Origin of the sequence: Lysinibacillus sp. NPDC093190, from assembly GCF_050280425.1 — a bacterium.
Lineage (GTDB): Bacteria > Bacillota > Bacilli > Bacillales_A > Planococcaceae > Lysinibacillus.
In genome coordinates, this window is the sequence record NZ_JBNNVG010000014.1 from 1 (window position 1) to 57671 (window position 57671).

The 57671-nt window shown below is 36.7% G+C and carries 52 protein-coding genes, 2 pseudogenes and 2 riboswitches (1 of these 56 running past the window's edge); of the genes and pseudogenes, 41 read left to right on the top strand and 13 right to left on the bottom strand.

Going from position 1 to position 57671, the window contains the following annotated elements; all coding sequences use genetic code 11:
- Positions 1 to 244 precede the first annotated feature (244 nt).
- Complete coding sequence (locus tag ACQKOF_RS12410) at positions 245 to 1414, bottom strand: PucR family transcriptional regulator (protein WP_427557265.1); 1170 nt, start codon at positions 1412 to 1414, stop codon at positions 245 to 247.
- Between the two features lie 138 nt (positions 1415 to 1552).
- On the opposite strand from ACQKOF_RS12410, the gene ACQKOF_RS12415 reads away from it, so the two are divergent.
- The 7 genes from ACQKOF_RS12415 to ACQKOF_RS12445 all read left to right on the top strand — a co-directional run bounded on the left by ACQKOF_RS12415 (position 1553) and on the right by ACQKOF_RS12445 (position 11010).
- On the top strand, positions 1553 to 2797 hold the full coding sequence (locus tag ACQKOF_RS12415) for a Zn-dependent hydrolase (protein WP_427557268.1): 1245 nt from the start codon (positions 1553 to 1555) through the stop codon (positions 2795 to 2797).
- A 66-nt stretch (positions 2798 to 2863) separates the two neighbouring features.
- Positions 2864 to 4267 carry a dihydropyrimidinase gene (gene hydA / locus ACQKOF_RS12420; RefSeq protein ID WP_427557270.1) on the top strand — a complete coding sequence of 468 codons (1404 nt, stop codon included), beginning with the start codon at positions 2864 to 2866 and terminating at the stop codon, positions 4265 to 4267.
- 340 nt (positions 4268 to 4607) lie between these two features.
- On the top strand, positions 4608 to 5975 hold the full coding sequence (locus tag ACQKOF_RS12425) for an NAD(P)-dependent oxidoreductase (protein WP_427557273.1): 1368 nt from the start codon (positions 4608 to 4610) through the stop codon (positions 5973 to 5975).
- Positions 5976 to 5988: 13 nt separating this feature from the next.
- A complete protein-coding gene (preA, locus tag ACQKOF_RS12430) occupies positions 5989 to 7251 on the top strand; it encodes an NAD-dependent dihydropyrimidine dehydrogenase subunit PreA (RefSeq protein ID WP_427557276.1) in 1263 nt (420 codons plus the stop codon).
- 215 nt (positions 7252 to 7466) lie between these two features.
- Positions 7467 to 8981 carry an NCS1 family transporter gene (locus tag ACQKOF_RS12435; RefSeq protein ID WP_427557279.1) on the top strand — a complete coding sequence of 505 codons (1515 nt, stop codon included), beginning with the start codon at positions 7467 to 7469 and terminating at the stop codon, positions 8979 to 8981.
- Between the two features lie 57 nt (positions 8982 to 9038).
- A complete protein-coding gene (locus ACQKOF_RS12440) occupies positions 9039 to 9248 on the top strand; it encodes a hypothetical protein (protein WP_427557281.1) in 210 nt (69 codons plus the stop codon).
- 397 nt (positions 9249 to 9645) lie between these two features.
- Positions 9646 to 11010, top strand: a complete 1365-nt coding sequence (locus tag ACQKOF_RS12445) for an amino acid permease (RefSeq protein WP_427557284.1) — start codon at positions 9646 to 9648, stop codon at positions 11008 to 11010.
- Positions 11011 to 11537: 527 nt separating this feature from the next.
- Here ACQKOF_RS12445 and pgeF read toward each other — a convergent pair.
- Positions 11538 to 12302 (bottom strand): peptidoglycan editing factor PgeF, encoded by a 765-nt coding sequence (pgeF, locus tag ACQKOF_RS12450; protein ID WP_427557286.1) that lies wholly within the window; start codon positions 12300 to 12302, stop codon positions 11538 to 11540.
- A gap of 167 nt (positions 12303 to 12469) precedes the next feature.
- On the opposite strand from pgeF, the gene ACQKOF_RS12455 reads away from it, so the two are divergent.
- The 3 genes from ACQKOF_RS12455 to ACQKOF_RS12465 all read left to right on the top strand — a co-directional run bounded on the left by ACQKOF_RS12455 (position 12470) and on the right by ACQKOF_RS12465 (position 15178).
- On the top strand, positions 12470 to 13093 hold the full coding sequence (locus ACQKOF_RS12455) for a hypothetical protein (RefSeq protein ID WP_427557289.1): 624 nt from the start codon (positions 12470 to 12472) through the stop codon (positions 13091 to 13093).
- A 160-nt stretch (positions 13094 to 13253) separates the two neighbouring features.
- Positions 13254 to 14246: a VanW family protein gene (locus ACQKOF_RS12460; protein ID WP_427557292.1), complete on the top strand. Its 993-nt coding sequence runs from the start codon at positions 13254 to 13256 to the stop codon at positions 14244 to 14246.
- Positions 14247 to 14353: 107 nt separating this feature from the next.
- A complete protein-coding gene (locus tag ACQKOF_RS12465; protein ID WP_427557294.1) occupies positions 14354 to 15178 on the top strand; it encodes a methyl-accepting chemotaxis protein in 825 nt (274 codons plus the stop codon).
- 45 nt (positions 15179 to 15223) lie between these two features.
- Here the strand turns inward: ACQKOF_RS12465 and ACQKOF_RS12470 are convergent, their stop codons facing one another.
- The 3 genes from ACQKOF_RS12470 to ACQKOF_RS12480 all read right to left on the bottom strand — a co-directional run bounded on the left by ACQKOF_RS12470 (position 15224) and on the right by ACQKOF_RS12480 (position 17987).
- Complete coding sequence (locus ACQKOF_RS12470; RefSeq protein ID WP_427557297.1) at positions 15224 to 15841, bottom strand: HAD hydrolase-like protein; 618 nt, start codon at positions 15839 to 15841, stop codon at positions 15224 to 15226.
- 299 nt (positions 15842 to 16140) lie between these two features.
- Complete coding sequence (locus ACQKOF_RS12475) at positions 16141 to 16917, bottom strand: YibE/F family protein (RefSeq protein WP_427557300.1); 777 nt, start codon at positions 16915 to 16917, stop codon at positions 16141 to 16143.
- Positions 16917 to 17987 (bottom strand): YibE/F family protein, encoded by a 1071-nt coding sequence (locus ACQKOF_RS12480; RefSeq protein ID WP_427557534.1) that lies wholly within the window; start codon positions 17985 to 17987, stop codon positions 16917 to 16919. The genes ACQKOF_RS12475 and ACQKOF_RS12480 overlap by 1 nt, the downstream gene beginning before the upstream one ends.
- An 833-nt stretch (positions 17988 to 18820) precedes the next feature.
- Here ACQKOF_RS12480 and ACQKOF_RS12485 point away from each other — a divergent pair.
- From ACQKOF_RS12485 to ACQKOF_RS12555, 15 genes and pseudogenes are all read left to right on the top strand, one after another.
- Positions 18821 to 18963: pseudogene (locus ACQKOF_RS12485) on the top strand (SDR family oxidoreductase); the annotation flags it as partial.
- A gap of 75 nt (positions 18964 to 19038) precedes the next feature.
- A complete protein-coding gene (locus ACQKOF_RS12490) occupies positions 19039 to 19206 on the top strand; it encodes a hypothetical protein (protein ID WP_370048625.1) in 168 nt (55 codons plus the stop codon).
- A 262-nt stretch (positions 19207 to 19468) separates the two neighbouring features.
- Positions 19469 to 20845, top strand: a complete 1377-nt coding sequence (locus ACQKOF_RS12495) for an ABC-F family ATP-binding cassette domain-containing protein (protein WP_427557303.1) — start codon at positions 19469 to 19471, stop codon at positions 20843 to 20845.
- The gene (locus ACQKOF_RS12500; protein ID WP_427557306.1) at positions 20767 to 21093 is read left to right on the top strand and encodes an ATP-binding cassette domain-containing protein; all 327 of its coding nucleotides are present in this window, start codon (positions 20767 to 20769) and stop codon (positions 21091 to 21093) included. The genes ACQKOF_RS12495 and ACQKOF_RS12500 overlap by 79 nt, the downstream gene beginning before the upstream one ends.
- A gap of 91 nt (positions 21094 to 21184) precedes the next feature.
- A complete protein-coding gene (locus ACQKOF_RS12505) occupies positions 21185 to 21940 on the top strand; it encodes an SDR family NAD(P)-dependent oxidoreductase (RefSeq protein ID WP_427557308.1) in 756 nt (251 codons plus the stop codon).
- A 162-nt stretch (positions 21941 to 22102) separates the two neighbouring features.
- Positions 22103 to 22228, top strand: a riboswitch (FMN riboswitch).
- 125 nt (positions 22229 to 22353) lie between these two features.
- Positions 22354 to 22479: riboswitch (FMN riboswitch) on the top strand.
- Between the two features lie 141 nt (positions 22480 to 22620).
- A complete protein-coding gene (gene ribE / locus ACQKOF_RS12510) occupies positions 22621 to 23259 on the top strand; it encodes a riboflavin synthase (protein WP_427557311.1) in 639 nt (212 codons plus the stop codon).
- A gap of 30 nt (positions 23260 to 23289) precedes the next feature.
- Positions 23290 to 23883: pseudogene (gene ribB / locus ACQKOF_RS12515) on the top strand (3,4-dihydroxy-2-butanone-4-phosphate synthase); the annotation flags it as partial.
- A 53-nt stretch (positions 23884 to 23936) separates the two neighbouring features.
- A complete protein-coding gene (ribH, locus tag ACQKOF_RS12520; RefSeq protein ID WP_370048633.1) occupies positions 23937 to 24404 on the top strand; it encodes a 6,7-dimethyl-8-ribityllumazine synthase in 468 nt (155 codons plus the stop codon).
- A gap of 183 nt (positions 24405 to 24587) precedes the next feature.
- Positions 24588 to 26033 (top strand): spore germination protein, encoded by a 1446-nt coding sequence (locus tag ACQKOF_RS12525; protein WP_427557315.1) that lies wholly within the window; start codon positions 24588 to 24590, stop codon positions 26031 to 26033.
- Between the two features lie 727 nt (positions 26034 to 26760).
- Entirely contained in the window at positions 26761 to 28065 is a 1305-nt protein-coding gene (locus ACQKOF_RS12530; RefSeq protein ID WP_427557317.1) for an ATP-binding protein, read from the top strand.
- Positions 28066 to 28483: 418 nt separating this feature from the next.
- Positions 28484 to 29047, top strand: a complete 564-nt coding sequence (locus tag ACQKOF_RS12535) for a histidine phosphatase family protein (RefSeq protein WP_427557320.1) — start codon at positions 28484 to 28486, stop codon at positions 29045 to 29047.
- 268 nt (positions 29048 to 29315) lie between these two features.
- A complete protein-coding gene (locus ACQKOF_RS12540) occupies positions 29316 to 30170 on the top strand; it encodes a GNAT family N-acetyltransferase (protein ID WP_427557323.1) in 855 nt (284 codons plus the stop codon).
- Positions 30171 to 30447: 277 nt separating this feature from the next.
- Positions 30448 to 30669 carry a DUF2829 domain-containing protein gene (locus ACQKOF_RS12545; RefSeq protein WP_049666662.1) on the top strand — a complete coding sequence of 74 codons (222 nt, stop codon included), beginning with the start codon at positions 30448 to 30450 and terminating at the stop codon, positions 30667 to 30669.
- A 55-nt stretch (positions 30670 to 30724) separates the two neighbouring features.
- Positions 30725 to 31480, top strand: a complete 756-nt coding sequence (locus tag ACQKOF_RS12550; protein WP_427557326.1) for a 3-oxoacyl-ACP reductase — start codon at positions 30725 to 30727, stop codon at positions 31478 to 31480.
- Positions 31481 to 31632: 152 nt separating this feature from the next.
- Positions 31633 to 32142 carry a QueT transporter family protein gene (locus ACQKOF_RS12555; RefSeq protein ID WP_370043432.1) on the top strand — a complete coding sequence of 170 codons (510 nt, stop codon included), beginning with the start codon at positions 31633 to 31635 and terminating at the stop codon, positions 32140 to 32142.
- 156 nt (positions 32143 to 32298) lie between these two features.
- Here ACQKOF_RS12555 and ACQKOF_RS12560 read toward each other — a convergent pair whose 3' ends face one another.
- A complete protein-coding gene (locus tag ACQKOF_RS12560; protein WP_427557329.1) occupies positions 32299 to 33642 on the bottom strand; it encodes a TldD/PmbA family protein in 1344 nt (447 codons plus the stop codon).
- Positions 33643 to 33645: 3 nt separating this feature from the next.
- Positions 33646 to 35034, bottom strand: a complete 1389-nt coding sequence (locus ACQKOF_RS12565; RefSeq protein ID WP_427557332.1) for a TldD/PmbA family protein — start codon at positions 35032 to 35034, stop codon at positions 33646 to 33648.
- Positions 35035 to 35253: 219 nt separating this feature from the next.
- Between ACQKOF_RS12565 and ACQKOF_RS12570 the strand changes: the two genes are divergently transcribed.
- The 3 genes from ACQKOF_RS12570 to ACQKOF_RS12580 all read left to right on the top strand — a co-directional run bounded on the left by ACQKOF_RS12570 (position 35254) and on the right by ACQKOF_RS12580 (position 37930).
- A complete protein-coding gene (locus tag ACQKOF_RS12570) occupies positions 35254 to 35481 on the top strand; it encodes a transcriptional regulator SplA domain-containing protein (protein ID WP_427557335.1) in 228 nt (75 codons plus the stop codon).
- Between the two features lie 162 nt (positions 35482 to 35643).
- On the top strand, positions 35644 to 36579 hold the full coding sequence (locus ACQKOF_RS12575; RefSeq protein WP_427557338.1) for an arginine deiminase family protein: 936 nt from the start codon (positions 35644 to 35646) through the stop codon (positions 36577 to 36579).
- Positions 36580 to 36604: 25 nt separating this feature from the next.
- Entirely contained in the window at positions 36605 to 37930 is a 1326-nt protein-coding gene (locus ACQKOF_RS12580) for an amino acid permease (protein ID WP_427557339.1), read from the top strand.
- A gap of 229 nt (positions 37931 to 38159) precedes the next feature.
- Here ACQKOF_RS12580 and ACQKOF_RS12585 read toward each other — a convergent pair whose 3' ends face one another.
- Together ACQKOF_RS12585 and ACQKOF_RS12590 are read right to left on the bottom strand one after the other, a co-directional pair.
- Positions 38160 to 38933, bottom strand: a complete 774-nt coding sequence (locus ACQKOF_RS12585) for a YqcI/YcgG family protein (RefSeq protein WP_427557342.1) — start codon at positions 38931 to 38933, stop codon at positions 38160 to 38162.
- Between the two features lie 105 nt (positions 38934 to 39038).
- A complete protein-coding gene (locus tag ACQKOF_RS12590; RefSeq protein WP_427557345.1) occupies positions 39039 to 39218 on the bottom strand; it encodes a hypothetical protein in 180 nt (59 codons plus the stop codon).
- A gap of 389 nt (positions 39219 to 39607) precedes the next feature.
- Here ACQKOF_RS12590 and ACQKOF_RS12595 point away from each other — a divergent pair, with 389 nt between their 5' ends.
- From ACQKOF_RS12595 to ACQKOF_RS12630, 8 genes are all read left to right on the top strand, one after another.
- A complete protein-coding gene (locus ACQKOF_RS12595) occupies positions 39608 to 41095 on the top strand; it encodes an ATP-binding cassette domain-containing protein (RefSeq protein WP_427557348.1) in 1488 nt (495 codons plus the stop codon).
- A complete protein-coding gene (locus ACQKOF_RS12600; RefSeq protein WP_427557351.1) occupies positions 41092 to 42666 on the top strand; it encodes an ATP-binding cassette domain-containing protein in 1575 nt (524 codons plus the stop codon). The genes ACQKOF_RS12595 and ACQKOF_RS12600 overlap by 4 nt, the downstream gene beginning before the upstream one ends.
- 57 nt (positions 42667 to 42723) lie before the next feature.
- On the top strand, positions 42724 to 43665 hold the full coding sequence (locus ACQKOF_RS12605; RefSeq protein ID WP_427557354.1) for a helix-turn-helix transcriptional regulator: 942 nt from the start codon (positions 42724 to 42726) through the stop codon (positions 43663 to 43665).
- A gap of 4 nt (positions 43666 to 43669) precedes the next feature.
- Positions 43670 to 44563 carry an ABC transporter substrate-binding protein gene (locus ACQKOF_RS12610; protein WP_427557357.1) on the top strand — a complete coding sequence of 298 codons (894 nt, stop codon included), beginning with the start codon at positions 43670 to 43672 and terminating at the stop codon, positions 44561 to 44563.
- A 28-nt stretch (positions 44564 to 44591) separates the two neighbouring features.
- Positions 44592 to 45380: an ABC transporter ATP-binding protein gene (locus tag ACQKOF_RS12615; RefSeq protein ID WP_427557360.1), complete on the top strand. Its 789-nt coding sequence runs from the start codon at positions 44592 to 44594 to the stop codon at positions 45378 to 45380.
- Between the two features lie 39 nt (positions 45381 to 45419).
- Positions 45420 to 46460 (top strand): FecCD family ABC transporter permease, encoded by a 1041-nt coding sequence (locus ACQKOF_RS12620; RefSeq protein ID WP_427557363.1) that lies wholly within the window; start codon positions 45420 to 45422, stop codon positions 46458 to 46460.
- Positions 46457 to 47491, top strand: a complete 1035-nt coding sequence (locus ACQKOF_RS12625; protein ID WP_427557366.1) for a FecCD family ABC transporter permease — start codon at positions 46457 to 46459, stop codon at positions 47489 to 47491. The genes ACQKOF_RS12620 and ACQKOF_RS12625 overlap by 4 nt, the downstream gene beginning before the upstream one ends.
- A 446-nt stretch (positions 47492 to 47937) precedes the next feature.
- Positions 47938 to 48438, top strand: coding sequence for a GNAT family N-acetyltransferase (locus ACQKOF_RS12630; RefSeq protein WP_427557369.1), 501 nt, complete (start codon positions 47938 to 47940; stop codon positions 48436 to 48438).
- Here ACQKOF_RS12630 and ACQKOF_RS12635 read toward each other — a convergent pair.
- Complete coding sequence (locus tag ACQKOF_RS12635) at positions 48390 to 48827, bottom strand: MarR family winged helix-turn-helix transcriptional regulator (RefSeq protein ID WP_427557372.1); 438 nt, start codon at positions 48825 to 48827, stop codon at positions 48390 to 48392. The genes ACQKOF_RS12630 and ACQKOF_RS12635 overlap by 49 nt on opposite strands.
- Before the next feature lie 121 nt (positions 48828 to 48948).
- Between ACQKOF_RS12635 and ACQKOF_RS12640 the strand changes: the two genes are divergently transcribed.
- Positions 48949 to 49536 (top strand): NAD(P)H-dependent oxidoreductase, encoded by a 588-nt coding sequence (locus ACQKOF_RS12640; RefSeq protein ID WP_427557375.1) that lies wholly within the window; start codon positions 48949 to 48951, stop codon positions 49534 to 49536.
- Positions 49537 to 49578: 42 nt separating this feature from the next.
- Here ACQKOF_RS12640 and ACQKOF_RS12645 read toward each other — a convergent pair whose 3' ends face one another.
- From ACQKOF_RS12645 to ACQKOF_RS12655, 3 genes are read right to left on the bottom strand one after another with little or no spacing between them, the layout of a single operon-like run.
- Positions 49579 to 50646 (bottom strand): HAMP domain-containing sensor histidine kinase, encoded by a 1068-nt coding sequence (locus tag ACQKOF_RS12645; RefSeq protein WP_427557378.1) that lies wholly within the window; start codon positions 50644 to 50646, stop codon positions 49579 to 49581.
- Positions 50643 to 51320 (bottom strand): response regulator transcription factor, encoded by a 678-nt coding sequence (locus tag ACQKOF_RS12650; protein WP_427557380.1) that lies wholly within the window; start codon positions 51318 to 51320, stop codon positions 50643 to 50645. Before ACQKOF_RS12650 ends, ACQKOF_RS12645 begins: the two co-directional genes overlap by 4 nt.
- 17 nt (positions 51321 to 51337) lie before the next feature.
- Complete coding sequence (locus ACQKOF_RS12655; RefSeq protein ID WP_427557383.1) at positions 51338 to 53092, bottom strand: ABC transporter ATP-binding protein; 1755 nt, start codon at positions 53090 to 53092, stop codon at positions 51338 to 51340.
- 331 nt (positions 53093 to 53423) lie between these two features.
- Between ACQKOF_RS12655 and ACQKOF_RS12660 the strand changes: the two genes are divergently transcribed.
- The 4 genes from ACQKOF_RS12660 to ACQKOF_RS12675 form a co-directional block, all read left to right on the top strand.
- Positions 53424 to 53999: a MarR family winged helix-turn-helix transcriptional regulator gene (locus tag ACQKOF_RS12660; RefSeq protein WP_427557386.1), complete on the top strand. Its 576-nt coding sequence runs from the start codon at positions 53424 to 53426 to the stop codon at positions 53997 to 53999.
- Positions 54000 to 54370: 371 nt separating this feature from the next.
- On the top strand, positions 54371 to 55633 hold the full coding sequence (locus tag ACQKOF_RS12665) for an MFS transporter (protein WP_427557388.1): 1263 nt from the start codon (positions 54371 to 54373) through the stop codon (positions 55631 to 55633).
- Positions 55634 to 55972: 339 nt separating this feature from the next.
- Positions 55973 to 56743, top strand: a complete 771-nt coding sequence (locus tag ACQKOF_RS12670) for a MerR family transcriptional regulator (protein ID WP_427557391.1) — start codon at positions 55973 to 55975, stop codon at positions 56741 to 56743.
- 32 nt (positions 56744 to 56775) lie between these two features.
- Positions 56776 to 57671, top strand: partial view of an efflux RND transporter permease subunit gene (locus tag ACQKOF_RS12675; protein WP_427557393.1) — the 5' portion only. Its footprint extends 331 nt past the window's final position; the window shows 896 of its 1227 coding nt (coding positions 1-896); the start codon lies at positions 56776 to 56778; its stop codon lies off the right edge, out of view.

Genomic DNA, 57671 nt, shown 5'->3' on the forward strand with positions numbered 1-57671 from the left:
ACAGAAATAAGGCACTTCCTGTTCAAAATCGAACAAGAAGTGCCTTATTTTTATCTGAGAAAGGTTCGCTTTTATGAAAACGTAAGTTTTTCAGTACCCTCCCATTTGGTTCGTCAGTTTTTTCGTTTATGGCTAGGAGAAAAATTTAGGGGAAAATCCGCAAAGATATAAGGGTGGGCACCCAGATAACGAAGCGGATTTTTACTACCTAGAAAGGCAAACGGAAATCTTATGGTGATAAAATTTATTGGTGTGCCAATACATCTTCAATCAAAAATGCGATGTAGAGATTTGTTTTTGTAAATGGGTTACTTAAGTCCATATCTAATAGCGTTTCTATTTTTTTTATTTTATAAAGTACTGTGTTGCGATGAATAAATAGACGTTCGCTAATCCTACGGGTACTACCATTTTCCTCGAGAAAAATGCGTAAAAATTGTACATAATCTGAGTTATGCAATTCATCATAGCGATAAAGCATACCTAAGATGTCTTGGCTATATGATTTGATTAATGTTTGATTTTGCACGGCCATGATAATTTTGTAGGCACCGATTTCTTTATATTTATATAGGAAACGATTGTTATGAAGTTTTGCTAATTGGATTACTGTTAATGACTCATCATAGCTTTTGCGAACATTTTCCAGCTCTTTATGATAATTTCCTTTACCAATGATAATATCCAAGTAACCATTTTTTTGCGTAATTTTGTCGTAAATTTCTTCAACAACTTTTGAGAAGGGAGTATTTGGCGTAATGATTTGTGCTCTGTCGATTAAAAAGATGAGGTGATTTTTATGCTTTAGTTTTAAGAAGCGTTTATATCTATTTTGAAATGCAAATTGGATCATGACCTCGTAACGGTCAATAGTAGCTTGTGCACCATTTGTTGTACATGAAATGATGGCTAGCTCCCTACCTTGTGGAAAACCTAGTAGTGCTAATTGATCTTTAATGTAGTCGGCGTTTTGTTTGTAGTGAAAAAGTAAGTTATAAAGAATCTTTTCTTCGATAGAAAGCTCTTGATGGTGATTGGCGATAAATTGAAATGTTGTTTTTAATAGATCTGCTATTCGATAATTCCATGGCATGTGAAAAATAGGGAAATCATGTTCGTTGGCAAAAGTGATGACTGATTCTGGTATATTTGGAATATATGGGCCGGTATTGATGATAAAACCTGCTACTTTTTTAGAGAAAGCTAGTTTTACAAGTTGCTCTAAGGAATCTCCTTCTGAAGATAAATTAATACCTGTAGTCACGACTAATTCATTAGGTCTACAAAACATAATTAAATCGATGCTTTCTACTACGTTAATCCCTGTAACTCTTCGAAAAGTTCCGCTATGTCCAGCTACTAATGTTAGCATTGGGAATTGGATTCCCTCTACAATTTTGCGAATTGTCCCCATTTTCCCCCCCCTTATTATGAACATAACTTATCATATATTATGTGCAGATGCACATATTTTTTTAGTTTGCTATCTATATCTCATAATTTTTATCTTTTATAGAATGTGTATAACTACTGTGAAAGAGAGGACTTGCATATGTATAAGTGTAATAGTAGACGATTGCAAGAGTTAATTGAACAATTTAGTCAATTTGGAGCTACTGAAAATGGTGGCGTAACTCGTTTGTCTCTTTCGAATGAGGATGTATTAGCAAGAAACTATTTTTGTGAGTGTTGTGAAGAATTAGGGATGGACATCAAAGTCGATGATATGGGTAATATTTATGCCATTCTACCTGGGAAAAAGGATATCCCTCCAATTATTATGGGGTCGCATTTAGATTCCGTTGAAAAGGGTGGGAAATTTGATGGTGTATTAGGCGTTTTAACGGCAATAGAGGCCATTAGAACGTTAAAGGAAAATGAGATTGAGCTAGATATCTCTATAATGATTGTGAATTTTACGAATGAAGAAGGTGCTCGTTTTGATCCTGCAATGATGAGCTCTGGTGTCATCTCAGCTAAATTTGAAAAAGAAAAAATGCTGCAATCTGTCGACAAAAATGGCACTAGTTTCAAAGAAGCACTGCAAGCAAGTGGTTATGAGGGAGATCAAGAAAATCGTTTAAAGGAAGCACTTGCTTATATCGAATTGCATATCGAGCAAGGACCTGTTCTAGAGGCGAAGCAACTGGAAATAGGAGTTGTTGAAGGTGTATTAGGCATGGTTTGCTATGAAATTATGGTTTCAGGGCAGTCCAATCATGCTGGAACGACACCAATGACAATGCGTCAAGATCCGATGATCGTAACTTCAAAAATCATTACGTATTTACATGAAGAGCTCGGAAAAATTGATGAACAGTTAGTGTTTACCTTTGGGCGAATGAATGTTTCTCCAAATATTCATACCGTTATACCGAACAATGTGACATTTACGATAGATTCACGTCATCAAAAACAAGAAGTTATGCAAAAGGTTGAGGACATACTGAATAATCTTTCTGCAGAGGATATGGGCTGTAGCATTAAGCCAGTTAAGCTATGGGGTAGAGATACAGTCTATTTTGATCCTCTTATTTGTAATGAAGTGGAAAGGGCTTGTCAGAGCTTCGGTTATACTGCGCACCGGATGTTTAGCGGGGCGGGGCATGATGCGCAATATATAGCAAGCATTGTTCCATCAGCGATGATTTTCGTACCAAGTATTAACGGTAAGAGTCATTGCGAGGAAGAGGAAACAACATTTGAGGATTGTGCGAAAGGAGCAGATGTATTACTTGAAACAGTGTTGACGCTGCAAACAAAGTTCAGTATGGGAGAGACCTACACGTTACATTAAGGTGGATTTTCTTAACATTGTCATGATTGAGCATTCTCCATTATTTTACGAAGGGTGAGGGGCAGAATGAAAAAAATTATTAAAGGTGGACGAGTGGCGACAGCTGCAGATGTTTTTGAGGCAGATATTTTAATTGAAAACGGAAAAATTGTTCAAATTGGCAAAAATCTATCCGATGCTGGGGCAGAAGTTATTGATGCAACCGGTAAATATGTGATGCCAGGAGGAATTGATCCGCACACACATTTAGATATGCCATTTAATAATACTGTAACAGATGATGATTGGAAATCTGGTACCATTGCAGCGGCTTTCGGTGGGACAACTACTATTTTGGACTTCTGCTTAACGGCTGGCGAGGAAAAACTTTCAGTTGCAGTTGAAAAGTGGCATGACAAGGCGAAGGGGAAATCAGCCATCGACTACGGATTCCACTTAATGATTGGTGATTTAACCCCTGAAACAGAAGCCGAATTGCCACAAATCTTAGAGCAGGAGGGCATTACTTCGGTAAAGGTATTTATGGCTTATGCAAAAGAATTTCAAGCAACAGATCGCACCCTTTTTAAGGCTTTTAAAATAGCGAAAGACCTCGGTGCTGTTGTTATGGTGCACTGTGAAAATGGTTCTGTTATTGATGAGCTTGTAGAAGAGGCGAGACATGCAGGTCATAAGGAGCCTATTTATCATGCGCTCACTCGTCCAGCTGAATTAGAAGGCGAAGCGACGAAACGTGCAATTGAGTTAGCCTATATTGCTGGTGCTACCCTTTATGTTGTCCATGTAACATGTAAAGAGGCGGTAGATGAGATCATTGCTGCGCGTGAAAAAGGCTATGACGTCTACGGTGAAACATGTCCACCTTATTTAACTTTGGATCAATCTGCTTTAGCACAACCTGGTTTTGAGGGTGCAAAATATGTTTGGTCCCCACCACTTCGCCCGAAATACCATCAGGATCATTTATGGAATGCTCTAAAAGCAAAACAACTACAAACAATTGGCTCTGATCAGTGCTCATTTAGTTTTAAGGGTAAAAAGCAGTTAGGATTAAATGATTTTTCTAAAATTCCTAACGGTGGACCTTTTATTGAAGACCGCTTCAGTATTTTATATTCAGAAGGTGTTGCAAAAGGAAAAATTTCTATTCATGAGTTTGTCGATATGATTTCCACAAGTGCAGCAAAAATATTTGGTTTATTCCCACAAAAAGGAACGATTGCAATCGGTTCTGATGCCGATATCGTTATTTTTGATCCAGAGGTAAAACGAGAAATTTCGGCTAAAACACATCATATGAACGTGGATTATAACCCATATGAGGGATGGGAAGTAACAGGTGAACCAGTAACTGTTCTAGTACGTGGAGAATATGTCATAAAAAATAAAGAATTTGTTGGTGTACTAGGTAGCGGGCAATATATTAAACGTCCATTAAAAGCTACAGCTGGAGAAGCACTAAACATTTAGCATTATCCTGCATTAACGGGTAGTAATACTCCTACCGCAAAATTTTAGCAAAAGCAAAGAAGTTAAGTGGGAGATAAACTGCCCGTAAAAGCCCGATTCGTTCAACTAATAATCAGTGGGGGATGAAGAAAAACCCCACTGATTAAAGTTTCACTTTATGACCGATTGCTTTGGATGGAGAACAGAGCAATCGGTCTCGTACTATCTTCATTTAGCTACATCTACCTCTATAAGTGGTGAGATAAATGTTAAATGTGGCTCTTTTTTCAATGGTTCTAACATCAATTACGCCAAGGTGTAATAAAAAGGAAAAAATGAACACATGAGGGGGGATGTGGAAATGGCTCCGAATCAAGAAAATGTAATGTCCCAACAGTTAACACGTAATTTTATGGAATTGACTAGCAGAATGACGAAGAGTGAAGCAATAGAGGAATCCAATCGCTGTCTTTATTGCTATGATGCACCATGTATTAAAGCCTGTCCAACGAGTATTCAAATCCCGAATTTCATAAAAAAAATTGCTTCTGGTAATATGAAGGGCTCTGCTACGACTATATTAGAAGCAAATCCAATTGGTGCAAGCTGTGCAAGGGTTTGTCCAACGGAGGAACTATGTGAAGGGGCGTGTGTGTTAAATTCCTCAACAAAGCCAATTAAAATCGGAGAGCTACAGCGCTATGCAACAGATTGGGCAATGGAAACGAATGCTCAGCTATTTAAGCAAGGGCAAAGCAATGGACTGAAGGTAGCGATTATTGGTTCAGGTCCCGCTGGTTTATCGGCTGCTCGTGAACTAAGCCGATTTGGTTATCAGGTTACTATTTATGAAGCTGAATCGAAAGCTGGTGGCTTAGGGAGCTATGGTATTGTGTCGTTCCGTTTACCAAACGAAGTCGTTGATTGGGAAATTGAACAAATTGAAAAGCTTGGTGTGGAAATCAAAACAAACACAACTGTCGGTGTTGATATTTCTGCTGATGAAATCTTGGAGCAATATGACAGTGTTGTTTTAGCAGTCGGTATGGGAGCTGTGCCAAATCTGGGCATTGAGGGTGAAGATTTAGACGGTGTTCATGATGCGATTGAGTTTGTCAGAAAAACAAAAATGGGACCGCTTACAAAAGATATTGTTGGGAAGCGAGTGGCTGTCATCGGTGCAGGAAATACCGCGATTGACGGTGCTACATGTGCAGTGCGATTAGATGCTGACAATGTTCAAATTCTTTATAGAAGAACACAAAAGGAAATGACTGCGTACAAATTTGAATATGAATTTGCCAAGCAGGATAGTGTGGAGTTTAAGTGGCTAGCATCACCGAAAAAAATTATTGGCAATGAGTCAGGTGAGGTCGTAGGCATTGAATGTGTGAAAATGAAGCTCGGTGAAGCGGGTGCTGATGGTCGACAAAGACCTGAGGAGATTGAAGGGTCCAATTTTATTATTGAAGTGGAAGCTGTTATTAAGGCGATTGGGCAAACACGTTTTGTGTCACTGATTGAAGCTTTTGGCTTACAGCATACAAATGGCGTTGTCGATATTGATGAAACGACAATGCGAACTTCGAATGACAAAGTATTTGCATGTGGAGATGTCGTCTTTGGAAATGGCCAGGGCGAGGCGATGGTTGTAACAGCTGTACAGCAAGGAAAAGACGCAGCATACAAGATCCATGAACGTTTAAGAAAACCAAGTGAGATTGCATAAGGGAGGAACTAATATGGCAGACTTACGCATTGACTTAGCGGGCATCAAATCGCCGAATCCATTTTGGCTTGCTTCAGCACCGCCAACGAATTCAGGCTATCAAGTACAACGCGCATTTGAAGCGGGGTGGGGTGGTGCTGTATGGAAAACATTAGGTGATCCAATTTTAAATGTTTCTTCCCGCTTTGCAGCTGTTAGCTTTAACGGACAAAGAGTAGCTGGCTTCAATAATATTGAACTGATTACGGATCGTCCGTTAGAGGTAAATTTACAAGAAATTTATGAAACGAAAAAAAGGTTTCCACATCACGCAATCATCGCTTCCTTAATGGTGGAGCCAAAGCAAGAAAAATGGCATGAGATTGTTAAACGAGTAGAAGATGTAGGGGTTGATGGTCTTGAGCTTAACTTTGGTTGTCCACATGGGATGGCGGAACGAGGAATGGGGTCTGCTTCTGGTCAAGTACCTGAATTGGTGGAAAAGCAAACGTACTGGGTGAAAGAGGCAGCGAAAACACCAGTAATTGTGAAGTTAACGCCAAACATTACCGACATTACAGTAACGGCAGAAGCGGCTACAAGAGGTGGAGCAGATGCTGTTAGTATGATTAATACGATTAACAGCTTAGCGGGTGTCGACCTAGATACATGGAATACAGTGCCTCATGTAGCAGGAAAGGGCGCACATGGTGGTTATTGTGGTCCTGCCGTTAAACCAATTGCACTCAATATGGTTGCAGAGTGTGCCCGTAATCCATTAATCAATGTTCCGATTTCGGGCATTGGTGGTATTTCCAACTGGCAAGATGCTGCCGAGTTTATATTAATGGGAGCAACGGGCGTACAAGTTTGTACAGCAGCAATGCATCATGGCTTTAGTATTGTTGAAGATATGATTGATGGACTCAATAACTATTTAGACGATAAAGGCATTGCCTCTGTCATGGATTTAGTAGGTCGCTCAGTTTCTAGATATTCCAATTGGGGTGACCTGGACTTAAACTATAAAATCGTGGCTGAAATTAATAACGATGTTTGCATTAACTGTAACAAGTGCCATATTGCATGTGAAGATACTTCGCATCAATGTATCGATTTATATTCAGAAAATGGTCGCCCAATGCTGAAAGTTCGGGAAGAGGACTGTGTAGGCTGTAATTTATGCTCAATCGTTTGTCCTGTAGATGGTGCTATTACAATGGTTGAACGCAAATCTACAGTTCCACCAATGACTTGGAATGAACGTCAATCTCTGATTAGTAGTCTATCTAAGTAAAAAGTCTAAAATCAATTTCGCCTTGGCGTTATTGCGTTTGGAGGCTGAATCTTCATTCGTAGGGTGTTTGAATTCATCCCACTATTCTCTGAGGTAGGAGTATTTTGCCGAATGAAGATAAACTGAAATTCCACCTTCCTTCAGCATTTTCGTTGAAGGAAGGAATAACCTCATGTAAGTTGTCACGGAAATTTGATAAAAGAAGGAGAGATTATATGGAACGTGATGGGAATTATTTAAAATCCCCAGATTTACTTCCAGTGACACATCAGCAAAGAAATATTGGAACATTTGGTTTTGCAGTAATTTGGATAGGGATGGCAATTGTTTTAGCGGCTTTTGCAATCGGTGGCTCAGCAATCATGAGCTTACCATTGCCTATGGTAATTTTAGCAACGTTAATTGGCTCTTGCCTAATTGGTGTATTTATGACGTTGATTGGTGATATAGGCATTGAACATGGCTTATCATTCCCAGTATATATGCGTGCTCCGTTCGGTACATTTGGCACACATATTCCGTCACTTGTCCGAGGTGTAACGGCTGCATGTTGGTTCGGTCTGAACACTTATTTTGGAGCATTAGCGATAAACGGCATTTTAAATTTACTTTTTAGTTTTGATAACTGGTTTGTCTGTTTCATTGTCTTTGCAGCACTTCAGTTATTTAATACATCACTAGGTATTAAATCTATTGAACGCTTTGCAGATTTAGCAGCACCAGTTATTATTTTAATTTCCTGCTGGATGTATTATACCTTGGCAGATAATGCAGTAGCTCAAGGGAAAAATATTTGGACGTGGGTGGAAGCGCCAACAACAGGATTCACTGCCTTCACTGCATTTATGGTAGTGATTATGGCGAATATGGGATTTTGGTCGACGCTAGCAGCCGATATGCCTTCACTTTCACGCTTCTTTAAAGCACCAAAAAATGAACGCAACTGGTTCAAACGCAATAAAACACAACTGGTCGGCTCATTAATCGTCATGCCGATTACAAATACTTTCATAGTGACAATTGGTGCTGTGTGCTATATGGCTGTTGCCTCTGCTGATCCTATCAATGCACTACAGCAAAGTGCAAGTGGCTTTATTTTAGGAATATTACTGTTAATGATTGTATTAGCACAATGGTCAACTAACACCTCTGCAAATGTTATCCCAGCTGCAACGATCTTCTCAAATATCGGTGGGCCAAAAGTGCCGTTTTGGGTTGGGGTTGTTATTGCAGGAATAATTGGTATTCTAGCACAACCATGGAGTTTATTTGATGTGTTAGTAAATGCACTTTTAATTATCGGAGGAATTTTAACAGCAATCGTTGGTATTTTATTTGCTGATTACTATTTAATCCGTAAACGTCGCGTGCATGTAAAAGCACTTTATGACTTAGAGGGTCAATTTAAATATTGGAATGGCTTTAACTTAGCTGGTTTAATCGCTTGGATTATCGGTGGTGCAGTGGCAAATGTATTCTCCACTTATTCCTCATTAATAGGGTTTTTTATAGGCGCACTTGTATATTATGTATTAGTGAAGTATTGGTGGTTCAAAAAATACCCTCAAGCTGAGCTAGAAGATCCAAGTGATGCAAAATATTTAGGGATTACAGCTGGTCACAATTTGGATGAACTATTTGGACAGCAACAAGCGCCTGCTCCAACTGTTGTTCCAGATGAGAATGATGTCGTTGAACAATCAGATCCGCTGTTAAAAGGTGCTAAATAATATTAAACACCTAACAGAATATCAAGAGGTTGATGAACGGAAAGGTGAGGTGATTGCATGTCAGAACATCAACAAAGCACAGAGGAAATAAAAAAAGTGGATCATTATTTAGATAGCGGCTTTAAAATTAAATATGTTTATGAAAATTTAAGTGGTATGTTTGTAGAATTTGCGCGTCAAGAAGAGGTTATTTTGCTGCAAATTCTAACATCAGATGCACGCAAATATTTCTCTGCAAAGCTCCAAGAACAGACGTTATTACAGTAAAAAAGTAAGAGGCTGGGACAAAAGTGTTTCAGCCAACAAAAATACCGAACTATCCAATGAAACGCTCATGAAGTGTTTCGAAATAGTTCGGTTTTTCTATTTATCGTGTTTTGTTAATTTAGAGATTTTTCGGCTTTATGAAGGAACCATTTAGTTATGTCCCAGCCTCTTTTTTACGTAATCAAATAGGCTTTTACTCTAAGTTGATTCGTTTACGGCTAAAGTGATGGATAGAACATTCAAAGTAACGGATAGAATACCAAAATGCTCAGAATCCTTGTCCTATTATTGCCATAATCGTGTTTTTCCTAAAAATACAATTGTGTTTTTCAATAGAATTTATTATTATTATAAGATAATTCATCGTAGAAAGAACTTTAGAAAGAGGCGTAATTGAGTGGCAAATAAAGAATTAAAAAGAGGATTAGAGGCACGTCATATCCAAATGATTGCTCTTGGAGGAACTATTGGCGTGGGCTTGTTTATGGGGTCTGCTAGTGCCATTCAGTGGACAGGGCCTTCCGTGCTCCTTGCATATGCTATAGCAGGTATATTTATTTTTTTCATTATGCGAGCAATGGGAGAGATGCTTTATGTGGAGCCAAGTACAGGTTCCTTTGCAACGTTTGGCTATAAATATATACACCCATTAGCTGGTTATTTAACGGCGTGGAGTAACTGGTTTCAATGGATTATTGTTGGAATGTCAGAGGTTATTGCAGTAGGAACATATATGCAGTATTGGTATCCAAATTTACCTGCATGGATTCCAGGTTTAATTGCAATGGTGATTTTAGGTGTTGCCAACTTTGTTTCTGTTAAATCTTTTGGAGAATTTGAATTTTGGTTTGCCATGATTAAAATTGTGACGATTGTTTTAATGATTGTTGCAGGCTTTGGACTTATTTTCTTTGGGATTGGTAATGGTGGCGTGGCAATTGGATTATCGAATCTATGGAATCATGGAGGCTTCTTTACAGGTGGCTGGACGGGGTTCTTCTTTGCGTTATCATTAGTAGTTGCAGCCTATCAAGGCGTTGAGCTTATTGGGATTACTGCAGGAGAAGCGAAAAACCCTCAAAAAACGATTACAAATGCGATTCAAAGTATTATTTGGCGTATTTTAATATTTTATATCGGTGCAATCTTTGTCATTGTAACAGTTTATCCGTGGAATGAATTAGGTACGATTGGTAGTCCATTTGTTGCAACTTTTGCAAAGGTTGGAATTACCGCTGCGGCAGGAATTATTAATTTTGTTGTTATTACAGCGGCAATGTCAGGCTGTAATAGTGGAATTTATAGTGCGGGACGTATGCTGTATACGCTTGCCATGAATGGACAAGCACCTAAATTTTTTGCGAAGCTTTCAAGTAATGGTGTTCCGATATTTGGCACAGCAGGCGTACTAGTTGGTTTGGTTATTGGTGTTATTTTAAGCTATATAGCGCCAAAGAATTTATTTGTATATGTATACAGTGCAAGTGTATTACCGGGGATGATTCCTTGGTTTGTTATTTTAATAAGTCAAATACGATTTAGAAAAATAAAAGGTGAAGAACTGTCAAAGCACCCATTCAAAATGCCATTTGCACCATTTACAAACTATATAACGATTGCCTTTTTAGTCATGGTGCTAATCGGTATGTGGTTTAATGATGATACTAGAGTTTCTCTTATTGTGGGAGTTATTTTCTTAGCTCTTGTTATCATTAGCTATTATGTTTTTAGAATTGGAAAAGAACGTCCAGTTAATAAATAATGAAATGTTAAAAGGGTGTATTTCTACTATGAGATGCATCCTTTTTAGTTTTGTAACAACGATTTTACCCATTTTGCCTGTTTATTGTTAGCATCTTTAAAATGGGACAAAAATAAATAATGTGTATCAATAAACAAAGGTTGATTTTCACTCCGAGTTGGCGCTTTCCGCGGGCTTGGCTTCAATCTCCTCGTCACCTCGTTCCTGCGGGGCTTTCAGCGCAAGCTAATCCCGCAGGAGTCGCCACTCTCCGTGAAAAATCAACAGCTCCTCAACAACAGTATGAGTAGGCAAGCTGAACCAAAAGAGTATAGCTTTGATTAAACTATCAAAAAGATCCTGCTTATTAGGAATGTTTGATTATTTTCATCTAAGTCAGCTCTCTATAGATGAAAAAAAGGTGTATCGACGCTCCTCATAAAATTTATCGGGGTCTCAAGATTAAATTTCATTACATCTTTAAGCATTTAGGAATAGCGTTTTAATTAAAAGGGACAATCCATTAAGAATTGGATTGTCCCTTTTAACTATTGTTCTTTTCGCATAATAAAGCTTAAATGTCTGCCAGCCTGTTTATCTTGACGGTAGGAAAAACCTTCTGGGCTGAGATATGTGCATGTTGAATCAATCGAAATCTGCTTAGTTGGAATACCTGCAAGCTCACATTGTTTTTTGACAGTTTGTTGATTATCGATATGATATTTATTTGTTTGTGTATTGTAATACATAAAGTCCTCAGCATAGCCTAGGTTATGGAATTTTTCATAGACATCTGCATCCACTTCAAATTTCTGCTGACTAAGTGCCATACCGATTTGTATGTGAAAATCTTGTGGATTACATTGTTCATGCTCCATCAAATGTTGAAAAAGCTTTAATGTCACTTCCTTGCCAGTCCCTTGCCAGCCTGAATGCACTACGCCAATAAGGCCATTGACTTCATTATAAAAAATGACAGGTACGCAATCGGCTGTAAAACTACATAAAAGTAAATTCGGCTCTAATGTATAAAGGGCATCGGTATTACTAATGGCAGTGTCCATTTGCTCAGCGCCGCGTCCTTTATCAGAAATCGTGACTTTATGGAAATTAGCACTATGTGTTTGTTGAGTGCAAATAAAATGATTTAAGTCACAATGTAAAGTAGCTGCTAATTTTTTTCGATTTTCTAGTACATCTGCTTCATTCACACATGTATGCAGTGCCATATTGTTGTGTTCTAGCTCGATGTCATCTTTTAAGGTAGTGCCTGCGATAAATTGTGCGTTATCAAAATAAATTTTAGTTTTCATATCATCACCTCGTCTTACTATATATGATTGGTTAATGAATGTATAGGCGCTTACTCTTAAGATTTTTTAGAGCCATGAGTATTTTCTACAATTCTTTTGACATAAAGAATAGATTTCTTCACATATAGTATCGAAGAATCAATATTAGAGGGAAGGAGTTTGTAAAAATGACGCCAGAGATTTTCTTACTAATCTGCCAATTAGGCTCGGGGCTTTTTTGGATTATTACATACATACTCGTCATCAAACAAGGATTTCAAGATAAGAAATATGGCATGCCAATGGCCGCAATTTGTGCCAATATTTCATGGGAATTTATCTTTTCATTTATGTATCCGCAAAATGACCTGCAAAAGATTATTAATTTGCTGTGGTTTCTTTTAGACATTTTCATTATGATGCAATTTTTACGTTATGGTTATAAGGAGTATAAAAAAATTATTCCGAGAAAGATATTTTATTCATCTTTTTTCATAACACTCGTCGTAAGCTTTTTCACGATTTTAGCGATGATGCATGAATTCGTAGATATGATAGGCATGTATGCAGCATTTTTACAAAATCTGATGATGTCAGGGCTTTTTATCGCCTTATTCATACAAAGAGGGAACTTAAGTGGACAATCAATGGGTATAGCCGTCTGTAAAATGATCGGTACTGTGTTTGCAGCAATTGGATTCTATATGTCATTTAGAACACCATTGATTACTATTATTTCGCTTGCAACCCTGATTTATGATTGGATTTATATAGTATTAATCTATAGGTTTTATGTGAAATATGCAAAATAAAAAATTCCCTTCATCTATAAAAAAATAGCACTCTACAAAGTCACTCATCTTTGTAGAGTGTTTTTAGTTTATACAAATAAAAATGATGAAATGAAACACACTATCAGCAATACACGAATAAGATGTCTCTGTAGTATGACGATAGGGTAGGTGTTTTATGTTGAAAAAGAAGTGGATGACCATACTATGTATAATATGTACAATTGGGCTAGTTGGCTGTCAGGGGAAATCTACGGATGAGAAAAAACAAGAACAACAAATTCAAGAGTCAGAGCAAAAAGCTGAGGATTTAAAAAAGCCTGTTACCTTTGAACAACAACAAACAAAGCCTGTCGTTGTTGAAATTGTGGACCCTTCTACAAAAGCCATCATTCAAACAATATCACCACAAGAAATGGACTATGAAAGTGATAGACAATCGTATACAAAACAAATTGAGCAATTAGCAAAAAAATTAGCGAGAGGGCATGAAAAAACAGTCGGCTATGATAAGCGTATGATACTCGATAAGCTGGACGATCAAGGAAAAGTAATTAAAGGGAGTCCTTTAATTGTTTTAAAAGAAAGTGAATTAGTAGAGAAAATATTAGAAGTATCAGCGACCGGTGGTAAAGTGGAGATGCCTCTTTATATTACAGAAAGCGGGTATTATTTTGAAGATATTCCTTCTTTAGAAAACGTAGTTGTTGCATCTTATACAACTTACTTCAATGCCCATGATGTAGGAAGAAATAAAAATATTGAACTTTCTGCGAAGGCAATCAACAATGTTATCGTTGGAAGTGAAGATTATTTTTCCTTCAATACAGTCGTTGGACCAAGGGACGAAGTAAATGGTTTTCAGCCTGCACCAGAAATCATCAACAAAAAGGTTGTGATGGGCATTGGGGGAGGTGTTTGTCAAACGTCCTCAACCTTGTTTAACGCAATTGATCAAATACCAGTAAAATTTGTAGAACGTCATCACCATTCTTTAGATGTTGGGTATGTTCCAAAAGGAAGAGACGCTACAGTTTCCTATGGGGGCTTAGATTTTAGATTTCAAAATACAACTAACGTACCATTTTTAATTAAAGCTAACTATAGTAAAAATGCTCTTACAGTTGAGATAAGAACAGCAGAAAAATATGTAGCAATCTTGAAAAAGCCATAGTAGTTTTTTCGAAGACACTTATGCCAAAGGTGTCTTTTTTTAGGTGTCATGCTATAGTTAAATTGAGGTATTTCAGTATAATTGTGTTATGAGGAAGGGGAAAAATAATGCATCCGAAACTACAGGCAGCAATAGATTCTATTGATTTTTACCAGGTAACATATCCAGAAGATGCTTGTATTATAGTTGCTGATACTGAGAAAGTCATTGCCTATAAGCCAGGAAAACAAGTGGACTTAAAGATTAAAGTTGGTGATCCTATAGTGAAGTATCGTGGAACAACAACTGAAAAGGCTCTTAGCTCAGGAAAGTTTATTAGGGAAGAGCGAGGTTCTGAGGATTTTGGAATGGCGTATATTGCCTCAGCACAACCTATTTTTGATGGTGGGAAAGTAGTTGGTGTGTTAAGTGCCATTATTTCGAATGAAAAAATGGATGGTATGCGTTTATTAGCGACAGAGCTTTCTAGTTCTGTTGAAGAAATGATCGCAACGAATGAAGAGTTAGCAGTAGCAAGTGTAGATGTATCAAATCGCTTGGAGGAGCTATCCAACTTTTCGGAATCAATGACTGGAGATATTCAACAAATCAATACGATTGTTAATTTAGTAAAAGATTTAGCCATGAAATCTAAAATTCTTGGATTAAATGCTTCCATTGAGGCTGCTCGCTCAGGTGAGCATGGACGGGGCTTTGCTGTAGTAGCATCTGAAATACAGAAAATGTCTCAAAGTAGTAATGAAAGTGCCAATAGCATTACAAATCAATTAGAAAGCATTAAACAATCTATTGATCAAGTCAATGAATCAGCAAATCAAATCGCAACGTTTACCCAGCAATTTTCTGTGAGTATGCATGAATTAACCGATACTTATAAAGGAATTAACAGCACAGCAGAAAAATTAATGCATATTAGCGAGGTAAAAGCCTAACATATAAAAGGATAATAGCAATTTAAACGCTATTATCCTCTACATTTATATGATATTTAAAATTTCTTGTGGTGTAGCAACTTTGTATTCGGGCTCTTCTTGTTGTACAACTTCAATAGCGTCATATCCCCAACTAACCCAAATAATAGGCACGCCTACTTTTTTGCAGGCTACGATATCTCTTTGCTCATCACCAATGTATAAAACTTCTGATGGTGTAATGTTTGAATCTTTTAAAAATTTCTTCATTACTTTATCCTTTCCAAAAATACGGTTTGAGCAAAGAACATTTGATATACACTGAATGCCGTTCATTTTTAGAAATTCTAAAATGTTCTCCTGTGAATTGGAGGAAATAATAAGGATTTTATAGCCTCTTTTATCAATATCCATAAGGACTTCTTTAATACCATCATAAAGATGAACATCATTTAATGACTGACGATACAAGCGATAAAACTGTGGTAAAATCATGGGCAATTTATACATAGGAAAGTCGAATAATTTACTACGTTCCGCTATAGACAATTTTTTCAATGCTTCGATTTCCTTTAACTCAATTCCTTTAAATTTATATTTCAGCGCAAGTGTATTCCAAGCTGATGCAAACACTGCCGTAGAATCTGCCAATGTTCCATCAAAATCAAAGATAATATATTTCATGACAAATTTTCTCCTTTAATCATCTAGTTGTAAAGACGTTTTTTTCTTGAAAATGTTACTGCCTATTTTTAAAATAATGACATGATTATACAGAATATGAAACAGCGTATTATAAATAACCCCAGATGACTATTTTTTTTACTAATGGGTAAATATTTTTTCAGGTTCTTTGGTAAATATTGTACCGAAAAATGCTTTGAATTCAATAACGAAATCATCTTTAAAATATTTTTATTTAGTTAAATGGACAAAAAAAGTACCTGTCATCCGTTGTTTGAGTTGGGTGACAGGTACGACTATTATGAAACATCTTGTGTTGTATCTCGTTTTTTTGTTAAATAATATGCATTTACTGAGGAAGTAATAGGAATGATAAGTGCGATTCCAATACCTGCGCAGAATATCATAATAAGTTCAGTGGCAAATATTTTAGAATTAACAATTTCGCCAATTGAATAAGATAAATCTTTAAACCATATGAGCAAGCTTAAATATCCACCGAAGAAAGCGAAAAATAATGTATTTGTATCTGTACCTAAAATGTCCCTTCCAATGCTTAAACCTGATGTAAATAATTTTCTTCTACTAATTAACGGGTTATGGTGAAGAATCTCATGCATGGAAGTAGCGATGGAAATGGCAACATCCAAAATTGCACCAATCGTGCTCATAATAATAACGGATGCTCCAATTTGCACAAAATTAACCCCAATATAAAGTGAAAAAATACTAATTTCTTCTGTAGATTCTTCCCCGAATCCTCGAATCATTGATTTCTCCGTTACAAAAACAATGAATAGTAATAAAATGACAATCGTAATCATCGTAGAAATGAATGCAGTTACCGTTTTACTGCTCATTTCATTAATAAAAAATAAGCTAATCCAGCTAATGACGGTACAGGCAATGAGCGTTAATACAATCGGACTATTTTTCTGATTGGTCATTAAAAAGATAGTGATAAAGAGTACTCCAAAGTTTAAAAATAAAGATAGAAAAGATCGAACACCTTTTTTTCCACCAATAGCGATCATCAATATGAATAAAATGGCAGTTAACCATACTAATACATTCATTATTTTGCCCTCTTTCGATTAATGAAAAAAATAGAAGTATATAGACTGATCGGAATCGTTAAGACAACACCGATTCCACCTGCTAGGGCTCGGGCTAATTCTAACGAAAGGTTCAAGGAAAGTGTTTGACCTAATGGATAAGAATTTTTTAAATATAAAATTAACATAGGAATTGAGCCACAAATATAAACAAAAAACAAAATACTTGTAATCGTTCCCATAATGTCTTTCCCAATATCCATACCTGAGGTTTTCAGTGCTTTGTCAGAAATATTGTGGTTTTGCTCAAATAAAGCGAACATTGAAGAAGCCATGGTAATGGAGACATCCATTACAGCCCCTAGTGCTCCAATAAATAACCCAGCCATAAAAATCACTCGATAAGGTCGCGTTAAAAATTGCATTTCTTCATATCGAATTCCATTCTCGTTTGTGATCCACAGTACTAAAGCGCTAATCAATAACGAAATAAATGTTCCTAAAAGTGTTGCAACAATCCCTGCATATGTTTTTTCATTCAAGCCGTTAATGAGCATTAAAGAAATGATCGTAAATAAAAGAACACATACCCCACTTATAAATATCAAATTTATATTTGAATGCACATATAAATCCAAGGCGAAGGATAATACAAGAGAATTTATAATTAAACTGATGATTGAGAATAATCCTTGTCTTTTTCCAACAATCAGCAAAGCAAAAATAAAAATCCACGCTACTATCAAGACGAACTGATCACGTTTTACGTCTAAAATTGTCCCAGCCAAATCTCCATTTTTGTCCGTATTTGCTTTAATGGAAACAAATAATTTATTCCCAACATGGTACTCTTGGTCGTAGGCACCAGATGCTGAATACTCATTTGTAAAATGAATAAGCTTCCCTTTTTCTTCACCATTTTTTAATATAGCTGTAATTAGCTGAGTATATAAATGATCATCATTTTCATACATATCCGTTACAGGGTTTGATTCTTTTAATTCCGTTTTTATAACTTCAGCAATTGGACGATCATAAAAAGCTTCATTGTGATAAACGAAAAAAACAGAAGCGATAAAGCAAATTGCCATAAAGGTATAAAATATAATTTTGTTATAAGACTTTTTCTTCAAGATGTTTTGCAATAAAAAAACCTCCAATGTGAGAAGGGAATCTAATCAAATTCGTTGCGTTCATTGTTAGAGTTGACACGAACAATGACTCACAATATCATTATGATTTTTTAACTTCTTTCAGCAGAAGTATCCCACCTCTATAGGCGGTGAGATGAATGCGAATTTAAGTTACTTTTCTGCGGGTGTCCAAACACCTGTACCTGTCGCTACGCTTTCGGTACAAAAGACATTTGCTGAAAGAAGTTAGAGCCTCCGGTGGATGTCACGGAATCGGAAAGGAATTGAATAAAGGATGTTAGCCTAAAATCATCGCATCCATGCGATAACGGCTAACTGACCTGCATCGGTGCCGCTGCCGCTACGCTTTCGCGCAAAAAACATCTGCAGGCCTAAGCACAAAGCCGATTCCGGACGCAATTACGCCGAGGCATAATTGATTGTCAAGCAGATTAAAAAAGTGCCATTATATAGTAACGTGCTAATTGAATAGAGGTTCCTTAATTATATAATCGAGGCTAAACTGGCTTTTAAGTTAGTTATAGCATATTTAAATTATTGTTATTCATTGAGAAGTTTATTAATTAAATCACTTATAGAGAAATATTATGTGCATAGTCGTGTTGATTAGGAAAATAGAGGTTTATTATTAACCAATCAAAGGTTTTATTGTTGATTTTTTGATTATGTACGACCGTTTTTAGCTGGTTGTAATAGAGGAAGCGGTTCCGTCACTCGCCCGCAGTGGAAATTGGCTTCTTCCAAATAATAGGGGTAAGCAACACACCTTATTTGGCTCAGACACGCCAATGAAACGAGCGGGACAACCATTTGAGCTTGCACCTACCTATATTTATTTAGCCTCCGATGACTCATCCTTCGTTACTGGTCAAGTACTACATGTGAATGGGGGTATATAATGACGGAAACTTAGGCAATTAAGGGATTTGTGTTTTTTAACGTTTTGTGATAGATTAGTAGATACTAAATTCGAAAGGAGGTAAAAGTGATGGAAACTGTATTCGCAAAAGGCTTAGCAGAAAAAGAGGTAAAATCTTACATGCTTGGTGGGGATTTGCTATCAAAGGGAGAAGTCTGCCCTTTTTTAAGCAAATTTCATATCGAAAACAGATTCCGGAAGCTTTTGCCTTCTTATTTTAACAATTGTAGTCATTAATTTTTGACGAACTTGTATAAATATATTTATGCAATTATGGCGCCGGTTCTGTACGGCGCTTTTTTACGTTCCATTGTGAAATATAAGGAATCTTTCCCTTACTTGTAGGGTTTTTTTCGCACTTTTAAGGCGCCGTTCTTCGGCGTCTTTTTTGTGTTTTAAAGGAGTGAAAAGAGATGTGTAACCTTATATGTCCATTCATCTGTTAAGCGTCTTTAGCTTTGCAAAAGAGATGGTCAAAATCTATAAGGAGATTAAACAAATGATACTTCAATTAAATGGAATTAGTAAAAGCTATTTGGGAGATCCAGTTCTGTCAAATATAACGATGAAAATTGAGCGAGGAGATAAAATTGGCCTCATAGGTGTTAATGGGGCTGGTAAATCAACATTATTAAAGATAATTGCAGGAGACCTTCCTTATGATAATGGAGAACTGTACATCGGGAAAGGCATTAAAATTGGTTATTTACGTCAAGACAGTGGGTTGAAGCTAGACAATACAATTTGGGCTGAAATGTTAGAAGCGTTACCTGACCTACTTGAGGTTGAAAAAGAACTTCGAGAGCTTGAAAAGAAGATGAGCGAGCCGATGTTCATAGACAATCCTAAAAAATTTGAAAAAATTATGGATCGATATGCAATAAAATCAGAATGGTTTATGCAGCATGGTGGCTATGAAATGGAAGCTAAAATAAACAGTATTCTTAATGGCATGGGCTTTGAAAGTACGTCAAAAAATACCCCTATTCATCAGCTAAGCGGTGGACAAAAAACTCGACTTGCACTAGCGAAAATTTTACTGGAACAGCCAGATTTACTAATGCTAGATGAACCGACGAATCATTTGGATTTTACAACATTAAATTGGCTTGAAGCGTATTTACGCTCATACCAAGGTTCCATTCTTGTCATTTCGCATGATCGATATTTTTTAGATGCACTTGTCAACGGTATTTATGAGATTGAGCGAACAGAAGTCAGGAAATATGTTGGCAATTACTCTAAGTATGTAGAAGGAAAAGAAAAAAATCGTAACTTGCTTGAAAAAAAATATGTCTTGCAACAGCAAAAAATTTCGAAAATGGAAGACTATATACAACGCAATATTACTATGGCTACTTCTTCTAAAAGTGCAAAAAACAAAAGAAAACAGCTTGAGAGAATAAAACGAATTGAAAAGCCTCTAAAGGATTTAAAACATACACAGATGGCATTTTTAATGGAAAAAAACTCTCATAAGGAAGTGTTAAAGGTACGAGATTTATCGGTTTCCTTTACGGTAGAATGCGAGCAACAACCGCTATTAAAAAATATTAATTTTCAGCTACATCGTGGTGATAAGGTTGCATTAATTGGTCCGAATGGTGTTGGAAAATCAACACTAATAAAGACGCTGTTAAAGGAGATTAGTCCAGATAGTGGTGTTATCACTTGGGGGAATGGTGTTACGGTAGGTTACTACGATCAAGAGCAATCGAATTTACATCCAAATAACACCATTTTACATGAGGTCTGGAGTATTACCCGCACATTGAAGAAGCGAGAGTTCGTACTGTTTTGGGGAATTTCTTATTTACTGGTGAAGATGTTTTTAAAAAGATATCTACCCTCAGTGGAGGTGAGAGGGCACGAGTAGCTTTAACGAAACTCGTATTGCTAAAAGCTAATGTGCTTATTATGGATGAGCCAACTAATCACCTTGATTTATTTAGTAAAGAAGTATTGGAACAGGCTCTTTTGAATTTTGAGGGAACACTTTTCTTTATTTCGCATGATCGATATTTTCTTAATAAGCTAGCACACAAAATGGTGGAGCTTTCCACAACTGGTACGAGTATCTTTAGCGGTAATTATGACGATTACATGAAAATGAAATTAAACTAAGGGACATAACATGGAAAGGCAAAGAGGACCACCTATTAAGAAAATATTTGTGTTAGTTAATAAAATATAAAAGCGAAAAGAGGAAGAGAGTATGACAAATAATCAAATTGCAGTTATTACTGGATCAGGTAGTGGAATTGGTAGAGCAACTAGTACTAAATTTGCTGAAAATGGCTATAAAGTTGTGTTAGTAGATTTTAACGAGAAAACTGGAGAAGAGACCCTTAAACTAATTCAACAAAATGGCGGTGAAGGAATTTTCGTTAAAGCGGATGTTTCCAAAGTAGAGGATGTTCAGAATTATGTACAGCAAGCGGTAAACACATATGGCCGTATCGATGTATTCTTCAATAACGCTGGCATTATTCAAAAATTCGCACCATTTACAACGGTAGAATTGGAAGAATACGATCGTCTTATGGATATCAATGTAAAAGGTATTTTTCTTGGCATGAAATATGTCATCCGAGTAATGGAAAAGCAGGGTAAAGGGTCGATTATAAATACTGCTTCATCGGCAGGTATTCGTCCAGAACACAGTATCGCTGTATACTCCGCAAGTAAACATGCAGTAATCGGTTTAACGAAAGGGGTAGCGATCGAGTATGCAAATAAAGGTATTCGTATTAATGCTGTGTGTCCAGGTGGTATCGTTACACCATTATTCCATAGTGTTGCTGAAACACTTGAAAAAACAGGATACGTACCCGAAGAAATGTCACGTGTACGTATGGGACGTCATGGTGAACCAGAAGAAGTAGCAGAAGCGGTCCTATTCTTAGCTTCGGATAAAGCTAGCTTCATGGCTGGTGCTGTTGTCTCTGTTGACGGTAGTTTGACTGTATAAATTTATTGTCCTTGGAACAGCACGCCTTTGGTCTTTTTAATGACCAAAGGTGGTGGCTGTTTTTATGTCGCGAATGTGAAATGAATTAGAGAAAAAATTTTTATAAACAATTATCTGGATAATAAAATAAAATAGTGTTATCGTAAGTAATAGCTAAATAAAAATATCCTTCAGGGTCGGGTGAAATTCCCAATCGGCGGTGATGAAGTAATTCAAAGTCCGTGAGCGCAAGCTGATTTGGTGCAAATCCAAAACCGACAGTTATAGTCTGGATGGGAGAAGGGTAAAAGTGTGAACTTTTTAAATTCGCTTGAGTTTATAAGGTTTATTTGATTATGCTTTTATGTTAACTACTTCCCGTCGTTTAGTTGGGAAGTAGTTTTTGTTTTATTTAGCTAAAAAATTAAATAGCAGTAGTTCTTCGGGGTCGGGTGAAATTCCCAATCGGCGGTGATGAAGTAATTCAAAGTCCGTGAGCGCAAGCTGATTTGGTGCAAATCCAAAACCGACAGTGACAGTCTGGATGGGAGAAGAACGATGAGATGACAGCCTATGGAAAAATTTTGTATCCATGAGGTTTATTTGTTGACGTCTTATGTATATAAACTCCCAAACCCCTTTAATCTAAGGGGTTTTTTGTTTGAACGGAAATTATTAAATGAATGAAAGTAGGTGAAAAAATGTTTACAGGAATTGTTGAGGATATTGGTACCGTAAAAACCATGCAAAGCGATAGAAAAAGTATGAAAATTACCGTTATTTCAAAGAAAATGGTAGAGGATGTAAAGCTCGGGGACAGTATAGCGGTCAATGGTGTTTGTTTAACAGTGATACATTTTAATGAACAAGAGCTAACGATGGATGTAATGCCTGAAACAGTGAGCGCAACAAATTTACAGCAGCTGGCAGTTGGAGATCCGGTAAATTTAGAGCACGCTATGTCAGCTAATGGACGTTTCGGTGGTCATTTTGTATCCGGACATGTAGACGGGGTAGGGAAAATAGTGCGCAAGCGGCCATTAGCAAATGCAGTCTATATTGATATTGAACTATCAACGGAGTTAACGAGCTACTGTATTCCAAAGGGCTCCATCACAATTGATGGAACGAGTCTAACACTCTTTCATGTCGAGAAAAATGGTGTCACAGTATCCCTGATACCTCACACTTACAAGGAAACCATTTTAGGTAAGAAGAAGCTTGGTGATCTCGTCAATGTAGAAACCGATTTAGTTGGAAAATACATTTTGCATCAACTTAAGTATGGACAGGAACCACCGACCATTACAAGAGACTTCTTAGCACAAAACGGGTTTTAACCAATACTCTAAGAACTGGAGGTGGAGATATTGCTACATTCAATTGAAGAAGCAATAGAGGATTTAAAACAAGGTAAGATGATTATTGTAGTAGATGACGAGGACCGAGAAAACGAAGGGGACTTACTCGCACTTGCGGAATTTATGACACCTGAAACGATTAACTTTATGGCGACCTATGGAAGAGGTCTTATTTGTACACCGATTTCACAGCAGATTGCACAAAAATTAGCATTAACGCCTATGGTTAGTATTAATACAGATAATCATCAAACGGCATTTACCGTTAGTATAGATCATGTAGACACAACAACTGGAATTAGCGCCTTTGAACGGGCAATGACTATACAAAAGATGCTAGAGCCACAAGCAAAAGCTGCGGATTTTCGTAGACCGGGCCATGTATTCCCGTTAATTGCAATGGACAATGGTGTATTAGAGCGTAGAGGACATACAGAAGCAACAATCGATTTGGCCAAGCTGTGTAATAGTATTCCTGCGGGAGTTATTTGTGAAATTATGGGCGACAACGGCAAAATGCTACGCTTTAATGACCTCGTTAAATATGCAGCGCAACATCATTTAAAAATGATTTCAATTGAAGCATTGGCAACATATCGTCGTCAACAAATAATAGAAGAAAACACAATGACATTATAAAAAAGGAGAAAAGGACAATGGGTAAAAAATTTGAAGCACAATTAATTGGTACGGATTTAAAAATAGCAGTAGTAGTAGGTCGTTTTAACGAATTTATTACAAGCAAATTATTGGACGGTGCATTAGATGGTTTAAAGCGTCATGGTGTGGATGAGAATTCTATCGATGTAGCATGGGTTCCTGGTGCATTTGAAGTTCCATTCATCGCAAAACAGTTAGCTGAAACAAAGAAATATGATGCAATTATTGGATTAGGTACAGTAATCCGTGGCTCAACAACACATTATGATTATGTATGTAATGAATCAGCAAAAGGAATTGCAAATGTGTCATTAACAACAAATGTACCTGTTATTTTTGGCATTGTTACTACTGAAAATATTGAACAAGCGATTGAACGCGCAGGGACAAAATCCGGGAATAAAGGCTATGACGCGGCAATGTCTGCTATTGAAATGGCAAATTTAAAGAAGATGATTGGATAAATCTTTCCTAATAATAGTATGGAAATTTCATAGGGAATTATTCTGAGAAAGCATTTTTAACATCAAGTATCCTTGAATATTTTTTTAAAGAATGGGGAAAATATCCGTAAGTGTATTTATGTTATTACTCATAAATGTACTAATTTGGAGCTGGTTCAGTAGGAGATGAGGAATATTTCATCAATGGAACAAGAGTTAAATTTGAAATCTTTGAAGTCACTATTTCAACGCTCTGCTGATGTGATATTCCAAGAGTATTTCTTTCAGCAACATAAAGTACATTTGATAAAATGTGAAGCGATGATTAATGAGCGGTTACTGCAGACCGTTATTGTACAACGAGTTCAATCATTATTTACTGCAACATCGGAGGAAATGATAGAAGAACATATACAAAACAATTTACGCGTTCCTCATCTTCAGAAAATATCAAGTAAAGATGATGCCATTACAAGAGTTTATAAAGGACATGTTTTACTCTATTTTGAAGATATGAATTTGCTGTATTCAAGTTATATCGCTAAAAAACCGAATCGGGAGCCTAAAGAAACAACTCTTGAATTAGTTGTCAAAGGTCCGAGAGATGATTTTATTGAGGATGTTTTTATTAATATTGCTTTATTACGAAAACGATTACCTACTAATTCATTAAGTGTTGAGACGTATGAACTTGGTAAACGATCCAGAACAACTGTGGCTGTACTTTATTTTGAAGATGTCGTAAATCAAAAGATGCTTGAGAAAATAAAATTACAGCTGCAACGAATTGATACGGATATTGTATTTAGTGGGGATTTATTGATGGAAAGAATTGAGCAGAGTGCCAAAATTCTACCTAAACATGATTATACTGGACGCCCTGATTTTGCTGTACAAGCTTTAAGTAGAGGGCGCATTATCATCATAGTTGATGGTGTATCATATGCTATCATTATCCCTGCTAATTCAATGTTACTTTTTAAAACTGGTGAAGATAATGAGTATCCGATTATTGTAAGCTCAATGGAGCGTTTACTACGAATTATGGCTATCTTAATCAGTATACTTTTACCAGGTTTTTGGCTAGCACTAACAACCCACCATCAAGAGCAATTGCCATTCATCCTATTGGCAACAGTCGTTGAATCAAGAATGGGGCTTCCATTTCCAACTATTCTTGAAATATTAATGATGCTTTTTATGTTTGAATTATTTCGAGAAGCAAATATACATCTACCCAATGTTATTAGTGGTTCAATAAGTGTTGTCGGGGGATTAATTATTGGAGATGCAGCCATTAAATCGGGTGTTACAAGCCCTTCCATGATTGTAGTGATAGCTACCTCAAGTATTGCAGCCTTTACTCTCGTCAACCAATCTATTGTATCAGCAATGAGTATTCTCAGGTTAATCATTGTTTTAGCATCTGCCTTTTTAGGGTTATTTGGATTTTTCGTTTCGGTGTTTTTCATACTTCTTTATACTGCAAATTTACGAGTATTAGGTGTTCCTTACTTAAATATGGGAGCAGATTTAGACTGGCAGGATATTAAAAGATCTTTAGTTCGCTTATCTCCTTCAGGTTATCGTAAGCGACCGAAATTTTTAAATGTACAGGATGATACAAAGACATCGAGTAGGAAAAAATAAACACTTAGCATGTAGAGATCAGGCTTTTATAGGCCTGTTTTTTTTTCCTTTTTTCACTTGACCTTATATTTACTTGAAGCTTTACGATAAATATAGAAAACCAATTACATTAGGAGAGGACGCAGAACCGATAACAATTTCCTTTAAAGATTATTTGGGCGAAGCTCTAACGCTTCCTAAAAGGTTAAACGGTTGGATTGATCTAAACAACAATGATGGAATGGAATAAGCAATATATAATAAGGAGGGGGCATGATAAAATGCTTCTCCTTTTTAGTTTACTTTCTAGGGAAGGATTATTAAACTAATGGTTGCGACTAGAACGATGTTTCGCTCGAAAAATAAAAATTGTTTTAGAATTTTATTAGTTCCTGACAGACTTCTTCAACGTCAGTAATGGGAAGGAGATAGCCCAAAAAGTAAGTGGCGATAAATGTGGGGTGGTAATAGTCAAAACTCGCTTAGGATGATAAGATAAGAACGAATATTTTGATTTAGAGAGGCGAAGAAACCTGAATGGTATGCATTTACCCAAGCCGGTTCAGGACGTAACCATAAAAAAGAAGATTACTATAGTATAATAGAAATATTGGATAGAATCGTTTCCCTAGTGGAGAGTATGACATGATGTTAACTTCGGCTAACGATTTTTGTATTTGATGCGAAAGCCAAGCCCAACTAAATTAAGGCATTATTCATGTCTATAGATGAGGAAGTACCAGTTAGTATGAAAACAAGAAAAATAAAACTAATTTTATTACTATCAATTATCTTATTAATATTGTTTACAAGTTTAAACATCTTTACATCCTATATAAAAATGAAAAAGACCGTAGAAGAGTCAATCGCGAACCAAAGTCTGGAAGCGGCTAATTCTATTGCATCTTCAATTGATGTAGAGGCGTACAAACAATTTTTAGATAACCCCGAGAAAAACGATTATTATTGGCAATTGAGAAGCTACTTAAATGATGCAAGAGTAAAATTAAGTGCTTTATTTGTTTATACATTAGATATTGTTAATCCAAAGGTATCCAAAGCAATGATTATGGGGTTACCAAGTGAAGTTGAAGGCTTTGATATCGGAATGGACTGTACAGTACCCGAGACACAAGTGCAAAAAGCTTATAATGGAGAAACATTTGCAACAGATGTAATACAAGATTCTGTACATGGCTCCTACTTAACTGTTGGTGCACCGATTAAGGATGAAACAGGGGAGATTATTGCATACTTAGGCATTGATATTAGTGCAGACACATTAAATGACATCAAGGGAAAAGTGATCCAAGACAATCTTTTTATCTTTATTTTTAATGGTGTACTCATTTTAATCGTTATCGGCTCTGTTTTCTTCTTACAGAGATGGTATCAAAAAGAAGTGGCAGAGGAAGTTGGAGCGACAGAAGATACATATCAAGCAGAAATTAAAACTTTAATCAGTTCCGTGTCCTCTTTAAGACATGATTTCACAAATCATATACAAGTATTGCATGGATTTCTGCAATTAGACAAACCTGATCAGGCCAAACAATATTTATATTCACTATCCAAAGAGGTTCAGGCAATTAAGTCTCTCAAATTAAATATTGATCACCCTGGCTTGTCGATTTTATTACAAACGAAAAAACTAACTGCACAAAATCATAATATTGATATGGATTTTTCAGTATCACAGGATGCATTTAATAAAATTAAAACAACGGATTTAATCAAAATCTTGTCGAATTTAATAGATAATGCGATTGATGCGGCAAATGAATTATCGGAAGAGCAGCGTAAAATAACAATTTGCTGTAAAGCTGATGACAAGCAATATGAATTTAAGGTTACAAATACCGGACCAAATATTGTGGAAGCAGAGCAAATATTCAAGCAAGGATTTTCCACTAAGAAACCAGAAAGTGGTAAAATAAGAGGGCAGGGCCTGTTTATTGTAAATGAAATTGTCAATAAGTACGAAGGTCAAATTTCTATCGATTCATCCAAACATTTAGAGACAACGGCAATAGTAACCATTCCAATAAAGTAAATTTCTAAGAGGCTGGGACAAAAGTGTTTCAGCCAACAAAAAAACCGAACTATTCAATGAAACGCTTATGAAGTGTTTCGGAATAGTTCGGTTTTTCTATTTATCGTGTTTTGTTAATTTAGAAATTATTCGACTTTTCGAAGGAGCCATTTAGTTATGTCCCAGCCTCTTTTTATCTTTATTGATTGAAGTTCACGACCGGCGAAAGAGGGAGTTTTAGCAGCGAAGTAAAGGGGTTTACCGGCTAAATAGGAAATTTTACAGGTGAAATAAAGGAATTACTCCGGCAAATTTAGTTGCTCTTTCGATGAAGTAACTCCTTCGCTGCTAAAAGCTGTTTCAACTTTCATATTTACATTTTTTGAGCAATTCATTTCATATATTTCTAATAATCAACATGGTATTCTATTAGGAGGAGATGAAATATTTGGATAAATCAATCTTGGATTTATTGAAAAAGGGTGGATTCATTTTGTATGCAAGGCATGGCGAGGCAACTGTCGGGGTAGATCAGTCATATTTAAATTTTCAAGATTGTTCTACTCAAAGAAATTTGTCTGAAGTTGGGCGAAGGGAAGCCATTTACTTTGGACAAATACTACGCTATTTACAAATTCCAATCAGTTCACCGATTGTCGCAAGTCCTTTTTGTCGAACAATTGAAACGGCAAAGCTTGCATTTCCTTATGCCTATATCCAAATTGATCCGCTTGGATATGAAATTTATAAATTGGGTGGAAACATTCCAATCGTTGAAAAAACAAATATATTATCAATTCTACAATCAGTGCTAGAAAGAAAGCCACCACAGGGGATGAATCAAGTGATCATTGCTCATAGCTTTCCTGAAGGTGTTGGATTAGGGAGAATTTCAAACATCGGAATGGTTATTGTTAAGCCAAACGGTCCTGGAAATGGTTATGAAATAATAAAAAAATTAACTTTAGAAGATTTATCACTTTTAGGTAGTAGCTCAAATTAAACTTCTTTCTATAGAAGCCTCCCACCTCAATAGGTGGTGAGATGAATGCGGGTCTAAATTGCTTTTCAGCGGGTGTCTAAAGCTGAAAGAAGTTAAGCCTCCGGCGGATGTCACGGAATCGGAAAGGAGTCCTTAGAGGATGTTAGCCTAAAATCATCGCATCTATGCGATAACGGCTAACTGACCTGCATCACGCAGGCCTAAGCATAAAGCCGATTCCGGACACAATTATGCCGAGGCATAATTGATAAAGAGATGGGAGATAAGCATGGACATAAAAACGGTCTCACAGTGCACTTTAGAGGAAACTTTAAAAACTTGGAATAAAGGCTTTGAGGGGTATTTTGTACAAATAGAAATGAATGAAGAGATGTTTTTAAACCGAATCGTTGGAGAAGGACTATCGCCAGAGCTTTCAATCGTCGCATTTGATCATAATAATCCTGTGGGTATTGTATTAAATGGCTTCAGACAAATAGATGGTAAGAAAACATCTTGGAATGGCGGAACAGGCATTTCTCCAGACTATCGCGGTAAAGGTGTTTCTCGTGTTTTAATGGAAGAAACTATCGCCATCTATGAAAGAGAGAATGTGGAAGTTGCAACGCTTGAAGCTATAAAAGAGAATAAAGTAGCAATTGCGTTATATGAGAAGTATGGCTATACAATTACAAATCAATTGCTATTTTTAAGTGGCGAATATAAAGCTAAAGTAGAACAGCAAGCCACAATTCATGTGGAAACTATTAGACCAGAGCAGCTATCACATTTATCTTTTTATCAGGAAGATGTTCCTTGGCAATGTAGTTGGCAAAGTAATAAACAAGGTGAAGCTAAAGTTTTTTACAACGAGAATAATGAAGCGATTGGCTATATGTTATATAAAATAGTATGGGATAAGGATGGAGCCATCGACCACATAGTGCTTTATCAATTAGAGCTATTGGAGAATGGCAATGTAGAACATATTCCACACTTTATCGCTAGCATTACAAATCACAAAGTAAATTTAGCCACAGTTAACTTTTTAGCAAGCAATCCAGCGGCGAGCTATTTGATGGAAAATGGGCTAGAGGTGAAGACAGAGCAAGTGCAAATGAAGAAGAACATGTTTGCGAGATGAGTAGAGAGAATTAGGGACGGTTTGAAATGTCAACGTTAAGCTGAACAACAACGTAGATAAATTTTATTAAACTCTAAACTGGAAAGTGGAACAGAGATTTTCTCTACGAATGATAATAATACTTATAAAATCATTGCGGACTTTAATAGGCAACAAATACTTTATAAGGTTTTGCTTGAGGGCTAGTCATCTTTATTTGGATTTGTACCAGGTTGTCAACATTCAAGAATTCCAGTATACTAATCCAATAAAGAATGTAAATAAAGGATGAATTTAAATGACGTTTGAAGAGATATTACCACGCTTAAAAGCGGGAGAAAAAGTAATTCGTAAAGGTTGGGGCGGTGCTGAGTTGTATGTGAAGCTTGTTGGACAAAGCGAACATGATGGCGAGGCTTTGAATCCTTATTTTTTAATTAATGTACGTGGTGAGGGCTATACAATGTTCACACCAACAGTCTGTGATTTATTAGCGGAAGATTGGATAATTGTCAATTAATCGAAAGTGCCATCTCAAATGAGGTGGTTTCTTTGTTTTTTGAGGAGAGATATATATGAAGTTTGAAGAATATAAGGGCAAGACGGTATTTGTAACGGGGGCAGCATCAGGTATTGGTCAAGCCCAAGCTATTGCATTTTTAAAAAATGGAGCGAGTGTATTCGGGTTTGATTTAGATGAGCAAGGGTTAGTAAATTTACATCAACAATATCCTGAACAATTTGCCTATAGAGTAGGTAGTGTATGTAATAAGAACGATGTAGAGCAAGCATTTGAAGCTGCGATTTCAATATTTAAGCAAGTAGATATTTTATTAAATACCGCTGGCGTTTTAGATGGCTTTGCAAAAACGCTTGATACAGATGAGGCGCTTTGGGATAAAATTATGAATACCAATGTAAAGGGTACATTTTTTGTGACAAATACGATATTACCCCATATGGTAAAAAGAAAATCTGGGGTAATCGTTAATATGGCATCTATTGCAGGGCTTGTTGCAGGCGGTGGTGGCGCGGCGTATACAGCGTCTAAACATGCGATTGTAGGCTATACGAAGCAGTTAGACTTAGATTATTGTCGTGAAGGAATTCGCGCCAATGCCATTGCACCTGGAGCCATTCAAACACCAATGAACAAGGCAGATTTTGAAGGTGATGGTGCAATCGCAAAATGGGTCGCCGATGAAACGCCTGCTGGACGTTGGGCCCAACCAAGTGAAGTAGCGAGTTTAACACTTTATTTGGCTAGTCAATCAGCTGATTATATACACGGAGCCATTATACCGATTGATGGCGGATGGCTTACTAAATAGTATTGTTCAATCGTAAATTCTTCTGCTATAATACGCAAGTAAGCAAAATCTAGCTTGCACTGCGGCACTTCAGATAGGGCGAAAAGCTCTCTTCCTTTGGCCGTAGTTATTACTAAAATAGCGGATATGCTATTTTACAAAGGAGAATAAAATTGCATACATCTATTGTAAAAGATTCTAGCCGTACTTCTGTAACCGAACTTACAAAGACGGCACTTGTTGCAGCTTTATATGTGGCTGTAACTGTTTTATTGTCAGTTATAAGTTTTGGGGCAGTTCAACTTCGTTTGTCGGAGATGTTTAACTACCTGGCCCTATATAACAAGCGCTATGTGTTAGCAGTGACTCTAGGAGTAGTACTAGCAAATTTCATGTCACCAACGTGGGTATTAGATGTACCTATTGGTGGAATTGCGACATTTCTCGTTTTAATTCTTTGCAGAAGAGTAACGAAAAATATAACAAATGATATTGTGAAAATGGTTATAACTGCATTGATTTTTGCTATATCAATGTTCACAGTTGCAGGACAATTAACAATTCTCAATGATCTTCCATTTTGGGCAACCTGGTTTACAGTAGGTGTTGGAGAATTGCTATCCATGACTGTTGGTGGTATGACTATTTATTTATTAAATAAAAAAATTGATTTGACGAAATAAATTGAAGTAAAAAAGCAAGTCACCATTAAAAGGGGACTTGCTTTTTTGACTCTATAAGAAACCTAGTTTGCGATGAGTCGGCGGAAAAGGAGGGGGAGCACCTGAATATTTAGAGAACCTTCACATCGTGTCTCCCTCAATAAATTCTTTTCTATATTATTCCACTGTAACAGATAATTCCTTTACAAGGAGAGATGAAGAGCCATACCCATCTGGCAGGAAGTAAAGCTCTGAGCTGATTTCTTCGATATTATTTAAAAACTCAAAGAAGTTTCCGGCGATTGTCATCTGCTTCACAGGTGATGCAATTTTACCATCTTGAATATGGAATCCTTTTGCCGCGACTGAAAAATCACCAGAAACCGTATTCGTACCAGAGTGAAGGCCAGATAATTCAGTAATAAGTACTCCTTCAGAAACTGAGGCCATTAACTCCTCTTGTGATCGCTTACCTGGTGAAATATATAAATTTTGAGGTGCGATTGATAAAGTACCTTTGTACGAGTCTTTATGTGCATGCCCACTCGTTTCGCGGCCTTCCTTTTTTGCCGTTTTTCTATTATGCAAAAGTGTTTGCAGTGTTCCATTTGAAATTATAGCCTGCTCCTTTGTTGCAACACCTTCACCGTCAAAGCTTGCTCCAGACAAAGCTTCAGGATGGAATGGAGCATTCAGTAATGTAAAGGCATCTGACGCTACTTTTTGTCCGACTTTCCCTTTTAAGAGAGATTGGTCCTTTTGTGCATTTTCAGCTGACAATATAGGCATAAAAGTACTTAGTAAAGAAGCTGTCGCATCAGAGCGTAGGATGATTGGGTATTTTCCAGATGGAATCGACTTCTCACCTAGATTCACAAGTGCTTCCTCGGCTGCTGCTTTGGCAATTTCATCAGCATTGAGAGAATAAAAATCACGTGTCATTTTCAAATACCCACCCGTTTTCAGTTCCTCACCTTCTTTCACAACTGTAGAAAGGAAGATGACTAAACCGTTCTCCTTATGTGATAAGGAAAGGTTTTTACTATTCGCTAATGAACGTTCAGTAGTATATTCTTGAAGAAAACAGTAATCAAGCGTTACAATGCGGGAATCGTATGCACGAATTTTTTGTTCAATTGAACGAAGTAGCTTAATTTTTTCAGGAATTCCGATCGTCTCTAATTCTGCATTGTAAAATTCATATGGCGTGTATTCATTACTGCCTTCAAAAATATCTATGCCCTCATCTTCATCTAGAATGTCTGCATTTTCTTTTGCACTGTTGATTAAAAAGGACATCGATTCATCGTCTAGTTTTTCTGTATAGGCGTAACCCATTTTTCCGTTATGTAGCCCACGTAGACTTAGGCCCCCATCTTCAGACGTTTCATAGCTATCAATCTGACTTTCGTATAACATACATTGAAAAGAGTTTTTTCGTTCATAATAAACTTCAGCCTCTATAAAACCGGCTTCTATCGCCTTATTTAGTAGTTTTTCTTGATATTCAGCAATGTTCATAACTTATTCCCCCTTTGTTCCTCCAACTGTCATTTCACTAACACGAATCATCGGCTGACCAACATTGACAGGAATACTACCGCTAATTGATCCGCACATGCCAGCACCGTGCGCAAGATTATTTCCAACACGATCAACTTGCTGTAATGTTTTTGCCCCGTTGCCTATAAGTGTTGCACCACGTACAGGACGATCAATTTTTCCATCCTTTACGATATAAGCCTCCATAACCGCGAAGTTATAATCTCCAGTCGATGGATTTACTTGCCCGCCACCCATATATTTTGCATAAATACCATATTCGGTAGATGCAAAAATTTCTTCAGGTGTAGAAGTGCCTGGAGCGATATATGTGTTCGTCATCCGGGATGTTGGATTGAAACGATAGGATTGGCGACGTGAAGAGCCTGTTGGTTCAGCATTCATACGGCGACCATTAAATTTATCAATCAAGTAGCCTTTTAAAATACCATTTTCAATTAAGATATTTTTTCGCGTTTTTTCCCCTTCATCATCAATGTTAAGGGAACCCCATTCGTTTGGAAGTGTGCCATCATCAATATATGTAACAATATCAGGGGCAACTTTTTCACCAAGACGATTTGCAAAAACGGAATTGTTTTTCGCGACGGCTGTTGCTTCAAGTCCATGACCACAAGCCTCGTGAAATATAACGCCACCAAATTCATTATCAATGATGACTGGGAATTTACCGCTAGGACATTCATCGGCATGAAGCATAGTGACTGCAATACGTGCAGCTTCACCAGCATAGTGCTCCAGATCTAGATTTTCGATAAATTCAAAGCCTGCATGAGCACCAGGACCATAGAAGCCCGTTTGCATTTCTTTGCCCTCGGAGGCAGTTGCCTGGATGGCAAGTCGACTATGAATACGCTTGTCCTCTACAAATTTTCCTTCTGAGTTGGCGATTAAAACATGCTGCTCTTCGTCAAGATACCTTACTTTAACTTGACTGATGCGTTCATCATAATTTCTAGCAATGTCATTAGTCTTTCGCATGATTGTTGCTTTTTTAGCATGCTCCACGCTGTTTGGTAGAATGATAATGTTATGAATAGGCGTAATAATTTCTTTTTTCAGTGGTTGAATCGTTCCAGTAGTACCTCCTTTAATGGCAAGTGCTGCTCGTTTTGCTGCTGCTAGTAGGCCTTCCTCTGAAAAATCATTTGTGTACGTATAGATGCTTTGAAGTCCAGAAAAAATGCGTATACCAATGCCGAAATCACGCCCTGAAATACTTTGTTCAATTTTTCCACTTTGTAATGTTAATTCATTGACAAACTTATCCTCGATGAAAACTTCGGAAAAATCGCCACCTGTAGAAAGAGCTGCTTCAAGTACATTTTCAATAACTGATTGTTTAATCATATTTTCTCCTCCTTTTCTAAAGTATACCAAATAATTCAAAAATTCTGTATTTGTGAAGTATATCACATGATTATATATATTCTATTTGTGACGTTTTATGATAGGGAGTGTTATGAATAGGGGAATATCTCCAATAAATATCTACATGAGAATCAAAAATTAATTATATTTAACATCTTCTTACACCAAACTAGTGGAAAGGAATAGGAAGGTGATGGAATGAAGCAACAGCAATATAGTGCAGGGGATATTGTTTATATTTTTTATCTAGATCCGTCTATTGAGGAAGTAGTAAACATACAGGAAGTGGCGGTAGTGCACAATCCAGATAATCCGAATGAGCAGTCGCTATTTCTCTTTGAGTCGTATTATCCGCTAACAAACGATATTTTAATATTTACAAGCGAAATGGATGCTGAGCAAGCTTATCACCAATATTTTCATTGATGGAGGTAGAACATACTAAGTCTATAAAAACTGATTTTCCTGGAATATAACTACTGTTTTCATGCGACAGCGGCCATTACGCCAAGGGGAAATTGATTAGTATAATCCCAATCTCAATGGTAACGCTAACAGAGATAGTAATGAAGAAGGGGAGAATACATTATGGACTCATTTCAAGCAAATTGTTGGTCGGAGCATGAAGAGCTTAAGGCTGTTATGCTTTGTGCACCTTCAAAATTAGATGTAACAGATTTAACAATAGCTGAAAATGTAGGATGGAGTGCTGCTGTCAATCATGTAAAAGCAATGGAGAATTTCATGGAATTTAAGACAACGCTAGAAAATGCGGGTGTCCATGTTATTGACTATTCGAAAGAGCTAACAAATGATGAGAAAACAGTGAGTGAGCAGCTTATTAATAGGTACTTTGTACGCGATCTTGCCTGTGTTATAGGAAATAGTATTTTCCTTGGAGAGGCAGGTAGTTCGCTAAGGCGTCCAGAGTATCCACATGCACACTCATTATTAGAAAAGTGGTTTCCAGAAAAAAATTTAAAAGTTAAACAACCTTCTACTGCTTTAGAATGTGGAGACGTGCTGATTTTAAATAAGGATGCCGTACTTATTAATATTGGAATGAGAACAACGTTAGAGGCTGTGGAAAGTATCAAGGATCGTATCTTCCAAGAAGGATTTTCGGAAATTGCGATTATTGATTTGCCAAGACGCTCCGATACACTTCATTTAGATATGAATTGTAATGTTACGAACGCTAATCTGCTAATAGCTAAAAACTTTATGCGTTATTTTCCTGTACATGTATTCACAGCTCAAACAAGTCGTTTTGAAATGACTGAGCAATTTTTAAATCACCATGGCTTTGACGTTTACTGGCTTGAAAAATATAATACAATCCCTGATATCAATTTTATAAATCTTAATCCTGAAACACTGTTGATTAGTAAGCAAGCAACGAAGCAGCAATGGACGAAGCATCCACTATTGCAAAAAAAGAACTTGATAGAAATTGATGTATCGGAGCTTGAAAAAGGCGGTGGTGGCATTCGTTGCATGACATTACCATTGTTAAGAAAGTAGCAAAAAGGCAGGAGGGTTGATCAAAATGACATCTAAAACAAGTAAAGGGAGGTTGTCTTGGTGGCAGCTTTCGCTTCTCGGTATAGGTTGTACACTAGGAACAGGATTTTTTCTAGGGACAAGTATGGCCATTCATAAAAGTGGTCCTGCTGTTGTGATTCCTTTTTTGTTAGCGGCGATTGCTACGTACATTGTCTATGATGCTCTTGTTAAGATGTCAGTTGACAATCCAGATAAGGGTTCATTCCGTACTTATGCAAAGCAAGCTTTTGGCAATTGGGCAGGATTTAGTAATGGCTGGATTTACTTAATTTCTGAGATGCTCATTATGGGCAGCCAATTGATGGCGCTTGGTATTTTCACAAAACTGTGGTTTCCGACGCTTCCATTATGGGTAGCTGCGTCTATTTATGCAGCACTTGCGTTAGCCGTTATTCTTACGGGTATGAAGGGCTTTGAAAAGTTTCAAAATATTTTTGGTGCGTTAAAGGCAGCGGCGGTTGTGATGTTTATTATAGTAGCGGCTATTTTAATAATAAAAGGATTTAATTCGGAATCCACTACACTCGATGCACTGCAGGCAAATTATGAAGAATTTTTCTCACAGGGTGTGAAAGGAATATGGCTTGGGCTGCTATATGCCTTTTATGCATTTGGTGGAATTGAGGTTATGGGATTAATGGTCATTGATTTAAAAAATCCTAAAGAAGCACCGAAAGCTGGAAAAGTGATGCTTATTGCTATAACTGTCATTTTTCTAATGGCTATTATGCTTGCCTTGGCACTTGTTTCTTGGAAGGACTTTAATATTGAGGAAAGCCCATTTATTACAGCGCTTAATGGTTATCACATACCTTTTTTTGCAGACATTTTTAATGGCGTTTTAATTATTGCAGGCTTTTCAACAATGGTAGCCTCTTTATACGCGGTCATAACGATTCTCGTTACATTGGCAGAGGATCATGATGCTCCAACGGCTTTAGCGAAAAAAGGGAAGATGAAGATTCCATTTCCTGCATTTCTCTTTTTAGCTAGTGGTTTAATCATCACTATTGTTATAGGCTTTCTTATGCCAGAAAAGATTTTTGAATATTTGGTTACAGCTGCAGGCTTAATGCTGATTTATAACTGGCTCTTTATATTAGTGACCTATAGAAAGCTAATGGAGCTAACGAAGTGGGAGCATGTGAAGAATGGTATCGGAATGTTGCTCATTGTGGTGACGGTGTCTGGGACGTTAGGAGAAAAAACAAGCAGACTCGGATTTTTCGTGAGCCTGCTTTTTATCATCATCATAGGAATTGCGACTTGGATTGTCATGAAAAGGCAAAAACACGGTAAGCATGTTTAACTTCTTTCGACGTGTGTCCAAACATCTGCTGAAATAGAGGAACTCAGTCTAAGAACGCCACGTCCTGTGGCAACGACTGAGTAACCAACATCATGCTGCTGACGCTTCACTTTCGCGCAAAAAACATCTGTTGGCCCAAAGCCTCCGGTGGATGTCACGGAATCGGAAAGGAGTTCTTTGTGCTAGCACAAAGCCGATTCCGGACGTAATTATGCCGAGGCATAATTGATTAATGTTCTTTGTTCTGTGGAAAGTGCAGAGAATGCTGCATACGTAAAAAAGGACATTTCGATGGACTACGATTATCATCGCTTAAAAAATACTGCTTCCATTCATAACTACCTTCTTGCCCGTACCATTTTAAATCAGTATGAGCTGGAATCGCATCGTATTCGGTAATGCGTTGACGAATAAGCTTCTTTAATTTTCGACCAAATACAGTAGAGTCGTTCATTTCTTCAAATATCCAGCGTGGCTGGAATGCCATTAATAAAGTAGAGAAATTACGACTCTTTCTTAATTTGTGTGCGGGCGTTGCACAAGACACAAAATAAGGTTCACCGTTAAAACAAAATTCCCATTCATGATGTGATGGATCGGTTGGAATTTCCTTTGGCCAATCGACATCATCAAATTTAGTTAAATTGTTTAAAACTGACCAAAATAAATTTCTATAATCCGCAACATCGAAGTTTTTATGCATATCATTAGGGGTTTTGAAGAAAATGGTATGTGTTGTATAGTTTCCGAATGTTTGAGAGTACTTATCGTATTCCTTTAAGCATAGTGCTAACGTCTTTATCGATTGTTCCTCTCGTGGATCTCCGATAAAACTATAGCGAAGATGGTTCGATAAAAAACCTTTTCTAGCTGGAATACAAGGAAACGTATTTGCTTCATCTGCAACCATGGCAGCGAAGTCGGTATATGCTGACTGTTGCCATAATGGAAGTGTTTCAAAATGTTCTTCTATCCACTTCTTGTCTAACACTGCTACTTCCACTTATGTCTCCTCCTTCTATACATCTTTATACTATTAAAGAAAAAGCAAATGGGTGACGATGTATAGGCATTAACGATTTCTAAATGGCGAAAGTAGGGGTTATCACTAAATATTTCCATTTTCACCTTTTTGAATTGAAAATAATGATCTTATTCTTAATAGCTCTTTAGTAAGCTCGTAATCAAACAACGCAAATAATATCCCAGGCATCTCCGGTACGATAGACGTATCAACTAAAGGAGGTGCTTGTCTTTTGTCAACAAACAAATTAACCATTCCTGTCAAACTTGATCCCCTCCAACTGAAACATCTACATTGCCTTCTTCCATCGATAAGCGCCAAATAGCGCCACCTGAATGAAAAGGTGGGTGCTATTTGACGCTTATGCTTAAAGTTAGTAGGTGTTTATTTTGTGTGTAGTTAATTTGGAATTCAGCCTATTTTTCTAGTAATTCAAAATATCAACCATCACTAACTAATTAAGTTTAAAAATTATCTCCACCAATTGATAATTATCTCCAACGATTAGTAGTTGATTAAGTGATTAGTTTGTATACTGAAGAACGAAAGTAGGTGAGAATCTGTCTCAATTAGAACCAATTCAACATTTTTATGAAAAGAGAGAACTTGGGATTGTAATCCTTTTTTCATTTGGTAAAGCATTCTCATTCGTTTTGTCTTTTTATCTGATTTACCTTGCAATAAGTAACGGGCAGGAGGGGATTTTTGGATATAGTTTGTCCTTACTTTTGGTAATAATTATTCACTTTGTCTGTTTAAGGCTAGAACGGCTATTTGTTCATAAGGTAGCGTACCAGTATATACGTGATTTACGTATAGCTACTTTAGAAAAAATCGAGAAGCTACCTTTTGAAATCGTTGAAAAACAGTCAAGAGGTCATATGTTGCGTCTAATATTAGATAGAACAGAGCAACTTGAGAATATTATTGCCCATCAAATGCCACAAGCATTATATGCCATTATGATGCCATTGATTTCAGCTGTTTTATTAATAGGAATTGACTGGCGATTTGCTATTTTAGCAATGCTCCCATTACCGATTGCACTATATATTCAATTACGCAAAAATCCTCAATTGTTCATTGTGGGTGAACGCTATGCAAGTATTAGCACAACGATGCAAGAACGAAATGTTGATTTTACGGAAAGTTTAACGTATTTACAAAGCTTCCGTGTAAGAGGCAAGGAATTGGATGCGCTTCAGCAATCCTACACGAATTATCGAACAGTCTGGCAGGAAATGAGTCGAGTAAAAATTCCTCGATTTATTTTATATGTAACGATTGTCGAGGGGGCACTCCTAAGCTTTATCCCTGCAAGTGTTGGTTGGGATGTGTCTGTCACCTTATTTTATGTCGTATTTATATTGGGATTAAATATTTCGATTCCGTTCCGCCAATTTGCAAGCTTTGGACATCAATTTACCGAAGCAAAGCAAATTCAATTGGAGGTTCAGCAGTGGCTTCAGCAACCGGATATGCTATTTGGTTCTAGCAATACAATGATGAAGTGCGATCTTACCTTAGCCGATGTCGGTTATAAATTTGATGAAAGTACGCAAATCGGACTGGTGACCTTCTCGACAAAAGCGAATAATTTCGTCGTTTTAAAAGGGAAATCAGGTAATGGGAAGTCAACTATTTTAAAAATATTAGCTGGACGATATCGAGGTACAGGTACATATGAAATAGATGGTGTTCCGGTGAATGCCTATAGCGAACAAGCACTACGGAATGGTATATGGTTTGTTCCACAAACGAGTCAATTTTTCCATGAAACGCTTCTATTCAATTTAACGCTTGGAAAGATGGTGTCAGAGCATACGCTTCAACATGTTCTCAAAATTGTAGAGTTAAGCGAACGTGTTAGTACATTGCCTGAGGGACTAAAAACCTATATGAATGACTCTAAAGTTATCTTCAGTGGTGGAGAACTACAGAGAATAGCCTTAGCACGTGCAATTCTACAAGATGTACCACTTATTTTATTGGATGAGGCGACAGCAGCAATTGATGAGGCAATGGAACTTCGGATTATTGACCAATTTAAGCGATTGCCACATACCTTTATTAGCATTGCACATCGACAACAACATATACACCAAGCAAATCTTCAAATACAGATTGGGAGAGAAGTATGAACGCATTACAACAATTTAAAAAACAATTACTTATTCGCTCCTTTTTCGCTAGTTTGATTGCATTGTCACCATTAGTAATTTTAGTATTGCTTCTATCAAATTTGTTGGACATGTCCTTTGGAGCAAGTGTAGTTGTGATGGGTATAGCGTTTAGTTGTATTTTTTTTAGTGGTGTATATGAGCAACGCTGGATTCAATCACAGGGAACGGCAGTACTTCAATCCCTTAGACAACAAATTGTAGAGCATTTATTAAACTTACCAATGAAGATTCATCAGGAAAAAGGCAATGCAGGACATTGGCTCACACAAACAATTGATGCAATGGAAATCACTTATACTCATTTAATGCCAAATGTGATGAAAGAAAAAATCAACTTGTTTCTAATTTTACTGTTGCTATGTTTAATCGAGTGGCGTGTTGCAATTCCGTTTGGTCTGCTCTTATTTTTTCTTTTTCGCTATCAAAAGAAAATTGAAAAGAAAATGCAATTTTACGGCACACAGCGAAAGCTTCATTTCGAACAAATTCGTAAACATACCTTGGAATATTTAGAGGGAATTGAATCGATTTTTCGTCAGGGCACACCCGTTGTAAGAAATCGCTTAACTGCTAGCTATAAGGAATTTTATCAAACAAGCATTCAAACAGAACAGCAAGTTGCACCTTATTCTACACGTTTTTATATGGCCTTAACCTTTATGTATATAGGAAGTGTAGTTGCTGGATTTTGGCTTATTAGTCCTCAACAGCTTGGTAGTCTAGTTTTATATGAGATTATTCTTTTTTATCTGTTACATACAGCTCTTCAACTTAAGGAGGCAAGTGATGGTCTAGCTTACTTTACAGTCGTTGAGGAAGAATTAGCACAATGGCTAAAACAGCAAGTAGATGAAGATCAAAATGGAACAGCTTTAGAAGCTGATGTTACATTATCTAGCTTTACATTCCAAAGAGAAAACTATTCGCTTCAACTTCCTATAGCAAGGCTATTAGGTGGTGATCATATTATGATTACTGGTGAGACCGGGGCAGGTAAAACAACGGTTTTCCAGTTAATTTATGGCTTGCTAGCAGATGCCAATATTTCTATTAACAATCATTCAGTTTCTTCGATTTCTCCAACGGTCAAAAGCAAAACAATACATTTTGCGTTGCAGCATATGCCTATTTACAGTGGAGCCGTAAAACAATTACTTATTTGGGCAAATCGAGATGCAACAGAGGCGGAAATGATGCAGGCTTTAAAAGCTATGAAGGTGGACTTTTTAGGTGACGATCCACTTGAAAACTGGATTGGAAAGGGGGGCAGGCAATTATCCGGCGGTGAGCAGCAACGAATTCGCTTAGCACAAGCTTATTTGAGCGGTGCAACGATTTATTTGATGGATGAAATGACGAGTGCATTGGATCAGGCTACGGAATTAGAGGTACTAGAAGCATTTTTAACACATAAAAAGCATGCGATAGTGTTATTTATCACACATCATACAGCTATCAAACCTTACTTTAATCGTTTTTTTACTATTGAAAATGGAAACTTTCGAGAAAAGCAGGAATTGACTTCTTGATTGAAAATGATTATCATTATCAATTTAAAGACTAACTAGTAAATTAGGTGTAAAAAAATGAATACTTCTATAATAGATGTTTATCTTCCATATTTTCCGATTTTAAATGACAAAGAAGTGAAAGTGCTATCGATTCCAAATGAATATGGAAATGGTGAATTATTATTCTTCACATCTCTTAGTGGCTTTGAGGTGATTGTGTCGTCATTTAATTTTATGAAACCATACTGTTTTCCTTTTCACTGGTCGAATCAATTAATTGAGCTAGTCATCCCATTAAAAGGACAGCGAGAAGTGCAAATGCAAGACAAAATAATGCTCGTACCTTGTGACAACTCTTATTTAAATTATTTACAAGAGTTTGAAGGGGAGGCTTATTTAAATACGGGCGATTTTTTAAGTATCTCCATTTGTATCCCTATTAGATGGTATGAGAATTGGGTTCAGAAGCAAGGATTCTCCTCGCTACAATTTCATGAGATGATCCAGCAGCAAATGATTTCACGTTTAGAAAATCCCATAACAGCCAGTTTAATCCGTCAGGCAAAGCATATTAAGCAGTTGCTATTTCAGCCTAGAATCGACGAATTAAAAATTGAAGTTGCCATTTTACAATTGATTGATATGTATTTTACACAACAGTTCAAAATGCTTCGCTCCATTGGTACCTTACGCGCAGATGAAGTGAAAAAAATTCAGCTGGCCCAGGATATTTTGGTGAATTTAATGGATAATCCACCATCAATCGCCGTTTTAGCAAATCAGATTGAATTGAATGAACAAAAATTGAAGCAAGGTTTTAAAGAAGTTTATGGTCAAACACCATATAAACATTTAAAAGACGTACGAATGCAGCGTGCATATTACTATATTACAGAGAGGCATATGAGTGTGACTGAAACTGCTCTGGCAGTTGGCTATCAAAATATTAGCTATTTTTCACAGCTCTTTTATGAATATTTTGGAGTCAATCCATCCCAATGCTTAAAGGAGAAATAGACAAATGAAAAAGTATTTATTATTCATCGTGTTAACGCTTATGTTAGCAGCATGTCAAAGTAACGAAGCTAGCACTTCTGAGGCAACAACGAATACAAAAGCAGAGGGGACATCAGAAACACGGATTGTTGATTTATCAGGATCGACAGAGGAATTTCTAAAGTTAGGTGTAACCCCTGTTGCAAGTGGTAACGTAGATATGGCGGATCATACTCAGTTTGCTCCGTTAATTAGCGAACAGCTAAAGGACACAGTCAATGTAGGATGGTATGGTCAACCAGCTAGCCCAGAAGTCGTAAGTGGTACAGTACCAGATAAAATTTTTATTACTCAAAGACAAGAAAGTATGAAAGAAAGCTTAGAAAAAATTGCACCTGTAGTGGTTGTTCCTCATATGTACTATGAGTTTGAAGAGCGATTCCGTTTTATTGCTAAAGAGTTAGACAAGGAAGAAGAGATGGAAGCTTGGTATGCTAATTATAAAGAACAAGCGGCAGAGCTAGGTGACAAAGTAATAGCTAAAGTTGGCGCAGATAAAACATTTATGGTAATGGAAGCAACAGCTAAAGAACTTCGTGTTTATGCTTCTGCCGGTTTAGCGGATTTATTATTTGAAGATATGCAACTTAAAGCAGACGAAAACACACCAGAACCAGATGGCTGGGGCGGTAAGGTTGTAAGCATAGAAGTATTATCACACATTAACCCTGATTATATTTGGATGATGAAAGATAATAATGAAACGGTTATTGATGGATTAGACCTATGGAAAAATTTAAATGCCGTGAAAGCAGGAAATGTATATAACATTACGAGTTCACAAAACTATAATGAATCATTCAGTGCGTTCGGGCGTGAAAATCTATTAAAAGTAATTGAAGAGCAAATGTTAAAGTAAAATGTCTTGAAAGAGAGTGGTTTTTATAATGGCAGTACTTACGATAGATCATGTTGATATAGGTTATTCCTCATCCCCCATCGTAAAGGATTTAAGTGTTGAAATACCAAAAGGTAAAATTACTACACTAATTGGTCCTAATGGTTGTGGGAAATCCACATTATTAAAAGCAGTTGCACGATTGCTAAAAATCCAGCAAGGTGCAGTGTATCTGGATGGGAAAGCTTTGCATGAAATGAACACAAAAAGTATCGCAAAACGTATGGCCATTTTACCACAGTCAGCGACAGCACCCGGGGGATTAACCGTAATAGAGCTTGTGTCATATGGCCGTTTTCCATATCAGAGTGGTATGGGAACATTACGTAAGGAAGATTACGATTATATTCACTGGGCTATTGAAGTAACGGGCTTGAAAGAATATCAAGATCGATCGATTGAAGCACTATCTGGTGGACAAAGACAACGTGTCTGGATTGCGATGGCACTTGCTCAAGGCACCGATATTTTAATATTGGACGAGCCGACAACTTACCTCGATTTAGCGCATCAGCTAGATGTGCTATTACTTTTAAAAAAGTTAAACGAGGAAGAAGGGCGCACAATTGTCATGGTATTGCATGACTTAAACCACGCGTCACGCTTTTCAGATTTTATGATGGCGATTCGAGATGGACAACTTGTTGTTAGTGGGAGCCCACACGAAGTAATGGCAGAGGAAAATCTAAAAGAAATTTTTAATATTAAAGCACATATGGCTGTTTGTCCATATAGTAATAACCCAATATGTTTAACCTATCATACGGCCAAAATGTAAATTTGGTCGAGGTATAACTAAAGAGAGTGGAGTAGATTTATGGAAGCACCAAGTCTTGAACAGACAAAAAATATACAAAATAGAGCGTATCCATTGCGTGCAGTTACGGCATTGGTGGTCGGTATTATAGGGCTTGTGATAGCAATTGCTTTATCGATCTCATTTGGAGTAGCTGATATTTCAATTGAAACGATCTGGCAGGCAATATTTCATTATTCTGCTGCGCTACCAGAGCATCAGGTAATATTTGATATTAGAATACCTCGGGTAATTGGTGCTGCATTAGTAGGTGCTAGCTTCGCGGTTGCCGGTGCAATTATGCAAGGGATGACTCGTAATCCATTGGTTGATTCAGGATTACTTGGGCTAAATGCAGGAGCAACATTTATGTTGGCTATTTGCTTTGCATTTTTCCCTAATATTCCCTATATTTACTTGATTTTATGGTCGTTTTTAGGGGCAGGCTTAGGTGTAGCAATCGTTTATGGGATAGGTTCTTTATCAAAGGGCGGTTTAACCCCTATGCGTTTAGTACTAGTAGGAGCAGCTGTGAGTGCATTATTAGGTGCGTTAGGCGAAGGAATAGCTCTTTACTTTCAAATCGGTCAAGATTTAGCATTTTTTTATGCTGGTGGAGTATCAGCTACAAAATGGAGTAATCTTCAAGTACTGATTCCATGGCTCCTACTTGCCTTTATCGGAGCACTTATATTGTCGCGCTCAATTACCCTTTTAAGCTTAGGTGATGAAATTGCAGTTGGACTAGGCCAAAAAGTAGGTGCCGTAAAATTCTGGGGCCTACTTATTGTTTTAGTATTGGCTGGTGGAGCAGTTTCAGTTGTTGGAGCTGTAGCGTTTGTTGGATTAATCGTACCACATTTGACACGATACATTGTTGGCTATGATTATCGATGGATTATTATTTGTTCTATAGTTTATGGTGCGCTATTAGTCGTGTTGGCAGATTTTTTGGCACGGATTATTAATCAACCATATGAGGTGCCGATTGGTGCGCTCATTTCATTAATTGGTGTTCCATTTTTCCTTTATCTTTCTCGTAAAGGTGGGAAAGAACTATGAGACAACTTTATTTAACAGAAGGTCAGGAATTGGCTAAAAAACGACATAGCCGTGTAGTAATGATTTTTCTAGTACTTATTATTATTGTTTTTATGATAAGTATGAATGTAGGGGTATCAAAACTTTCCGTAGGTGAGGTAGTTAAAACGCTATTTAATCAGGGAACTGCTCATCAAGAACTTGTTTTATTTGATTTTAGATTGCCTAGGATGCTAATCTCGATTTTAGTTGGAATGGGATTAGCAACAGCAGGTGCTGTTATGCAGGGAGTTTCCAGGAATGCTTTAGCTGATCCAGGAATTTTAGGGATTAATGCAGGTGCAGGGCTTGCTATTATGCTATATATTTCATTTTTTCCAGCTACAGCAGATGTCCCTGTATTCGCTTTGCCCATTATCGCGATTATTGGAGCAGCAGGAACCGCTTTGATTATTTATATGTTGTCCTATAAACGGCATGAGGGTATTTCACCTATGCGACTACTTCTAACAGGAATTGCAGTAGCAGCAGGGATTAGCTCGTTGATGCTTGTCTTAACATTAATGCTTACCCCCGATAAGTATCAATTTTTAGCGACTTGGTTAGCTGGTAGTATTTGGGGGTCGAATTGGAAGTTTGTCATGGCGTTACTACCATGGATTTTGATTCTACTTCCACTCATCTATGTTAAGTCAAATGTGCTAAATGTCCTCAATTTAGGTGATTCACTTGCAACGGGATTAGGCACCTCAATCGAACGTGAGCGCAGATGGCTGTTATTAGCTGCTGTTGGTTTAGCAGCGTCTAGTGTGTCTGTAAGTGGTGGTATTGGCTTTGTCGGTCTAATTGCTCCACATGTTGCCCGACAATTAGTTGGTGCGAAACATCAAATTTTGTTGCCAGTTGCTGCTTTAGTTGGTGCATTATTAGTTTTAATTGCAGATACAATTGGTCGGGCAATTTTACAGCCTTCAGAGGTACCAGCAGGGATTGTTGTTGCAGTTATTGGTGCACCATATTTTCTTTATTTGTTAGCTAGATTAAAAGAGTGATAGAAATGCAAAGTATAAGTGGAAGCGTCTAAAAGACGGACAGCTCCAAATACTTCTTGATAACTATCTGTTTACGGATTTTGCTTCTCACTCGTTATTTTAGCAGGCTCTACCTGTAGTCCCTACGGTGAAAAAACTGGACTTGTGTACAGTGCCAAACATTTAAGATTATTATGATGGAAGAACGACCTTCTTAATATGTTATAGTGAAGAAGTACTTTTTCGCCTAATGCAAGAAGCAGCATGACCCTCGTTGGCCATGCTGCTATTTTTATTGTTAAGGAAATTCACTAGCGTTGCATTAAATAAAAATAATTTTGTCAAGCGTATTGCCTATTACATTGAATATATGGTAAATATAGGTCTTTTTAAATATAAAAAGTCTCCTTATAATTAGAGGGAAAGTACGTAGTCCTGTCCATCACCTAATAACGAGGAGATAAGTTATGAATATAGTTCAAGCAAACACTATTTCTTCAACAATTAGAAAACTACTTTCTTTTGCAACATCCGATAAAAAAGTTCAACAAGAGTATGGAAAATATATCCTTTTATCGAATAGGACATTATATAACTTCGAAGTTGAGGGTGAAATAGTCGGTTGTATTGGGATAGAACAACTCAGTTTATCAAAGTGTGAAATTAAGCATATTGCTGTATTAGCTGATCAAAGAGGAAAAGGCATTGGCAGTAAAATGATTAATTTTATAGCAAGTAAGTACCCATCAATTGTTGCTGAAACGGATTATGAGGCCGTAGATTTTTATAGACGCTATGGTTTTTTCATAACTAGCCTAGGAGAGAAATACCCAGGTGTAGACGCTTTCTATGTCAATACAATAAACAGTAAAAGAACCCGCAATGCTTGTCTGATAATGAAAAGCATGCAGGTTCTCTTTTATGATTTTGGATTAAAGACCTTTTCGTCAAGAATGTTTAATGCATGATGAATATCCTCTAAATCTTTCTTTGATGCATGTTGAATAAGTTGTAGAAAGCGCTCTTCTATACAGGAGAATGCTTCCTCCATTACTTTTTCTCCATCTTCTGTAAGGCAAACATAGTGCTTTCTTCGATCTTCGCTATCGCTAATTTTTTCAATAAACTTTCTTTCCTGTAATTTGCGTAATTCACGGCTTGTATTAGGTAAGGACATATGCTGACAATCACTAATTTCAGTAGGCGTAACTGGCTGGCTTACTTTTATATATTCTAGAATTTTATATTGTACAGGTGTAATATTATCGATTTTAACGTTTTGAGTTAGTTCATGTGTTACTTGATGTACCGCTGTTGTAAATGCTACGAACTGATTAAATAATTCTTTTTTGTCCAAACGTGTTCACCTCTTACTGACAAGATAACAAAAAACTTATCTTAAAACAATTATCATTTGACAACTAAAATTAAGTGATTTATTATTTTATTATCAAATGATAAGTAATGGAGGATGCATGATGAACACATTAATTATTTATACATATCCCAATCATAATAGTTTGAATTATGCTTTTTTACAGGAGGTTATGAAAGGCTGTAATGACAATCCTTTCATAAAGGAGATACAAGTATTAGATTTATATGAGGAGCAATTTAACCCGCTTTTAATATTTCATGAACATAAACGCCGTCGTGATATGTTTCGTGATCCAAAGCTTGAGAAATATCGAGAACAAATTAGGTGGGCTGATAAAATCGTTTTTGTTTATCCGATATGGTGGGGAAGGCCACCAGCAATGCTTTTAGGGTATATTGATCAATTATTTGCGGCCAATTTTGCTTATAAAGATACAAAGGGGCTATTTCCCGAGGGGCTTCTAAAAGGAAAATCAGTGGTGTGTATTTCGACAATGAAGGGCCCAACAAAATATCCACTGTTATGGCTAAATAATGCTCATAAAATATTAATGAAAAGAGCATTATTTCATTTTGTTGGCATTAAACAAGTGAAGTTTTTTGAATTTGGCAATATGGAAAGTAAGAAGGGTGGACATAGCAGAAAACTCGAAAAAATTTATCAATATTTTAGAAAAGTAGCTTACTAGTTCATCTGCCTAATAGACTCGTGCAGACGACAAAAGAATCTGTTATTCGTTTGCACGAGTCTGATTTAATGGCAGTGTTACAAAAAAAGTAGTAAATTCAGCAGGCTTGCTTTCAACAGTAATGGTTCCGTTATGCATATCGATGATTTTCTTCACAATAGATAGTCCTAAGCCACTTCCGCCATTCTCAGCCGTTCTTGATTGGTCAGCCTTATAAAATCGCTCGAATACATGCTTTTGTTGTTCCTCTGTTAAACCGATACCGCTATCACAAATGGCAATAGTGATCGTATCCATTTGCTTTGTCATAGATATCGTAATGATGCCAGCAGCTGGCGTGAATTTAATGCTGTTGCTTAGTAAATTCATCCATACTTGATTCATTAAATCTTCATCCGCTATTACCGAAATGCTTTCTAATTGCAAATCCATGTCGATATTTTTAGCTAGCCAATTAGGTTCAAGCGTTAGTACGACATTGCGCAATTGCTTATCAAGTCGGAAATGCCTTGGCTCGAAGGGGTGGTGTTGTGATTCTAACGACGTTAGCTTTAGTAAATTGTCACTAATTTTTGATAGTCGATTACTTTCCATCTCAATGATTGCTAAATAATGCTGTCGCTTACCCTCAGGGAGGTCAATGTTTTTCAAAGCTTTAGCAAAGCCATTAATAGACGTTAGAGGCGACTGAATTTCATGAGATACATTCGAGATAAATTCTTGGCGCATTCTTTCCATTTCACCTAATTCGACTGCCATATGATTGATGCCATGTATTAATTGACCAAATTGATCTTCGTCATCTGCTTTAAGATCTAATTTGACAGTAAAATCACCTTTTGAAATCCGGCTTAATGCATCTACAATCGTATTCCAATAGTTCCGTTGTCTTTTTAGCCCAATTAAAAAGGTGATGATGACTGAGCAAGCAAAGAGAACAAAAACACCAACTACGGTCCATAATTGAAGCCAGAAACCTTGTGGATGTTTGCCTAACCAATCATAAAGCCAGGACGTTATGTGGTAGGAAATAAAAGCAAATACGATGCTAATGATAAGAAGAAGCATTAAAGTTAAAAAAAGCTTTAAAAAATTTTTTAGTTTTCTCATGAAACAAGTTCCAATCGATAGCCTAGGCCGCGAATTGTACGAATAGAAAATCCACTTGTTTCTTGAGGAAAACGTTGACGAAGTCTTTTAATGTGAACATCGACTGTACGTTCATCACCTTCATAGTCGTATCCCCAAATTTCTTCGATTAGCTGTTCACGTGAAAAAGTTTTTCCAGCATAGCTTGCTAACGTAAATAATAGTTCAAATTCCTTTAAACGAAGTGTTAAAGATCCACCGTTATACAAGACTTCATGTGTATTACGATTTAACTTAATATTGCCGGCTTCCACAAGTTGAGATAGGGAAATATGGTATCTTTTAAGTATTGATTTTACACGGACGATCAGCTCTGCAGGCTCAAATGGTTTAACAAGATAATCATCTGTTCCAAGATGAAAGCCCTTTACCTTTTGTGAGGTTTCTCCCTTTGCGGTTAGCATTAAGATTGGTAGATTATCATTAAATGAACGTATTTCTTCGCATAATTCCCAGCCGTCCATATTTGGCATCATAATGTCCATAATAATCATATCCACCTTATCAGAATCCAATTTGGACAGTGCATCTACACCGTCCGTAGCTTCAATTACCTCTAAACCTTCATTTTGTAAAAATACCTTAACTAATTCTCGAATATGCGCATCATCATCTACAACTAATAGTTTTGTCACGCTAACAAATCCCTTCGTTATTCTTCTTTAATACGTAATTGTTGCTTGGCAAACTCTCGATACATGTCATGAGTCTCAAATAGAGAATCATGTGTGCCGCTGCCCGTAATATGTCCTTTCTCCACAAAAAGTATTTGATCGGCATCTACTACTGTAGAAAGGCGGTGTGCAATTACAAGCGTTGTTCTACCTTGCATTAAATTATCTAATGCTTTTTGAACATAGATTTCTGATTTACTATCTAGACTAGATGTTGCTTCATCTAGCATTAATATTTGAGGGTCGCGTAAAAGTGCTCTGGCGATAGAGATTCGTTGTCGTTGACCGCCAGAAAGCTTAATGCCTCGTTCTCCTACCTCTGTATCAAATTGGTCTGGTAGTTCATTGATAAATTGGTCGGCATAGGCCATTTTGGCAACTCGCTCAAGCTCTTCATCCTGCACTTCTCTATCAATACCATAGGAAATATTTTCACGAATCGTCCCAGATAGAAGTGCACTCTCCTGAGCAACATAGCCGATTTGACTTCTCCAAGAGTGTAAGGAGTACGTGTTGATAGGGGTTTCTCCAAGTGTAATACTTCCGTTAGTAGGCTGATAATATCTTTCTAACAGAGAAAATGTTGTTGTTTTCCCTCCGCCACTAGGCCCGACGATGGCCGTAACTTTACCTGGTTCAATGGTGAAATTAATATTCGATAAAATTAGGTCTTCTCCATAAGCAAAGTCAACATTTTTTACATAAATAGGCTGATCCGCTATTTCTAATGTTTTTCCTTCGAAAATATTTTCTTCTTCATGCTCAAGTAATGCACTAATTCGCTCTGTAGCACCCATTGCTTTTTGAAGCTGTGTAAAGAACATTGTTAATTGGGTCATCGGCATGATGATTTGGATTAAATATAAAATAAATGCTACCATGTCTCCAGCTGTAAGCTCGCCTGAAGAAACTCGTACACCGCCATAACCAATAATGGCTACAAGGACTGACATTAAGACAAACGAAATGAGTGGCGAAATAAGCGCATGGATTTTAGCTTCTTTTAAGCCAAACGTAAAGAGGTTTGTAATGCCTTTCTTACCACGCTCATATTCTATACTTTCGGCATTTGAAGCTTTTACTAATCGTGTCTCAGGCAACACTTGATTTAATACGGACGTAAATTTTGCTGTCTCATCTTGCATTCCTTTTGAAATGACAAACATACGTCTTCCTAAAAGCATTAAAATAACCATAGCTAGCGGAACAGCGATCAGCATGACTAAGGTCATTTTCCAATCTAAGATTAATAGAATGATAATTGATCCAATAATGGAAATAACACCAGATAAACAGTTCGCAAGATGTTCTGTAATGAGTTCCTTGACAACAGCTGTGTCATTCGTAACACGACTTAATGTTTCACCTGTATCGTTCTCATCGTAATAAGGAATTGGTAAATGAAGTAGCTTTCTCCAAAGCTGATCTCGTAATGTCGCGACGACATGATGTCCGACACGATTTAAATAATAAATAGAAAGGCCACTTGCAATTGCCTGCGCGATAAAAGCAATACCTAACAAAAGTATTTGCCAATAATCAAGGGATGCTAATGAAAAGCCATCGACTAATTTTTTTGTAAATAACGGTACGATAAAGCCTACACCTGTAGTTGCTAAACTCATGATTAATGCAATAATTAATAGCGATACTGGTGGCTCAGCTTGTTTCACTAGGCGAATAAAACGTCGCCAATCCGTAAGTTTTGTCGTATCTTTTGATGCCTCCTGCAAAGTAAATCCTCCTTCAATTTCATCAACAATAAAATATGAATCTTTTATGTTACTAACTATAGCATGTCTTTATGAACTGAATATGAAATGGGTAAGAGATGATGATTGTGATTGAGATAAATTCGATCTATTCAAATTTTTTTAGTGGAAGTTCAAAACAAGTTCCTTTTTTTGGAGAAATATCATACAATATTATAAACCGACAGTCGGTCTAATATATGTAACATCTCACTCTATTCACGAAATAAAATAATAGTCACCATGTTGACTATTTAAAAATCTTTAAGTATTATTTTAGTAAACATGGTGACTAAATAGAGAGGTGCTACATATGGATTTTAATCTGTTATTGAAGGAATTGCATTTTATGCAGCAAAGTTATGCGACATTGTTTTCAGTTGTCAATAAAGTTCAAATAAAAGGAGATGAATATTTAGAGGTATTAACTTCTAGACAGCATATGGCTCTAATTGCCATTGCCCATTTACCAGTAGAAAATACAACACTCGTAAATATCGCCAAAAAGCTTGGTACAACTAAGCAGACTGCGAATAAGTTAATAACGAGTCTGGTGAAAAAAGGATATGTCCAAACGATACCAAGTAAATTAGATAAAAGATCGATCAATGTCGAGATTACTTTAGAGGGAAAAAAAGCGTTAATTGCTTGTTCGGAGAAGTCTACTTACTTTTTAGCAGATATCTTTAAAGACTTTTCAACAGAGGAAATTGAAACATTGTGGAAGCTATTGCAAAAACTCTATCGTTTTGACGGTGAGGAACTAGATGGGTATGAAGAAACGGTAAATATGGAAGTAGAGGAACCAGAACAGATTTCGGACTTCCAAGAGAGAGTTTTAACTGAGTTATTAAAACGACGATATGGAGATGAAGAACGTCATGATTAAAGGAGATACATCATTTTTTTATCATCAAAAAGCAAAAGAGACTGAACAGAAGTTAAAAGAAAAAGTTTATCTTATGAATCGTAAAATAAAGAAATCTACGTATGACGTTAAGGAAAAATTTCATCGGAAATCAAAAATTAGTCCCACTGGAAATTATGTATCAATTATCGTGGGACCCTTGTTGCTAATAATGTCTTGGGGCGCGCAAATCGAGTGGCTCATTTGGTTAAGTATTATGAGTATTTTTAGTAATGTCCTTCTTCTTGCGATAAAAAAAATAATTTATTTTCTTAGACATTGCAAATCAATCGACATTTTCAAGAGTACCGTGAATGTTAGTTTAATATTTCTAAAAGGAAGGGGTCTAATGAATGGAATCACAGATTAAAAGAAAAGGCTTTTCAAAAGATTTTAACCTGATGGTGATTGGGCAAATTATTTCTATTTTAGGATCTGCGCTTTTAAGGTTTGCCTTATCACTTTATGTACTAGATATTACAGGACGTGCAGATCTTTTTGCAGTACTATTTGCGATATCGAGTGTCCCAATTTTACTAGCACCGCTTGGAGGAGCAATTGCTGATAGGTTTAATCGACGCAATTTAATGGTGATTTTCGATTTTACGAGTAGCATAATTGTTTTTATTTTCTTTGCAATGCTAACTATTGGTAATAGCTCTGTTTTGCTTATTGGTGTTGTGATGGTACTACTGTCCTTTGTTAGTGCTATGTATGCGCCTGCAGTGATGGCTAGTATTCCAGTTCTTGTAGAAGAGGAAAAGCTTGAGCAAGCCAATGGAATTGTTAATGGTATTCAAGCATTATCTAATGTAGCTGCTCCTGTATTAGGAGGAATACTGTACGGTATGATTGGCTTAAAAGTGCTTGTCGTGGTGAGTGGTGTGTTCTTTTTCCTTTCTGCCATATTAGAAATGTTTATTCATATACCATTTATTCAACGAGAAAAGAGCGGACATATTATTCCGACGCTTGTCAATGATTTGAAAGAGGGCTTTAGCTATGTAGTGAAGCAATCTTTTATATTTAAATGTATGATTTTAGCGGCATTATTAAATTTATTATTAACACCGCTGTTTGTCGTAGGAGTTCCGATTATTCTACGTGTTACAATGCAAAGTAGTGATACATTGTATGGAGTAGGGATGGGGTTAATTGATTTTGCTACAATTTTAGGAGCTTTATCTATGGGGTACTTTGCGAAAAAAATGGGTATCAATAATTTATATATTTGGATTTTCATCACTGCTTTATTGATTGTCCCAATGGCTCTAGCGGTCACGCCTCTGCTGCTTAAAATTGGCTATTATCCATCCTATACTTTATTTGTTGTTAGCGCACTATTAATCGCTATGATTATGACGATCATCTCTATTTACGTTATTACAGTAGTACAAAAAGAAACACCTAATGAAAACTTAGGGAAGGTCATGGCTATTATCATTGCCGTTTCACAATGTATGGCACCAATTGGGCAAATATTGTATGGCGTATTATTTGAAGCATTTAGTGTTAAAGTCTACTTACCTATTTTAATGATTAGTATTGTCATGATAGTGATGGCAATTGCAACAAAGAGAACTTTACGCTTTGAAAAGAGCGAGGCAGCAGAATGATTGAAAAGAAATCTACTACTCTATGTTTACTCTTCAACAAACTTAGATACTGACGATCATTTGCAAATGATTAATCTTTGAGTCCCTTAATGAACAGCAAAAGGGGCTTTTTTTGTAGATAAAAAAGGCGTGTTGCTTAGGGAAATATAGGCTTATTATTGACCGATTAAAGGATCTTTTTGTTGATATTTTGCTTATGTGTACCCATTTTTAGCTGATCGTAGCGGAAATCAGTGTCTTCTAAAATCAACACCCCTGATAATTCATTAATATGGTAAATAATACTTGACCTTCAAGTTAGTTGAAGATTTACATTGAAATTAAGAGAGGTGTGATGATTTGAAAAAATATATGACAATTCAAGAGTTCTCTGAAAGAACAGGTATAGCCAAAAGTACATTACGCTTTTATGAAACCAAAAATTTACTGTTACCGGAGGAAAGAAGTTCAAATGGCTATCGGGTGTATGCGGATAGTCAAATTGCAACAGTAAAGTTAATATCCACTTTGCGATTGGCAGATGTATCTATTCATGAAATTCAAAATTATTTACACGAGCAGGATGAAACGTCTCGCCAAGAAATGATGAAAGTATGGATTCAAAATATGAAACAAAAACGAGATCTGTTGGATATTAGTTTACGTTACTTAGAAAGTAATTCCATTCGAGATGATATCTATTTGATTGATAAAAATGATGAAAAAATTATTTGGTATACGGCTCAATCTACAAAGGGTAAATTTGGAGCCCATTTTGAAAACAGAGCAAGCGAATTAAAACAATTAAATATTAGCATTAAAAGTTATTATCTGAATTATTTATCAGGCCAAGATGTAATCAAAGCTCAAATCGGCTTTGGTGTTCCAGCAAATACAAAAATAAATGATATAACTGATAGTGATTTCATTGAACATATGCCTTCTTGTATATGTCTGGCATTACCATTTAAAGAACAAATGTCAACGATCAAGGACGGATACATAAAATTACTTCAATACGCGCTTCAACATAAATGGGTGCCGTCACGCTCCATTCTTGAGTGGTATCGAGGTGATGATTTTACTCAACTAGATTTATTGTTACCTGTAATGCAGATTGAGCAGGGATAAAAGGACTGGGGATAGTTTGAGGGAGGGGCAATATGAAACGATTCATCCGCTTTAGTATGAAAAATGCTTTAACAATGATATTAGTAATACCTCTGATTATTGTTGGAGGAATTTATTCATTACAAACATTGCATAGTGAGAAATACCCGAATATTGATATCCCATATTTAACAGTAGTTATTCCTTATCAAGGAGCCTCACCCGAACAAGCGATGAATGATATAGGGGAGCGAATGGAAAGGGAATTTATGAAACTGGAAGGGAGAAAAAATGTATATACAAACGGTGTCGCAAATGCCGTATATTCAACTATTGAATTTGAAATGGCAATGGATATGAAGAAAGCAGAGCAGCTCGTATGGAGAAGTGTAGATAAATTACAGTTGCCTAAATTTGCAGGGGAACCGAGGTATGAATTAACTAAACCTGGTGGAAACCCAATTGTTTTCTCACTAGGTATATATGCTACAGAAAAAAATGACGAAGTTCAAACCTTTGTAAAGAATACTATAATTCCACAACTTTCTGAAATAGAAGGTATAAGTGATATAGAAATCAGTGGAACAACTGAAAAGTTTGTTTCTATTCGACTCCTGCCACATCAATTGATGGCAAGTGGAATTACTTTAAACGATGTTCGAGAAGCTATTTTGGCAAATAATCTTTCGATGCCGACTGGAGACATCTCCATTTCAAATGAAGTATTGCCAGTGCGAATAAATAGCGAGCTAAAATCTATTGAGGAAATTAAAGACATAAAGCTTTTTACTAAAGAAGAAAATTCGCAAAACATTACAACCACGAATTTAGGCGGAATTGCTGAAGTTTCATATGAAAGTGAATACACAAACAATATGACACGCATTAACGGAAAACAGGGTGTAAGTTTCAGTATTATTCCTGAGGGTGGTGCTAATGCAGTAGCAAT

Bases quoted from the DNA above. Each gene is read 5' to 3' on its own strand.
- ACQKOF_RS12580 (WP_427557339.1), top strand. From the start codon at position 36,605: ATGACATCTAAAACAAGTAAAGGGAGGTTGTCTTGGTGGCAGCTTTCG.
- hydA (WP_427557270.1), top strand. From the start codon at position 2,864: ATGAAAAAAATTATTAAAGGTGGACGAGTGGCGACAGCTGCAGATGTT.
- ACQKOF_RS12600 (WP_427557351.1), top strand. From the start codon at position 41,092: ATGAACGCATTACAACAATTTAAAAAACAATTACTTATTCGCTCCTTT.
- ACQKOF_RS12645 (WP_427557378.1), bottom strand. From the start codon at position 50,646: ATGAGAAAACTAAAAAATTTTTTAAAGCTTTTTTTAACTTTAATGCTT.
- ACQKOF_RS12480 (WP_427557534.1), bottom strand. From the start codon at position 17,987: ATGGCAATTTGCTTTATCGCTTCTGTTTTTTTCGTTTATCACAATGAA.
- ACQKOF_RS12565 (WP_427557332.1), bottom strand. From the start codon at position 35,034: ATGATTAAACAATCAGTTATTGAAAATGTACTTGAAGCAGCTCTTTCT.
- ACQKOF_RS12540 (WP_427557323.1), top strand. From the start codon at position 29,316: ATGGACATAAAAACGGTCTCACAGTGCACTTTAGAGGAAACTTTAAAA.
- ACQKOF_RS12435 (WP_427557279.1), top strand. From the start codon at position 7,467: ATGGAACGTGATGGGAATTATTTAAAATCCCCAGATTTACTTCCAGTG.
- ACQKOF_RS12550 (WP_427557326.1), top strand. From the start codon at position 30,725: ATGAAGTTTGAAGAATATAAGGGCAAGACGGTATTTGTAACGGGGGCA.
- ACQKOF_RS12425 (WP_427557273.1), top strand. From the start codon at position 4,608: ATGGCTCCGAATCAAGAAAATGTAATGTCCCAACAGTTAACACGTAAT.
- ACQKOF_RS12545 (WP_049666662.1), top strand. From the start codon at position 30,448: ATGACGTTTGAAGAGATATTACCACGCTTAAAAGCGGGAGAAAAAGTA.
- ACQKOF_RS12415 (WP_427557268.1), top strand. From the start codon at position 1,553: ATGTATAAGTGTAATAGTAGACGATTGCAAGAGTTAATTGAACAATTT.
- ACQKOF_RS12575 (WP_427557338.1), top strand. From the start codon at position 35,644: ATGGACTCATTTCAAGCAAATTGTTGGTCGGAGCATGAAGAGCTTAAG.
- ACQKOF_RS12455 (WP_427557289.1), top strand. From the start codon at position 12,470: ATGACGCCAGAGATTTTCTTACTAATCTGCCAATTAGGCTCGGGGCTT.
- ACQKOF_RS12530 (WP_427557317.1), top strand. From the start codon at position 26,761: ATGAAAACAAGAAAAATAAAACTAATTTTATTACTATCAATTATCTTA.
- ACQKOF_RS12640 (WP_427557375.1), top strand. From the start codon at position 48,949: ATGAACACATTAATTATTTATACATATCCCAATCATAATAGTTTGAAT.
- ACQKOF_RS12440 (WP_427557281.1), top strand. From the start codon at position 9,039: ATGTCAGAACATCAACAAAGCACAGAGGAAATAAAAAAAGTGGATCAT.
- ACQKOF_RS12525 (WP_427557315.1), top strand. From the start codon at position 24,588: ATGGAACAAGAGTTAAATTTGAAATCTTTGAAGTCACTATTTCAACGC.
- ACQKOF_RS12630 (WP_427557369.1), top strand. From the start codon at position 47,938: ATGAATATAGTTCAAGCAAACACTATTTCTTCAACAATTAGAAAACTA.
- ACQKOF_RS12560 (WP_427557329.1), bottom strand. From the start codon at position 33,642: ATGAACATTGCTGAATATCAAGAAAAACTACTAAATAAGGCGATAGAA.
- ACQKOF_RS12490 (WP_370048625.1), top strand. From the start codon at position 19,039: ATGGAAACTGTATTCGCAAAAGGCTTAGCAGAAAAAGAGGTAAAATCT.
- ACQKOF_RS12475 (WP_427557300.1), bottom strand. From the start codon at position 16,917: ATGAATGTATTAGTATGGTTAACTGCCATTTTATTCATATTGATGATC.
- pgeF (WP_427557286.1), bottom strand. From the start codon at position 12,302: ATGAAAACTAAAATTTATTTTGATAACGCACAATTTATCGCAGGCACT.
- ribE (WP_427557311.1), top strand. From the start codon at position 22,621: ATGTTTACAGGAATTGTTGAGGATATTGGTACCGTAAAAACCATGCAA.
- ACQKOF_RS12410 (WP_427557265.1), bottom strand. From the start codon at position 1,414: ATGGGGACAATTCGCAAAATTGTAGAGGGAATCCAATTCCCAATGCTA.
- ACQKOF_RS12465 (WP_427557294.1), top strand. From the start codon at position 14,354: ATGCATCCGAAACTACAGGCAGCAATAGATTCTATTGATTTTTACCAG.
- ACQKOF_RS12605 (WP_427557354.1), top strand. From the start codon at position 42,724: ATGAATACTTCTATAATAGATGTTTATCTTCCATATTTTCCGATTTTA.
- ACQKOF_RS12470 (WP_427557297.1), bottom strand. From the start codon at position 15,841: ATGAAATATATTATCTTTGATTTTGATGGAACATTGGCAGATTCTACG.
- ACQKOF_RS12615 (WP_427557360.1), top strand. From the start codon at position 44,592: ATGGCAGTACTTACGATAGATCATGTTGATATAGGTTATTCCTCATCC.
- ACQKOF_RS12660 (WP_427557386.1), top strand. From the start codon at position 53,424: ATGGATTTTAATCTGTTATTGAAGGAATTGCATTTTATGCAGCAAAGT.
- ribH (WP_370048633.1), top strand. From the start codon at position 23,937: ATGGGTAAAAAATTTGAAGCACAATTAATTGGTACGGATTTAAAAATA.
- ACQKOF_RS12535 (WP_427557320.1), top strand. From the start codon at position 28,484: ATGAAATATTTGGATAAATCAATCTTGGATTTATTGAAAAAGGGTGGA.
- ACQKOF_RS12665 (WP_427557388.1), top strand. From the start codon at position 54,371: ATGGAATCACAGATTAAAAGAAAAGGCTTTTCAAAAGATTTTAACCTG.
- ACQKOF_RS12620 (WP_427557363.1), top strand. From the start codon at position 45,420: ATGGAAGCACCAAGTCTTGAACAGACAAAAAATATACAAAATAGAGCG.
- ACQKOF_RS12610 (WP_427557357.1), top strand. From the start codon at position 43,670: ATGAAAAAGTATTTATTATTCATCGTGTTAACGCTTATGTTAGCAGCA.
- preA (WP_427557276.1), top strand. From the start codon at position 5,989: ATGGCAGACTTACGCATTGACTTAGCGGGCATCAAATCGCCGAATCCA.
- ACQKOF_RS12570 (WP_427557335.1), top strand. From the start codon at position 35,254: ATGAAGCAACAGCAATATAGTGCAGGGGATATTGTTTATATTTTTTAT.
- ACQKOF_RS12495 (WP_427557303.1), top strand. From the start codon at position 19,469: ATGATACTTCAATTAAATGGAATTAGTAAAAGCTATTTGGGAGATCCA.
- ACQKOF_RS12505 (WP_427557308.1), top strand. From the start codon at position 21,185: ATGACAAATAATCAAATTGCAGTTATTACTGGATCAGGTAGTGGAATT.
- ACQKOF_RS12625 (WP_427557366.1), top strand. From the start codon at position 46,457: ATGAGACAACTTTATTTAACAGAAGGTCAGGAATTGGCTAAAAAACGA.